This window comes from Pseudomonas sp. yb_5 (genome assembly GCF_043103865.1).
Classification (GTDB): Bacteria; Pseudomonadota; Gammaproteobacteria; order Pseudomonadales; family Pseudomonadaceae; genus Aquipseudomonas; species Aquipseudomonas putida_Y.
Genome location: NZ_JBICKE010000048.1, coordinates 1 through 53,611, shown reverse-complemented (window position 1 = coordinate 53,611; position 53,611 = coordinate 1). Strand labels below are relative to the sequence as shown.

Annotated in this window: 39 protein-coding genes and 1 riboswitch; of the genes, 9 read left to right on the top strand and 30 right to left on the bottom strand. The window is 61.7% G+C overall.

All coding sequences use genetic code 11. The annotated features are described in order from the left end of the window. Nucleotides 1–136: 136 nt before the first annotated feature. The 9 genes from ACF8GF_RS06115 to ACF8GF_RS06075 form a co-directional block, all read right to left on the bottom strand. Nucleotides 137–847 (bottom strand): membrane integrity-associated transporter subunit PqiC, encoded by a 711-nt coding sequence (locus ACF8GF_RS06115; protein ID WP_176683131.1) that lies wholly within the window; start codon nucleotides 845–847, stop codon nucleotides 137–139. 172 nt (nucleotides 848–1,019) lie between these two features. Then, nucleotides 1,020–3,278: a DNA topoisomerase IV subunit A gene (parC, locus tag ACF8GF_RS06110; protein ID WP_014859646.1), complete on the bottom strand. Its 2,259-nt coding sequence runs from the start codon at nucleotides 3,276–3,278 to the stop codon at nucleotides 1,020–1,022. Nucleotides 3,279–3,291: 13 nt separating this feature from the next. Next, nucleotides 3,292–3,810 (bottom strand): TIGR02281 family clan AA aspartic protease, encoded by a 519-nt coding sequence (locus tag ACF8GF_RS06105; RefSeq protein ID WP_176683129.1) that lies wholly within the window; start codon nucleotides 3,808–3,810, stop codon nucleotides 3,292–3,294. Then, entirely contained in the window at nucleotides 3,807–4,793 is a 987-nt protein-coding gene (locus ACF8GF_RS06100; RefSeq protein WP_176683128.1) for an esterase-like activity of phytase family protein, read from the bottom strand. Before ACF8GF_RS06100 ends, ACF8GF_RS06105 begins: the two co-directional genes overlap by 4 nt. Then, on the bottom strand, nucleotides 4,790–6,694 hold the full coding sequence (gene parE, locus ACF8GF_RS06095) for a DNA topoisomerase IV subunit B (RefSeq protein WP_176683127.1): 1,905 nt from the start codon (nucleotides 6,692–6,694) through the stop codon (nucleotides 4,790–4,792). Before parE ends, ACF8GF_RS06100 begins: the two co-directional genes overlap by 4 nt. 35 nt (nucleotides 6,695–6,729) lie before the next feature. Continuing rightward, on the bottom strand, nucleotides 6,730–7,338 hold the full coding sequence (locus tag ACF8GF_RS06090) for a YqiA/YcfP family alpha/beta fold hydrolase (RefSeq protein ID WP_392460970.1): 609 nt from the start codon (nucleotides 7,336–7,338) through the stop codon (nucleotides 6,730–6,732). A 242-nt stretch (nucleotides 7,339–7,580) separates the two neighbouring features. Next, nucleotides 7,581–8,381: a 3',5'-cyclic-AMP phosphodiesterase gene (cpdA, locus tag ACF8GF_RS06085; RefSeq protein WP_392460969.1), complete on the bottom strand. Its 801-nt coding sequence runs from the start codon at nucleotides 8,379–8,381 to the stop codon at nucleotides 7,581–7,583. A gap of 85 nt (nucleotides 8,382–8,466) precedes the next feature. After that, entirely contained in the window at nucleotides 8,467–8,919 is a 453-nt protein-coding gene (locus tag ACF8GF_RS06080; RefSeq protein ID WP_176683124.1) for a DUF1249 domain-containing protein, read from the bottom strand. Further along, complete coding sequence (locus ACF8GF_RS06075; RefSeq protein ID WP_003249478.1) at nucleotides 8,910–9,527, bottom strand: NUDIX domain-containing protein; 618 nt, start codon at nucleotides 9,525–9,527, stop codon at nucleotides 8,910–8,912. The genes ACF8GF_RS06080 and ACF8GF_RS06075 overlap by 10 nt, the downstream gene beginning before the upstream one ends. Nucleotides 9,528–9,712: 185 nt before the next feature. Here ACF8GF_RS06075 and ACF8GF_RS06070 point away from each other — a divergent pair, with 185 nt between their 5' ends. After that, nucleotides 9,713–10,459 (top strand): RsiV family protein, encoded by a 747-nt coding sequence (locus ACF8GF_RS06070; RefSeq protein ID WP_176683123.1) that lies wholly within the window; start codon nucleotides 9,713–9,715, stop codon nucleotides 10,457–10,459. Here the strand turns inward: ACF8GF_RS06070 and cytX are convergent. Together cytX and thiC are read right to left on the bottom strand one after the other, a co-directional pair. After that, the gene (gene cytX / locus ACF8GF_RS06065; protein ID WP_392488226.1) at nucleotides 10,428–11,711 is read right to left on the bottom strand and encodes a putative hydroxymethylpyrimidine transporter CytX; all 1,284 of its coding nucleotides are present in this window, start codon (nucleotides 11,709–11,711) and stop codon (nucleotides 10,428–10,430) included. The genes ACF8GF_RS06070 and cytX overlap by 32 nt on opposite strands. A 144-nt stretch (nucleotides 11,712–11,855) precedes the next feature. Next, nucleotides 11,856–13,736 (bottom strand): phosphomethylpyrimidine synthase ThiC, encoded by a 1,881-nt coding sequence (thiC, locus tag ACF8GF_RS06060; protein ID WP_021783856.1) that lies wholly within the window; start codon nucleotides 13,734–13,736, stop codon nucleotides 11,856–11,858. A 154-nt stretch (nucleotides 13,737–13,890) separates the two neighbouring features. Then, nucleotides 13,891–13,997: riboswitch (TPP riboswitch) on the bottom strand. A 160-nt stretch (nucleotides 13,998–14,157) separates the two neighbouring features. Between thiC and ACF8GF_RS06055 the strand changes: the two genes are divergently transcribed. After that, the gene (locus ACF8GF_RS06055) at nucleotides 14,158–15,591 is read left to right on the top strand and encodes a TolC family outer membrane protein (protein ID WP_021783855.1); all 1,434 of its coding nucleotides are present in this window, start codon (nucleotides 14,158–14,160) and stop codon (nucleotides 15,589–15,591) included. A gap of 128 nt (nucleotides 15,592–15,719) precedes the next feature. On the opposite strand, the gene ACF8GF_RS06050 is transcribed toward ACF8GF_RS06055, so the two are convergent. The 7 genes from ACF8GF_RS06050 to ACF8GF_RS06020 all read right to left on the bottom strand — a co-directional run bounded on the left by ACF8GF_RS06050 (nucleotide 15,720) and on the right by ACF8GF_RS06020 (nucleotide 29,153). Beyond that, a complete protein-coding gene (locus ACF8GF_RS06050; RefSeq protein WP_392488225.1) occupies nucleotides 15,720–21,074 on the bottom strand; it encodes a S8 family serine peptidase in 5,355 nt (1,784 codons plus the stop codon). A gap of 77 nt (nucleotides 21,075–21,151) precedes the next feature. After that, on the bottom strand, nucleotides 21,152–21,832 hold the full coding sequence (locus ACF8GF_RS06045; protein ID WP_176683122.1) for a hypothetical protein: 681 nt from the start codon (nucleotides 21,830–21,832) through the stop codon (nucleotides 21,152–21,154). A 298-nt stretch (nucleotides 21,833–22,130) separates the two neighbouring features. Beyond that, nucleotides 22,131–22,937: a hypothetical protein gene (locus tag ACF8GF_RS06040; RefSeq protein ID WP_392488224.1), complete on the bottom strand. Its 807-nt coding sequence runs from the start codon at nucleotides 22,935–22,937 to the stop codon at nucleotides 22,131–22,133. A gap of 244 nt (nucleotides 22,938–23,181) precedes the next feature. Continuing rightward, nucleotides 23,182–24,600, bottom strand: a complete 1,419-nt coding sequence (locus ACF8GF_RS06035; RefSeq protein ID WP_176683120.1) for an HlyD family type I secretion periplasmic adaptor subunit — start codon at nucleotides 24,598–24,600, stop codon at nucleotides 23,182–23,184. Then, nucleotides 24,597–26,741 (bottom strand): type I secretion system permease/ATPase, encoded by a 2,145-nt coding sequence (locus ACF8GF_RS06030; protein WP_176683119.1) that lies wholly within the window; start codon nucleotides 26,739–26,741, stop codon nucleotides 24,597–24,599. Before ACF8GF_RS06030 ends, ACF8GF_RS06035 begins: the two co-directional genes overlap by 4 nt. Nucleotides 26,742–26,979: 238 nt before the next feature. Beyond that, a complete protein-coding gene (gene waaA, locus ACF8GF_RS06025; protein WP_392488223.1) occupies nucleotides 26,980–28,251 on the bottom strand; it encodes a lipid IV(A) 3-deoxy-D-manno-octulosonic acid transferase in 1,272 nt (423 codons plus the stop codon). 11 nt (nucleotides 28,252–28,262) lie between these two features. Further along, nucleotides 28,263–29,153 carry a LysR family transcriptional regulator gene (locus tag ACF8GF_RS06020; RefSeq protein ID WP_003249460.1) on the bottom strand — a complete coding sequence of 297 codons (891 nt, stop codon included), beginning with the start codon at nucleotides 29,151–29,153 and terminating at the stop codon, nucleotides 28,263–28,265. Nucleotides 29,154–29,239: 86 nt separating this feature from the next. On the opposite strand from ACF8GF_RS06020, the gene ACF8GF_RS06015 reads away from it, so the two are divergent. The 4 genes from ACF8GF_RS06015 (at nucleotide 29,240) to ACF8GF_RS06000 (ending at nucleotide 32,672) form a co-directional block, all read left to right on the top strand. Then, on the top strand, nucleotides 29,240–29,572 hold the full coding sequence (locus tag ACF8GF_RS06015; RefSeq protein ID WP_176683116.1) for a multidrug efflux SMR transporter: 333 nt from the start codon (nucleotides 29,240–29,242) through the stop codon (nucleotides 29,570–29,572). A gap of 88 nt (nucleotides 29,573–29,660) precedes the next feature. Next, entirely contained in the window at nucleotides 29,661–30,836 is a 1,176-nt protein-coding gene (locus ACF8GF_RS06010; protein ID WP_176683115.1) for an FAD-binding oxidoreductase, read from the top strand. Next, nucleotides 30,833–31,645 (top strand): aldo/keto reductase, encoded by an 813-nt coding sequence (locus ACF8GF_RS06005; protein WP_084850260.1) that lies wholly within the window; start codon nucleotides 30,833–30,835, stop codon nucleotides 31,643–31,645. The genes ACF8GF_RS06010 and ACF8GF_RS06005 overlap by 4 nt, the downstream gene beginning before the upstream one ends. 58 nt (nucleotides 31,646–31,703) lie before the next feature. Then, complete coding sequence (locus tag ACF8GF_RS06000) at nucleotides 31,704–32,672, top strand: metal ABC transporter ATPase (RefSeq protein ID WP_209969682.1); 969 nt, start codon at nucleotides 31,704–31,706, stop codon at nucleotides 32,670–32,672. Nucleotides 32,673–32,753: 81 nt separating this feature from the next. Here the strand turns inward: ACF8GF_RS06000 and hldE are convergent, their stop codons facing one another. The 3 genes from hldE to ACF8GF_RS05985 form a co-directional block, all read right to left on the bottom strand. Beyond that, nucleotides 32,754–34,175: a bifunctional D-glycero-beta-D-manno-heptose-7-phosphate kinase/D-glycero-beta-D-manno-heptose 1-phosphate adenylyltransferase HldE gene (gene hldE, locus ACF8GF_RS05995; protein WP_021783834.1), complete on the bottom strand. Its 1,422-nt coding sequence runs from the start codon at nucleotides 34,173–34,175 to the stop codon at nucleotides 32,754–32,756. Nucleotides 34,176–34,305: 130 nt separating this feature from the next. Further along, nucleotides 34,306–36,114, bottom strand: coding sequence for a lipid A export permease/ATP-binding protein MsbA (gene msbA, locus ACF8GF_RS05990; RefSeq protein WP_084850259.1), 1,809 nt, complete (start codon nucleotides 36,112–36,114; stop codon nucleotides 34,306–34,308). Nucleotides 36,115–36,129: 15 nt separating this feature from the next. Next, nucleotides 36,130–37,305, bottom strand: a complete 1,176-nt coding sequence (locus tag ACF8GF_RS05985) for an O-antigen ligase (protein WP_176683112.1) — start codon at nucleotides 37,303–37,305, stop codon at nucleotides 36,130–36,132. 100 nt (nucleotides 37,306–37,405) lie between these two features. On the opposite strand from ACF8GF_RS05985, the gene ACF8GF_RS05980 reads away from it, so the two are divergent. Continuing rightward, on the top strand, nucleotides 37,406–38,011 hold the full coding sequence (locus ACF8GF_RS05980; protein ID WP_176683111.1) for a toluene tolerance protein: 606 nt from the start codon (nucleotides 37,406–37,408) through the stop codon (nucleotides 38,009–38,011). A gap of 3 nt (nucleotides 38,012–38,014) precedes the next feature. Here the strand turns inward: ACF8GF_RS05980 and ACF8GF_RS05975 are convergent, their stop codons facing one another. The 9 genes from ACF8GF_RS05975 to putP form a co-directional block, all read right to left on the bottom strand. Then, complete coding sequence (locus ACF8GF_RS05975) at nucleotides 38,015–39,106, bottom strand: glycosyltransferase (protein WP_176683110.1); 1,092 nt, start codon at nucleotides 39,104–39,106, stop codon at nucleotides 38,015–38,017. Nucleotides 39,107–39,143: 37 nt separating this feature from the next. Next, nucleotides 39,144–39,917 carry a glycosyltransferase family 2 protein gene (locus ACF8GF_RS05970; protein WP_176683109.1) on the bottom strand — a complete coding sequence of 258 codons (774 nt, stop codon included), beginning with the start codon at nucleotides 39,915–39,917 and terminating at the stop codon, nucleotides 39,144–39,146. 65 nt (nucleotides 39,918–39,982) lie between these two features. After that, the gene (locus ACF8GF_RS05965) at nucleotides 39,983–40,939 is read right to left on the bottom strand and encodes a glycosyltransferase (RefSeq protein WP_176683108.1); all 957 of its coding nucleotides are present in this window, start codon (nucleotides 40,937–40,939) and stop codon (nucleotides 39,983–39,985) included. 48 nt (nucleotides 40,940–40,987) lie between these two features. Continuing rightward, nucleotides 40,988–42,391, bottom strand: coding sequence for a PIG-L deacetylase family protein (locus ACF8GF_RS05960; protein WP_392488222.1), 1,404 nt, complete (start codon nucleotides 42,389–42,391; stop codon nucleotides 40,988–40,990). Continuing rightward, nucleotides 42,388–43,284, bottom strand: a complete 897-nt coding sequence (locus tag ACF8GF_RS05955; protein ID WP_176683106.1) for an antimicrobial resistance protein Mig-14 — start codon at nucleotides 43,282–43,284, stop codon at nucleotides 42,388–42,390. Before ACF8GF_RS05955 ends, ACF8GF_RS05960 begins: the two co-directional genes overlap by 4 nt. Further along, entirely contained in the window at nucleotides 43,284–44,414 is a 1,131-nt protein-coding gene (locus ACF8GF_RS05950) for a glycosyltransferase (protein WP_209969666.1), read from the bottom strand. Before ACF8GF_RS05950 ends, ACF8GF_RS05955 begins: the two co-directional genes overlap by 1 nt. Continuing rightward, complete coding sequence (locus tag ACF8GF_RS05945; RefSeq protein WP_003249431.1) at nucleotides 44,398–46,155, bottom strand: carbamoyltransferase; 1,758 nt, start codon at nucleotides 46,153–46,155, stop codon at nucleotides 44,398–44,400. Before ACF8GF_RS05945 ends, ACF8GF_RS05950 begins: the two co-directional genes overlap by 17 nt. Before the next feature lie 192 nt (nucleotides 46,156–46,347). Further along, nucleotides 46,348–47,184: a 23S rRNA (adenine(2030)-N(6))-methyltransferase RlmJ gene (locus ACF8GF_RS05940; RefSeq protein ID WP_176683104.1), complete on the bottom strand. Its 837-nt coding sequence runs from the start codon at nucleotides 47,182–47,184 to the stop codon at nucleotides 46,348–46,350. 106 nt (nucleotides 47,185–47,290) lie between these two features. After that, nucleotides 47,291–48,769 (bottom strand): sodium/proline symporter PutP, encoded by a 1,479-nt coding sequence (gene putP, locus ACF8GF_RS05935; protein WP_176683103.1) that lies wholly within the window; start codon nucleotides 48,767–48,769, stop codon nucleotides 47,291–47,293. Nucleotides 48,770–48,796: 27 nt separating this feature from the next. Between putP and ACF8GF_RS05930 the strand changes: the two genes are divergently transcribed. Both ACF8GF_RS05930 and putA read left to right on the top strand, forming a co-directional pair. After that, nucleotides 48,797–49,093, top strand: a complete 297-nt coding sequence (locus tag ACF8GF_RS05930) for a hypothetical protein (protein WP_176686030.1) — start codon at nucleotides 48,797–48,799, stop codon at nucleotides 49,091–49,093. 31 nt (nucleotides 49,094–49,124) lie between these two features. Next, nucleotides 49,125–53,078: a trifunctional transcriptional regulator/proline dehydrogenase/L-glutamate gamma-semialdehyde dehydrogenase gene (gene putA, locus ACF8GF_RS05925; RefSeq protein ID WP_392488221.1), complete on the top strand. Its 3,954-nt coding sequence runs from the start codon at nucleotides 49,125–49,127 to the stop codon at nucleotides 53,076–53,078. Nucleotides 53,079–53,611: the final 533 nt, after the last annotated feature.

The following is a 53,611-nucleotide window of genomic DNA, read 5'->3' as shown; positions in this document are numbered from 1 at the left end:
CGGCCGCAACGGTGAACGGCGGGTGGTAATTGGCCAGCAGGGCCGGCCTCTTCGCGGGTAAACCCGCTCCTACGAAGACCGGCAGATACAAAAAAGCCCGCAGCGAATGCGGGCTTTGTCGTATCTGGCCGTTTGATCAGAACCGATAAACTTCCATATCGGTGCGAATCGGCGAGGCCATCGGGATTTTGGGTTTCTCCGGCCCTTTCTTCACCTGCTTCGGTGCAGCGGACTTTTTCGGTGCCTCTTCGGCAATCGCCGGCTGGTTGGCCAGCGGCTTCACCGCTGTGCTCAACTGTTCGGCCAACTTCTGCAGCAGTTGCCCCTGGGCCTGCACCTGCGACGACTCACTGCCCTCGTGCTGTTGCTCGAGGTGAATGATGCGGTTGTCACGCACATGGCCACGGCGGTCCAGCAAACGCCACTGGGCATCCAGGATGGCCGGCTGGTTCTTGCCCGAGTCCAGGCGAGTGATCGACAACAGCACTTGCACGTCCGGGGTGAAGCCTTCGGTCGCCGGGGCCAGTACTACGCGCTGGCTGTCCAAGCGCCAGGCCAGTTGACGCACCAGCAGTTGGTCGATATCCGATGAAAGGCTACCAGCCCAACGACCGTCGGTCGCCGCGCTCAGGCTGCCATCAGCTTGACGCTGCAGGAACGTCTCACGCTGAAGATAATCGGCCACCGATACCGGGCCGAGTACAACGGCCATACCCGCACTCTGCGAAGGCTGGCCAGGATCACCACTGTCGAGCTGATACAGGGCAACCGGCTGATGCATGGTGCACCCGCCAAGGCCCAGCAGGCCAGTCATCAACAGCGCAAATGGAAGGCGCAGAAATTTCATCATCCCATCCAGGCGGCTGCCACAAGGCACACCGCAGTGATACATGTATATTCAAACGGGCACACGGCTACGCCGGCACCGCAAGGGGCATATCATCCGCGAAATAACCGTACGACTCCAGCGTTTCTGCCCGAAACGGCGTTGAAATTGCCGTTCCAGGCATTACAACCGGTTATGTCGGCACCTCCACCTGCAACCCATCGACACGCTGGAACCCGCGTGGCAGCTTGCTGCCGCGCCGACCGCGCTCGCCCTTGTAGTGTTCCAGGTCGTCCGCCTTCAAAGACAGGGTACGCTTGCCGGCCTGCAATACAAGGGTCGCACCTTCGGGAATCACGGCTAGATCGGTCACAAATTCTTCACGGCTGGCCACCCGGTCACCCGGCACGCCAATGATCTTGTTGCCCTTGCCTTTACCCAACTGTGGCAAGTCGCTGACCTTGAACACCAGCAGGCGGCCTTCGGTGGTCACCGCCGCCAACCAGTCCTGCTCGCGATCAGCCACTGGGCGCGGGGTCATGACCTTGGCCCCGTTGGGCAAGCTGAGCAAGCCTTTGCCGGCCTTGTTCTTGGCCTGCAGGTCCTCACCCTTGACCACAAAGCCGTAACCGGCATCCGAAGCCACCACGTACAGCGCATCGTCGTCAGGCAACAACACACATTCGAAAGTCGCCCCCGGTGGCGGCGTCAGACGGCCAGTCAGCGGCTCACCCTGGCCACGCGCCGATGGCAGGCTGTGGGCGGCCAGCGAGTAGCTGCGACCGGTGGAATCGATAAGCACGGCAAACTGGTTGGAACGCCCGGCCGCGGCAGCCTTGAAGCCGTCGCCGGCCTTGTAGGAAAGGCCAGTGGCGTCGATATCGTGGCCCTTGGCGCAGCGCACCCAGCCTTTCTCCGACAGCACCACGGTGACGGGCTCAGTCGGCATCAGCTCATTTTCCGACAGCGCTTTGGCTTCGGCACGCGCTACGATCGGCGAACGACGATCATCGCCATAGGTTTCGGCATCCTTGATCAGCTCGCTGCGCACCAGCTTGCGCAGTTTGGCCTCGCTCCCCAGCAGGGCCTGCAGCTTGGCTTGCTCCTTCAGCAACTCATCCTGCTCACCGCGGATCTTCATCTCTTCCAGGCGCGCCAACTGCCGCAAGCGGGTCTCGAGGATATAGTCGGCCTGGATCTCGGTCAGCTCGAAACGCTCGATCAGGGCCTGCTTGGGGTATTCCTCGGTACGGATGATGTGGATCACTTCATCCAGGTTGAGGAACGCGGTGAGTAAACCGTCCAACAGGTGCAGACGCTTCTCGACCTTGTCCAGACGGTGCTGCAGGCGGCGACGAACGGTATTGGTGCGGAACTCCAGCCACTCTACCAATATGGTTCGCAGGTTTTTCAACTGCGGACGGCCGTCCAGGCCGATGATGTTCACGTTGACCCGGTAGGTGCTTTCCAGGTCAGTGGTAGCGAACAGGTGCTGCATCAGCTCGTCGACATCCACGCGGTTGGAACGCGGGATGATGACGATACGGCACGGGTTTTCGTGGTCCGACTCGTCGCGCAGGTCGGCGACCATCGGCAGCTTCTTGGCCTGCATCTGCGCGGCAATCTGCTCCAGCACTTTGGCCCCGGAGACCTGGTGCGGCAGCGCCGTGACGACGATGTCGCCATCTTCGACGCGGTACACGGCGCGCATGCGGATCGAGCCGCGGCCGCTTTCGTACATCTTGAGAATTTCTGCCCGCGGCGTAACGATCTCTGCCTCGGTCGGGTAATCCGGCCCTTGGATGTGCTCGCACAACTGCTCAATGGTCGCCTTGGGCTCATCGAGCAGTCGCACACAGGCACTGGCCACCTCTCGCAGGTTGTGCGGCGGCACATCGGTGGCCATGCCCACGGCGATACCGGTGGTACCGTTGAGCAGGATGTTGGGCAGGCGCGCGGGCAGCACGGCCGGCTCCTGCAACGTGCCATCGAAGTTCGGCACCCAGTCCACGGTGCCCTGGCCGACTTCGCTGAGCAGCACTTCAGCGTAGCGCGACAGCCGCGCCTCGGTATAGCGCATGGCGGCGAACGACTTCGGATCATCCGGCGCACCCCAGTTACCCTGGCCATCGACCAGGGTGTAGCGGTAGCTGAACGGCTGCGCCATCAGCACCATGGCCTCGTAGCAGGCCGAGTCGCCATGGGGATGGAACTTGCCGAGCACATCACCGACGGTACGCGCCGACTTCTTGTGCTTGGCATCGGCATCGAGCCCCAACTCGCTCATGGCATAGACGATGCGTCGCTGCACCGGCTTCAGGCCGTCGCCGATGTGCGGCAGGGCACGGTCCATGATCACGTACATGGAATAGTTGAGGTAGGCCTGTTCGGTGAAGTCAGCCAGCGAGCGGCGTTCGACGCCGTCCAGGCTGAGTTCCAGTGAGTCGCTCATGCGGGCCTCGTCATTATTTCAGGTTCTGGCGCAGCAGCATGGTGCCACCGCGCTGGGTAAATTCAAGTTGTTGCAGGGCACTCATGCCCAGCAGTACGGTGGGGCCGTCCAGGCCCGGCACCACGATGGCGCGTACGTTCTGCAGGCGGATATCGCCCAGTTGCAGGCTGGCCAAGCGCGTGCGGTAGCCTTCGGTGCGGCCGTTGGCGGTGCTCAGTAGCACGGGGCTACCGCGCTCCAGGCTCAGTTCACGGGCCAACGCCTCCGGGATCGCCACGTCGGTGGCGCCGGTGTCGAGCATGAAATGCACCACCTGCCCGTTGATGGCACCATCCACCACGAAGTGGCCCTGGCCATTACTCAGCAGGCGCACTTCGATATAGCCTGCACCATGCTCGGATTGCACCTGGCTATTGGGGTTACGCTGGCTGTCTTCCCACTGGCCGAAAAAACGCGTGGCAAGAAACAGCGCCGCCGCCCAGGCGACGATCATCAGCACCCTGCCCGCGCGCTTGCCCGGCGCCTGGCTCATGGTTTGGCGCTCCAGCCGCCTTGCGGTGCGTCGAAGCGCCAGACGACCGGGCGGGTTTCGCCATCGGCTCGGGCGCTGTCGTTGTTGTCCAGGCCAATCCAGGCACCCTTGGCATCGATCACCAGTGCTTCGGCCAGGCCAAACGGCTGCGCGTAACGCCGTGACTCGACCAGCGCATCGGCAGCGAACGACCAGCAACGCTCGACCTTGCCACTGTCGGCATCACGCCGGCACACCCGGTAGGCGTTACGTTCTAGGGTAAACAGCTTGCCCTCGAACCAGGCCAGGTCCGCGAAGTCGCGCGACAGGGCCCGGGCATTGGGCATTTGCGCCGGTTGCATCTCGACCCCAGCCTCGCTCAGCAGCACGCAACTGCGCCCGCAAGTCCATACCGACTGCCGGCGCTCAATGGCCACCAGGCCACGGCGCTCACGCTCGGCGGCCAGCCACAGGCGGTCGCCCGCCGGGTTGATCGCCACACCTTCGAACAGGGCATTGAAGTTCAGCAGCATGCCGCTTGCCCGGGCCTGGCGCACCATGGCCGAGTCGATCCTCAACCAGTCCGGCTCGCCTTCCAGCGGCAATTGCAGCACCGCGGCATGCGCCTCGCTGACCAGATAGAGGTTACCCGCCTGATCACAGGTGATACCTTCGAAATCCAGCTCGCCACCGCGAATGTACGATGCCGCCCAGTTGCGCGACTTCAACCCCCATGGCAGGCCGCTTTCCGGGACAGCCGGCGGGGTGAAGGTAAGCGGCTGCGCGCGCCAGGTGGGGTTCTGCTGATCGAAGCGGTAGATACGGTCGTCGTCACGATCGGACACGCCCCACAACCCGCCCCGGCATTCCACCAGACCCGAAAGGTTGCCACCGCGCATACCGTCGATCGGGTGCTCGGCTCTCATCTTCAGCTCTGGCCAGTTGCCCGCCAGGCAAGGCAGGGCAACCAGCGCCAGGCAAACGGCAAGGACTTGCCGAATCAAACCATGACCTCGGCCAGGTTGCCCTTGGTTTCCAGCCAGCTCTTGCGGTCACCGGCGCGCTTCTTGGCCAGCAGCTTGTCCATCAGCTCGCAGGTGGCTTCTACGTCGTCCAGGGTCAACTGCACCAGGCGCCGGGTGTTCGGGTCCATGGTGGTTTCGCGCAACTGCGGCGGGTTCATCTCGCCCAGGCCCTTGAAGCGTGTTACCTGCGGCTTGCCGCGCTTCTTCTCGGCCACCAGGCGGTCGAGGATGCCGTCACGCTCGGCTTCGTCGAGGGCGTAGTAGATTTCCTTGCCCAGGTCGATGCGGTACAGGGGCGGCATGGCCACATAAACATGCCCAGCCTCGACCAGTGCCCGGAAGTGTTGAACGAACAGCGCACACAGCAGTGTGGCGATGTGCAGGCCGTCGGAGTCAGCGTCGGCGAGGATGCAGATCTTGCCATAGCGCAGTTGCGCAAGGTCGGTGGCACCCGGATCGACACCAATGGCCACGGCAATGTTGTGCACTTCCTGGCTGGCCAGGACTTCGCCACCGTCCACTTCCCAAGTGTTGAGGATCTTGCCGCGCAGCGGCAGGATGGCCTGGAATTCCTTGTCCCGCGCCTGCTTGGCCGAACCACCGGCCGAGTCACCCTCGACCAGGAACAACTCGGCACGCATCGGGTCCTGGCCCGCACAATCGGCCAGCTTGCCGGGCAATGCCGGGCCCTGTGTGATGCGCTTGCGCTCGACCTTCTTGCTGGCCTTGAGGCGGCGACCGGCGTTGCTGATGGCCAGTTCTGCCAGTTGCATGCCCAGCTCGGGGTGGGCGTTGAGCCACAGGCTGAAAGCATCCTTGACCACGCCGGAGACGAACGCGGCGGCCTCGCGTGATGACAGGCGCTCTTTGGTCTGCCCGGAGAACTGCGGGTCCTGCATCTTCATCGACAGTACGAAGGTGATGCGCTCCCAAACGTCTTCCGGCGCCAGCTTTACCCCGCGCGGCAGCAAGTTGCGGAACTCGCAGAACTCACGCATGGCATCCAGCAGGCCCTGGCGCAGGCCGTTGACGTGGGTGCCGCCCTGGGCAGTGGGGATCAGGTTGACGTAGCTTTCCTGAATGCTGTCACCGCCGTCGGGCAGCCACAGCAAAGCCCAGTCAACCGCTTCCTTGTTACCCGCCAGGCTGCCACAGAACGGCTCGTCGGGCAGGCGCTGGAATTCGTTGACCGAGTCGACCAGGTAGGAGCGCAGGCCATCTTCGTAGTGCCATTCGACCTTTTCGCCGCTGGCCTTGTCCTCGAAGCTGACCAGCAGCCCCGGGCACAGTACCGCCTTGGCCTTGAGCACGTGCTTGAGGCGGCTGATGGAGAACTTGGGCGAGTCGAAGTACTTCGGGTCGGGGCTGAAGTACACGCTGGTGCCGGTGTTGCGCTTGCCGACAGAGCCGACCACTTCCAGCTCGCTGGCCTTGAAGCCATCGGCAAAGGTCATCTGGTATTCGTTGCCGTCACGTTTGACGCGCACGCGCACCTGGGTCGACAGGGCGTTGACCACCGAGATGCCCACCCCGTGCAGGCCACCGGAAAACTGATAGTTCTTGTTGGAGAACTTGCCGCCGGCGTGCAGCTTGGTGAGGATCAGCTCGACCCCGGACACGCCCTCTTCCGGATGGATGTCCACCGGCATGCCGCGGCCGTCGTCGCTGACTTCCAGCGAATGGTCGGCATGCAGGATGACCTGCACCGAACGCGCGTGGCCGGCCAGTGCTTCGTCGACACTGTTGTCGATGACTTCCTGGGCCAGGTGGTTGGGGCGGCTGGTATCGGTGTACATGCCCGGCCGCTTGCGGACCGGATCAAGGCCCGAGAGGACTTCGATGGCGTCTGCGTTATAGGCGCTAGCGCTGGGATTGGCCATAGGGTCTCGTCGTCAGTCTGGTGAATGCAAAAAAGTCAAAATACAGAAAAATCGAGCGCCGCATACTGCCCACGGGCAATGCCGGCGAACGCCAGCAGTGCCGGCAGGCGCTCGGCGAAGCCCTGGAAGCTGTGGTCGCCACCGGCCTGGATACGCAGGGCACAAGCACGGTAATAGTGCTCGGCGTGTCGATAGTCCAGGGTTTCATCGGCGGTCTGCAGCCACACTTGATAGCGGTCGGCATCGGCCGGGGCCGCTACTTCCAGCTCGGCCAGGGCCTGCACGTGATCGTGGGTCAGTTCCCAGGTTTCACCGCTGTAATGATTGCGCTGGGTGCCCAGGTAACCGTCGAAATGCTTGTGCGGGGTTACCGCCGGGTTGACCAGCAGGGCCTTGAGGCCATGGCGCTCGGCCAGATGGGTGGCATAGTAGCCGCCGAGCGAACTGCCCACCAGCAGTGGCGCCCCCAGTTCGGCGGTGGCCGCTTCGAGCTGGACCATGGCTTGCCGTGGGTGGTGGTGCAGGGCCGGCACTCGCAGCTGGTCGGCCAGGCCGAGCTGCTGCATGACTGCCTCCAGCTGACGCGCCTTGGTCGAAAGCGGCGAGCTGTTGAAGCCATGGATATAGAGGATGGAACCCGACATGCTGCCCCCGGAATCTGTGGCTTCGCGCCTGATAATGCGGGCGCAGGGACGCGCAGTGTAGCGCGTTCGCCGGGTTTTGGCGCCGCACAGGGGTTTTAGCAACAAATTCTTCAACAGCTTTGAAAGTGCCGGGGGTGCTTTGCGCCCCTGTCGCGACACAAGGCCGCTCTCACAGGGGTACGCGATCTCCTGTGGGAGCGGCCTTGTGTCGCGATAGGGCTGCGCAGCAGCCCCCAAAATCATCAATAGCCAGGGCTATCGAAGTCGAGCTGCACCTCGAAATCCAGCGCCCGCTCCACCCCGGTCTCCAGCCGCCCATCGGCATGCAGGCGCAACCAGCGGTACCCCGGATGCTCTTCGCTCACCTGGAAGTCTTCGCTGCGCGCCGCGAACTGAATGCAGGTCGACGGCGTGGCCAGCAGGCGCCGCCCCCCTCGGACTTCATCCCATTCCTGATGCACATGCCCCCATAACAAAGCCCGTACCTGTGGATATCCTTCAACGATATCGAACAGCGCCTGGGCATTGCGCAAGCCGATCGGCGCGATCCAGGCGCAGCCGATGTCCACTGGCTGATGGTGGAAGCACACCAGGCAATGCCGCTCGCCGGCCTCTTTCAAGGCGGATTCCAGTACGGCCAGCTGGTCATCTTGCAGAAACCCGTGGGTAGCACCCTGCACGGCGGTGTTGAGCATGACCACCCGCCATGCGCCAATATCGGTCACCGCCTGCACCAGTTCCGGCGCCACCTGCGCCATCACCTGAGCCTCGTCATGGTTGCCCGGCAGCCAGCGAGTGGGTATGGCAAACGGTGCGGTCAGCTCCCGAAACGCTTCATAGGATGCCACGCTGGCATCCTGGGACAGGTCGCCCGTGCACAGCAGCAAGTCGACAAGCGGCTGCTCGCGCCGCACCTGGGCCACCACGTGGCGCAGGCTGTCGCGGGTCTTGAGGCCCAGCATGCTGCCAGCCGGGTCAGCGAACAGGTGGGCATCGGTCAGTTGCACCACGTGCACAGGGCGGGATTGGTCTGGCGGCGACAACGGCCATCTCCTCGAATGGATTCAGCGGGGATTATGGCTGGGCGACGGTGACGAGCAAACACCCGCAACCGACTCACGTCACAATTCAGCGAACACTTGCCAGTTCGTGGCCGCAAGCCAGGCAGTGGCTAAGCCATTCACCCAGGAACAGGTTGAGCTGGGCCTTTTCGTCCGGCTGGTGCATGGCGTCGTTCGGATACGGGTAGATGCTGCGCAGGCGCCGGGTGTGTTCGGCACTGACCACTTCGGCCATGCGCGCATCGTGATACACCTGCACTTCCAGGTGTGGCACTGGCAACCAGGGCAGGCTGTGTTCCTGGCGCACATGCAGGGTGGTGGTGTACGGGCAGGCCAGCACCACGTCGATTACCAGCACGCCGAGCATCTGGTCGCCCTGGGTCATGCCGATGCGGCGCGAGCTCTGGGTGGTGCGCATGTCGGGCAGCAAACGCATCAGCCGGGCGTAGTTGGCCTCGCAGGCTGCCTGCAGCCCGACCAGGTCGACTCGATAGCGCTCGCGCAGCAGGTTCACTTCCACATACCTCTTACTTCGTCACGGTTCAGCGCCAGCCATTGCAGGCCAATGATGGTTGCCGCGTTGCAGATGCGCCCGTCGCGCACCGCCTGCAGGGCATCCTCGAACGCCCATACGCGTACGCGAATGTCTTCGCCCTCCTCTTCCAGGCCATGCAACCCTCCCGCGCCCTCGCTGCTGCAACGGCCGAGGAACAGGTGAACGTATTCGTCACTGCCGCCAGGCGACGGGAAGTAGCGGGTCATCGGCCACAGGGCGCTGAAGGTCAGGCCGGCTTCTTCTTCAGCCTCGCGATGGGCGACTTCCTCGGGCTGCTCGTCTTTGTCGATCAGCCCGGCAACCATCTCGATCAGCCAAGGGTTGGCGACCTTGTCCAGTGCGCCCACGCGGAACTGTTCGATCAGCACCACTTCATCGCGCGCAGGGTCGTACGGCAGCACGCATACCGCATCGTGGCGCACAAACAGCTCGCGACTGATCTCGCGCCCCATGCCACCGGCAAATAGCTCGTGACGCAGGCGTAACTTGTCGAGCTTGTAAAAGCCCTGGAAGCAATTGGCCCGCTCGATGATTTCGAAGCCCTTGGGCACAGCGTTCAACGCGTCTGACATGGAAATCCTCATTACCTCGAATACTGCTTCGCGCCATCCTACTCCGCACGCCTGTTGGTTTCATCCCTTTCCAGCAACCGCTGGCGCACTCGGGACAGCAGCCCTTCACTCTGTTAGCTTAGTGGCGAACTGAAGGCCGCGCAGACGGTCAAAGGCCGACTTTTCCCTGTTCTGCAAGGATCATCATGACACTTGTCAAACTGACTTCCGTGGCCGTGCTGGCACTCGCTCTGGGCGCCTGCCAGAGCCTGTTCACGCCCAACTACCGGGCCCCGCTCGAGGTCAAGCGCGACGCCTGGGAGCATGTCAAACCCGGCTGCAGCGAGAGCGACTGCCCGCTGGTGAACATCGACATGATCCACTTCCCGGCGCTGCCCAAGCTCGACGGCATCGTCGAAAAACGCCTGCTGCAACTGACCGAAGACAATCAGCATGGCACCGCACCAGGCACCCTGCAGGCCTACGAACAGCAATATCTGGCCAGTGCCGACAAACGTAACAGCAGCTACTTGCAAGCCAAGGTACGCGAGCAGCATGACGGGCTGGTGATCATCGAGTTGTCCAGCTACCTGGACAGCGGTGGCGCCCACGGCATGCCCGGGCGCGGCTTCATCAACTATTCACGCAAGCTGGACAAGGTGCTGACCCTGCAGGACATGCTGGTGCCCGGCCAGGAAGACACCTTCTGGAAAACCGTCGAAGAATCGCACCGTGCCTGGCTGATGAGCGTGGGTATGGACAAGGATGCCGAGTTCGTCAAGACCTGGCCGTTCAAGAAATCGCCGCACGTCGCCCTGACGTACGGCGCGGTAGTGGTCAAGTACGAGGTCTATGCCATCGCGCCCTATTCCATGGGCCACGTGGAACTGAAGATCCCCTACCCGCGCCTGAATGGCGTACTCAAGCCTGAACTGTTTCCCGGCCGCGGCTGAGGCTCAGTAACCCATGCAGCACACCTGCCAGCAGCAATGCGGGCAGGGTCGCGCCCAGTTCCGGCGCCTTGGCGGCAATCAGGTGATAGGCTACCGCCCCGGCAAACCAGGCCACCAACGCCTGCCAGTGCAAGCCATTGACCTGGGCTGGCAAACGGCGTCGACGGACCACGTAGTGGTCCATCAGCACCACACCGAACAGCGGTGCGAACACCGAGCCAATCAGCAACAGGAAGTTTTCGTACTGTGCCAGTGGCGCCAACAGGGCGATCAGGGTGCACAACACGCCGATGGCCAACGCCAGGTGCTCGACCTTCAGCGGTAGCAGCACACCGGTGGAAACCGCTGCCGAGTGAATGTCGGCGAAGGCCTTTTCCGACTCGTCCAGCAGAATAAGCAGCAGCGGAATCCCCATGCCGGCGCCCGCCAGGGCCAACAGCAAGGCATTGACTTCGCCACTGGCGGCGAACGCCAGCGTGTACGCCACGCCCAGGCTCATCAGCCAGGTGTTGCCGATGAAGTAGCCAACGACCGTACCGCCGAACACATGCTTGCTATTGCGGGCAAAGCGCGAGTAGTCCGCGATCAGCGGCAGCCAGGACAGCGGCATGGCGATGACGATATCGAAGCCAACCGCCAGCGACATCGAACCATCCCCGGCACGGTTCCACAGCTCCGCCAGGTCGGCCTTGGCGAACAGGTTCCAGGTCAGCCAGAGGCAGGCGCCCAGCAACAACCAGATGCCCCAGGCGCGCAGCACCTTGCGCACGAAGGCCAGTGGCCCGCTGACAGCCAGCAGGGTGGCCAGGGCACCGAAGCACAGGGTCCAGAGCATGGGGCTGTTCCAGGCACTTTCCTCACCGAACGCCCGTGCACCCAGCAAGCTGGCAGCATCGCGCATGACGATGATCTCGAAAGCGCCCCAACCCACCAGTTGCAGCAAGTTGAGCAGCGCCGGCAAGCGCGCGCCATGGCTGCCCAGGCTGAGTTTCAGGGTACCCATGGCGGACAGCCCGGTGTCACTGCCGATAACCCCCGCCGCACCCAGCAACAGCACACCGACACCGGTGCCCAGGGCGATGGCCAGCACCGCGCCAGCAAGGCCCAGACCTGGCGCCAGCATGGCACCGACTTGCAGCACCATCAGGCCGATGCCGAGGGAAAACCACAGTGAGAACAGGTCGCGAGCACCGAAGATGCGCTGCTGGATGGGGATTGGATGGTCGGGAGAGAACTGGCTGGGTGATGTCATTGTCATGTCCGCAGGAATGATGGTGAGTGGCATGCACCACCCTGTGGGAGCGGGCTTGCCCGCGAACACCGGCAAAGCCGGTGCCATGCACCGCAGTGCTTGCTTCGCGGGCAAGCCCACTCCCACAGGGTAAGGTGCTGCGGTTTAGACTTTGTGGTACAGCTGGCTGCCTTCCTGGCGGAACCGCTCGGCCTGCTCACGCATGCCTTGCTCGACCGTCACATCCACGGCCTCGATCTTGGCAGCGTACTCACGCACTTCCTGGGTGATCTTCATCGAGCAGAACTTCGGCCCGCACATCGAGCAGAAGTGCGCGACCTTGGCCGATTCCTTGGGCAGGGTCTCGTCGTGGAAAGCACGGGCGGTGTCCGGGTCGAGGCCCAGGTTGAACTGGTCTTCCCAACGGAACTCGAAACGCGCCTTGGACAGGGCGTTGTCGCGAATCTGTGCACCCGGGTGGCCCTTGGCAAGGTCGGCGGCATGCGCGGCGATCTTGTAGGTAATGATGCCGGTCTTGACGTCGTCCTTGTTCGGCAGGCCCAGGTGCTCCTTCGGCGTGACGTAGCAGAGCATGGCGCAACCGAACCAGCCGATCATCGCCGCACCAATGCCCGAGGTGATGTGGTCGTAACCCGGCGCGATGTCGGTGGTCAGTGGGCCGAGGGTGTAGAACGGCGCCTCGTCGCAGCACTCCAGCTGCTTGTCCATGTTCTCTTTGATCAACTGCATCGGCACGTGGCCGGGGCCTTCGATCATGCATTGCACGTCGTGCTTCCAGGCAATCTTGGTCAGCTCGCCGAGGGTTTCAAGCTCACCGAATTGCGCGGCGTCGTTGGCGTCGGCAATCGAGCCAGGGCGCAGGCCGTCGCCCAGCGAGAAGCTGACGTCGTAGGCCTTCATGATTTCGCAGATTTCGTCGAAGTGGGTGTACAGGAAGTTTTCCTTGTGGTGCGCCAGGCACCACTTGGCCATGATCGAGCCACCACGGCTGACGATGCCGGTGACGCGCTTGGCGGTCAGGGGTACATAGCGCAGCAGCACACCGGCGTGAATGGTGAAGTAGTCCACGCCCTGTTCGGCCTGCTCGATCAGGGTGTCGCGGAACAGTTCCCAGGTCAGGTCCTCTGCCACACCGTTGACCTTTTCCAGGGCCTGGTAGATCGGCACGGTACCGATCGGCACCGGCGAGTTGCGAATGATCCACTCGCGGGTTTCGTGGATGTGCTTGCCGGTGGACAGGTCCATGACCGTGTCCGAGCCCCAGCGGATGCCCCAGGTCAGCTTGGCCACCTCTTCCTCGATCGAGGATCCCAGGGCGCTGTTGCCGATGTTGCCGTTGATCTTCACCAGGAAGTTGCGGCCGATGATCATCGGCTCGACTTCCGGGTGGTTGATGTTGGCCGGAATGATCGCGCGGCCACGGGCGATTTCCTGGCGAACGAATTCCGGGGTGATTTCTTTCGGGATGTTGGCACCGAAGCTGTGGCCGGCATGTTGCTCATTCAGCAGGCCGGCGGCGCGGGCCTCCTGTAGCTTCATGTTTTCGCGGATGGCCACGTATTCCATTTCGGCGGTGATGATGCCCTGACGGGCATAGTGCATCTGCGAGACGTTGGCGCCGGCCTTGGCCCGGCGCGGGTTGCGCACATGGGCGAAACGCAGCTTGGCCAGCTCTGCATCGTTCAGGCGCTGCTGGCCGAAGTCGGAGCTCAGACCTTCCAGGCGCTCGGTGTCACCGCGGGCTTCGATCCACGCCGAACGCACATCGGCCAGGCCTTTGCGCACGTCGATGATCACGTCGGGGTCGGTGTACGGGCCAGACGTGTCATACACCAGCACCGGGGCGTTGGCCTCGCCGCCGAAATCGGTCGGGGTGTCATCCAGGCTGATTTCACGCATGGGGACGCGGATGTCCGGGCGCGAGCCTTCGACATACACTTTGCGCGAACGCGGGAACGGTTGTACGGACTGCTGATCGACTTGTGCCGATTCGCTGAGGTTGATCGTTTTTTCTTGTTTGGTCATCACAGGCTCTCCTGACGGCTTCCTAGCAGTGGAATGTCGGGGTGAACCTGAAACGCGCGGACGCACCCTCTTTGGGTGCAGTGCCGGATATGGGGGTGCCTGAAGCTGTATGCAGCTGTGACAATCCCGGACCTGGCACAAGAGGCTCCCCGGGAAGGTGAGCAATCTTGTTCCCTACGCAGGCGCTAACCTGATCAGGTTCAACGGGATCCGCACCTCTGCGATCTCAGCCTTTGCTTCAAGGCACCCCGACAAGAACATGCGCAGTCTAGACTGGAGTGGTCAGCAAAGCCAAGCAGGTAAATGCGCGGATGATGAAAGGCACACCGAGCGATTGTTGCCGGGTGCGCATGGCACTACACTGGCCCATCGCTCGATACTCAACAGTTCAGTAATTAAATTTCGTACAAGGATTGCCTCTATGCTGCGCAAACTCTCACTGGCGATAGCCGTGTCTTGTGCGTCCAACGGAGTGGTCTGGGCAGCGGACGTGCCCTCGACAGTCAAGACCGATCTGGTCAGCGTCTACCAGGAGGCAGTGGACAACAACGCCGACCTGGCTGCCGCACGCGCCGATTACGGTGCGCGCCGCGAAGTGGTGCCGCAGGCCCGCGCCGGGTTGCTGCCAAACCTGTCGGCCGGTGCCGAGATGATGAACACCCGCACCAAGCTGGACGAGCCGTCCATGACGTCCAATCGCAGCGGCAACTCCTGGAGCGCGACCCTGGCTCAACCGATCTTCCGCGCAGATCGCTGGTTCCAGCTGCAAGCCGCCGAAGCAGTCAACGAACAGGCAGCCCTGGAGCTGTCGGCGACCGAGCAAAACCTGATCCTGCAAACCGCGCAAAACTACTTCGCCGTCCTCCGTGCCCAGGACAACCTGGCCGCCACCAAGGCAGAAGAAGCTGCCTTCAAGCGCCAGTTGGATCAGTCCAACGAGCGTTTCGACGTGGGCCTTTCGGACAAGACCGACGTGCTGCAATCCCAAGCCAGTTATGACACTGCACGCGCCAACCGGATCATCGCCGAACGCCAGGTGCAGGATGCCTTCGAGGCCTTGGTGACCCTGACCAACCGTGAGTACACCTCTATCCAGGGCGTGGTGCATAGCCTGCCGGTACAAGTGCCAACGCCCAACGATGCCAAGGCCTGGGTCGAAACCGCCGGGCGCCAGAACCTCAACCTGCTGGCCACCAACTACGCGGTTTCTGCCGCAGAAGAGACCCTGCGTCAGCGCAAGGCCGGGCATGCACCGACCCTGGACGCCGTGGCCAAGTACCAGAAGGGTGACAACGACAGCCTTGGCTTCACCAACCCATCGCAACTGGGGGTGCGCTACAGCGGCGATGTCGAGCAGACCAGCGTTGGCCTGCAACTGAACATACCGATCTACAGCGGCGGCCTGACCAGCTCGCAGGTACGCGAGGCTTACCAGCGCCTGAGCCAGAGCGAGCAACAGCGTGAAAGCCTGCGCCGCCAGGTCGTGGAAAACACCCGCAACCTGCACCGCGCAGTGAACACCGATGTGGAACAGGTGCAGGCGCGCAAGCAGTCGATCATTTCCAACCAGAGCGCGCTGGAAGCCACCGAAATCGGCTACCAGGTCGGTACCCGCAACATCGTCGACGTGCTTGATGCCCAGCGCCAGCTGTACACCTCGGTGCGCGACTACAACAATAGCCGTTACGACTACATCCTCGACAACCTGAGCCTGAAGCAGGCAGCCGGCACCCTGAGCCCGCAAGACCTGCAGGACCTGAAGCGCTACCTGAAACCTGACTACAACCCGGACAAGGACTTCCTGCCGCCGGACCTGGCGGCAGCAGCGGCCAAGAACTTCGAGCGCAGGCCTTGAGATAGGGCCTGGACTCTTCGCGGGCTTGCCCGCTCCCACACGGTGCCAGGCCTGAAGGCATGATGCACCTGTGGGAGCTGGCTCGCTGGAGATAGGCCTCCAAAATCTCCAGCCCTGAACGACAACGCCTAGGCGGCTACGGCAATCGTCGAGTCGATGCGTTGAACCGACATATCACCAATTAGCGCAGGCCCCGCAGGTTCAGGGGCGAACGCAGCCATTGCATCAACAAGATTCCCCAGGTTCGGTAGCGAGTGCTCGACAGCAAACAGCGACGCCCCTGCGGAAAGGGCTGAAACCTCTGGCACGGCAACCGCTTCAGATGTGACCATTGCCGGCTGCGCAAAGATAAAGTCCTCCGCTGTCACCTGCGCAACTTCGAGCGCATCCAGGTACAGCATCTTCACAATACCTTCCTGCCCCGGCACTGCCTGGGTATCAACGGCTACACCGTGGATCTGCGCAAAGTCATTGAGTTTGAAGCGCTGGACTTTGCTGACGTGCAGATCCTCGAAGCGACTGATGCCTACCTGGGTCAGGTCAATCTTGTCGATACCGTGTCGGAACCCCCGAAGGGTGTTCTTGTAATCGCTCACACCTTCTTGTTTTGTCACCAGAAACACGCTGGGCGCAACCGTCGGCGGGGAATATATCGTGCCTGCCAACGAAGCCACCAACTGCCCGGAGGCGTCACTGGCAAGCGACACGCCACCTGCACCACCGGTAAGCAGAACATTCGCGCTGACAGGCGGGGTCGTCTGCTCTTCAGGGCTGCCCTCGAAATAACCTGGTGCAGCGGTGAAAGCGTCAAGGAAACGGAAGTTCGCTGACCGCAGTTCGGCAATCGTAGTGTCCGCAAGCGTCAGCTTCTGCCCACTGCCAAGGTCGAGCACAGTCGAATTGCCGTCCTGTTGCATCTGCAAGTCAGCAAACCCTGAACCACCAAAGCCGACCAGGTCGATCACCTCACGCGAAGTCTCGAACTGCTTGAGTACATCATTACCGCCTGCACGCCTGTGGATGACAAAGCGGTCGGTACCCTCACCCCCCTTGAGGAGATTGTACCCACGGCCACCATCCAGTAATGCCCCGGCGGTCCCGGCAATCAAGGTATCGTCGCCATCACCACTGATAAGGTTTTGCACCGAACCAGGGGCTATGGTGAGCGCCGCACCGGCAATACTGGCGCTGCCGCTGGCCAGATCCACCGAGATACTGCGACTTACTGCAGCCGCGTTCAACGTATTGCGCCCGCCAGCGGTGCCGCTGATGGCATCGTCAAGCTTCGCGCGCCCTGGGTTTTCTGCCACCAGGTTCGCGTAGTCGTCGGTGAAGTAATAGACATCATCGGTGGTGCCGGGGCTGCCGACGAGGCGCAGCGTCCAGCGATCAAGCGTTAGCGGTAAGCCAGCAACAGCATTACGCACCTCAAGCTTCCACTCCCCAGCCGAGCGCTCTGCGCGATGATGGGTCGACATGAACCCATATTTGAACGCCCCTGAACGCGAATCGCCCAGATCGTCATCACCCGAGCCCGGCGCCTTGCCTGTGCGATCGAGCAGTACGCTGCGCGTGCCGCCAGGCGACACCAGCGTGAGCGTCATGTCGCCAAGGCGGCCGACCATCGAGTGGACATCGACCTCCACATGCTCCACCAGCAAATCAGCCGGCAGGGTCAAAGACAAAGTCGCAACCTGCCCCGCCGCAACCTGTTGAGCCACTGGTTCACTGCTGGCTGTCAGCAGCCGTTCATTGGCCTTGGTCGCCCGGCTCCCCCAGGACTCGGCAAGGCGCACCGCGGCGCGGGCGTCGATCATGCCAAAGCCATAGTCGTGGCTGGCGTGCATGCCACCGCCATTCCAATTGCGCCCTGCGTTGTAAGCCCATTGGGTTGATGCGTCATCCACTTTGCGCGCAGACAGTGCGAGGATCTGCTGAACATCCCGGTAACCCAACCCCGGGTTGGCCTGCAACATCAACGCCACCACGCCTGAGACGATCGGCGCGGCGAAGCTGGTGCCCTGAGTCGTGCTGTAGGCGCTGCCGACCGACGCACCGCGCTCCGCTTCAAGGCTGACGCCACTGGATAAAACATGGCTCCCCGGTGCAGCGACCAGCAAGCTGGAACCTGGATTGGAAAAGGGTGCCGTGGCAGCTTGCAGCACCGAGAGGTCTGCCTTTGCATTGATGGCCGCCACTTCAATGGCGTGGCGGTTGTTGTTGGTCAGCGAGCCCTGTGCATTACCGCCTTTATGGCGCTGGTTGCCACCAGAGGCAACGACGATGGTGCCTAGCCCGCCACGGCCGTTGGTGGCGGCAAGCGTAGTGCTGAATGCCAGCGCCAGAGCAGTATCGACTTTTCCTTCTGGAACATTTGTGAGCCCGAAGTCCGTTTTGAAACCCCAACTGTTGTTGGCTATGTCGTAGTTGACCATTTGCCCCAGATTGGTCAGGTCATCGCCTTTGTTGGCCAGGTAGTGCCCGCCGATCTTCGCCTCATATGCGATGCCGATCCCTCCTTGATCATTGCGCGCGCCAACCATGACCCCAGCCACTTGAGTGGCATGATTGGACGCCAGAGCGGGCAGCGTGCCATTGGTGCGTTGGGTTTGCAGCCAGATGGGATCGATATTCGGCTTGAGATCGGGGTGCCCGATGTCGAAGATTTCCGGCGCCACGGCAAACTCCCCTCCCGGCTCGAACTGCCCTATCCTCACCCCCTTGCCCGTGAAGTCACGCCATACCGGCGCGACATTGATCTCGTCCAGATACCACTGCCGCCCCGACAGCGGGTCAGCGGGGGATTGTTCATGGCGCAACGTTACCGTTGCCCGCAAGGGTGCTGATGCAGCACTGCCCACCTCGGTCACACTCATGGACGCGTTGCCGGCAGCATCGACCAAGTCGTAGCGGAAACTGACATCACCGTCATGGCCTGGTAACGGCGTGACCTCCACATCACCCTGCTCGTTCAGCCGCACTGTTGCACCCTTGCCAGCGCTGACTGAGGCGATGCGCAATGGCCCGCTGCTGCCAAGTGGCTGATCATTGCCCAGCAGCGCCGTTGCAGGGACTATTAGCGCCGTATCAGTGGTGGCGAATGTAGCCAGTTGCTCAGGCGAGAGCCTGTCGCCGATTGGCATGGCGCCCCCGCCGAGAAGATCGACGGCAGCAATGTCGGCGAAGCTGAGTTTCTGGATGTTGCTCAAACTCAGACGGCCATCTCGTCCCGCCACGGTGTCGGTGATCAGGTGGCCCGATTCGGTACGTGTGATCAGGTACTCGTCGTGAGCACCATGCAAACTGACCAGGTTGGTGCCCGCGCCTCCGTCGATCGTGGCATCGCCGCGTCCGGCCTCGATCACGTCATCGGCAGCACCGCCCGTAATCTGATCAGCGCCACCACCGGCGTAAATGATACTTCCGCCCGCCGAGGCCCGGATGCGATCCCCCTTGGGGCCCGCATAGATCACCGACTTGCCGGTACCACCAATGATGTCGTTACGGCCCGTACCGCCAACCAGCACATCGTTGCCGCCACCGCCAATCAGCAAGCTGTCGCCCGAGCCGCCCTTGATGAAAACTCCGCGTTGACCGCCGCTGGCGATGATGTCCTTACCCCGCCCGCCTTGCGCAATGGTCAGCCCGGCCTTGGCCATGTTCAGCCCAACGCCATGCTCCCCCACGATCAGTGCCGTGTCGCGCCCACCATTGCCCTGCATGTTCGCCCAATCGTCGCTGGCACTGATCACGAATACATCGTCGCCCGCCCCGCCGTGATAGGTGTTGCTGCCACCGCCACCAACCAGCCAACTGCCCTCTGGGGCCGCGGTCAAGACATCATCGCCCGCGCTGCCGTACAGCGTCTGTACGCCGAGCGCTGCGGCGTCCAGCGTGCTGCCTTGAGCACTCTGGCTGATGTAGGCCCTTCGGGAAGTGGGCCCGCTTGACGAAGTCAGTAGAGTGCCACCCTCCTGGGCCTCGATCCGATTACCGACGGTATCGGCGAGAAACCTCACCGCCAGTACTTCCCGGTCCTCACCATTAACAGTGAAAGCGCCTCGGGAAATGACCTCGTTACCCTGACGCACCTCTCCTACCGGCTCGACCTGGCCGAGCTTGATCTGGCTAATGCCATGCTCCTGCAATGCCCTCAGCTCACCGGCATCGGCACGCCCGTCGTGGTTGCCATCGACCCACACCTTCAATTGCGCCCAGACGGCGTCTTCAACGTTGATGACGCCATCGGCGTTGGCGTCAACACTTGCCAGGGCGGCGAAGCCATCCTTGAACGGCGTTTCACCAGAGCTGCCATCGCTGCCTGCCTTGCCGCCGTAGTATTCGGAGAACAGCTGGCTGACGTTGCTCACCTGGCCGGTACCGTTGTCATGCACCAGCATGCCGGTCAGCCGGTCTGCCCAGCCGGTGCGGCGCAGTGAACCACTGTTATCGATATCGAACAGTACGCCTTCCTCGATACCCGTCAGACCAACGCCCTTGCCGCTGAGGTCGAGCAAGAGCGGGTCGACAAACGTGTTCACCGTAGTCATTGCTGCCAACCCGTTGAGTACCACGGCATTGCGCAGGCTGAAATCCGGTTGTTCATTGCCATCACGATAGAACTGAGCCAGGTGCTGATTGGGTCGCACGTTGGGGTCGATCTGGAGCTCGCCGGGGCGAACACCACCGGTGGCCAAACTGCCCAACTGAGCGGAGGTGAAGTCGGTGTTGTCGAGGGTGCTGTCGGTGAATGCGATACTGTGGGTCAGGCGACGATCGACGTAGCCGTTGGAGACGTCATTGCGGATATCGTCCTGGCCTTGGAGGTCGCGGCGGGATTCGGTTGTGGGGGTGATTTCGATGTTCAAGGATGGATCTATAGCCCCTGGATTCTCAGAATCTACGAGTTCGGAGATCACACTGGCCAAGCCATTTCCCGCAACTTCTCCTATTGAATAAAGAAAAGATGCAATGGCGGTCGGCGAATCAATACGAGATTTCCAGTACTTGGCCATGCCACGCATATCATCCGGAGCCACTACAGTGCTATTAGCCATTCTACTATCAGTCTGAATGGACAACCAAAACTCACTACCCGGGCTTCCCGCCGCATCCAGTACCTTTTTCCAATATGACTCGCGATACTCCGGATCGGTTAACTCAAACACAGAGTTCAAAGTCCAGGCATCTTTCGACCTACCCAAGCTTTTAAATACGTCACTATGGAAATCCCAAACCTCCATATGATTTGGATCACCATCTAACGTACCATCCATCACCCTGCGCTCTTGAAGCTCCAAATAAGCTTTCCCCATTTCCAATCTTACTTCTTCAACATCTGCCTCGCTCATGGGGCGCCCGGCATCTGCCTCAGTTCGTTTCATGAAATTTATAGCAGCCAACCCTGCTATGGAGTTGCCTTTAGCAACGCCATTGGCAAGCACGGCATATCGATCCCCCTTCATAGCCATATAGTCATACATATCCCCAACACCTTTGGACTCAAAAATTTTACGCGCAACCGCTATATCTTCTTTTGTCAACCCCGACATTTGCCACCTCATCTTCTGCTATTGATTAAAAAATCGACCACTGAGCGCCTCACTTCCAACCACCGCACTAACTTATCAGGGCGCATTATCACCTTGACGAGTACGTCTCCAAACACTACAAATGTCATTCCGCACGAATAGTAATTCGGCACTTTCGGGCGCCAGCTGCAATACCCCACAGCAGCCAAGTCATCGAGCTCACCCTGCCAATAGATAAGCTTCTTGTGATTTTCAAAAATCGTGTCACGCGCCTCTACACGATAGAGGCTGCTTGACTCATCGTACTCAGCAAGCGTTATTGTTTCTGCTGGGCTTTTCCGCAAAAGAAAATCGAGTTGACGCCGTAAATCCCCCTCTCTTGCAGTTATCGGGCCCACTGCGACCAACAGCCCCTCATGCTCCAAGCCCTGCCGGAACACTAGACTGTCATCCGCCGGCTCGAGCTCTGGCCAGGTCATTGACAAAAATACAGATACCAGGTTTGCGTCACAGCCTTTTTTGTTATAAATAAAGCCAGGATCAAAAGAGCTTTTTCCCTCATATTCTGGCCAAAATGGAAAGTACAACCTAGAGAACTTGTACACTTCCCCTGAAATTCTGCCGCACACGAAAGGATCAAACGTTACCTCCCCTGGCTTCCAAGGTTCGCTTTTCCAAGCCACAACTATCATCACCAGCACGGGAGTCAACAAGAGTACAGCGGAGCAAAGCCTCAAAAAATTCCAAGCCCATAGGAAAAACAAACATGGTATTTTTCTCATAATGACTTAGCGCTCCTTCAGCTTTCTCGGACATGCAACCAAAAGAGGGCAGAATCTAACTTTGATCATTTCCCTTCTCCTTGCCTTACACCTCGCCTTGCAATTCTTCAATTCTATTAACCACACACCTCAACTCACCCCGCAAAAAATCAACACTCACAAGAGCCTGCCCTCTTATCACGCTAAGCCTGACGCGCCTCTTCCACATCGGACATTTCCATCCTGATTATTTATCGACCCGATACCTCGCAGCATTCATGAAAAACTCACCCACTGCCAAAGCAATGTTATGCCACTCCCCAAGCCTCTCCCATAAAAATTCCACATTAACAATTGCATCCCCTCCGGGTATCAAAAACCTCAAATAGCAACGCGAGTAATTGGCCTTGGGTTCCACCCAGTTGCAATAACCGATGTATTGCATGCGTCCCTTGGCCTCCAGCCAGAAAAAGCCCTTGCGCCGATTAGGAAATTCACTATCAACACCCTCGAGAAAATTTAGTCCGAGATCTTCGTTCAGCTTGCTAGCCTTAACTAGAGCCGCGGGTGTTTCACGAAGATAATGCTGGAGCTGTTTTCTCAACCCTGCTTCCCCATGCAGCCAAGGCCCAATTGCGACCGATATCCCATCAAAGCGAAAAGACGTCGCCTCACCGTAAGAGACGGGCTGCATCTCCGGCCAACTCATTGCCATATAGAGTGACGCCAAGTTTGCACCACAGCCTTTTTTGATATTTATAAATACCGGCTCCCAAGAACTCTTGCCCTCATCCCCAGACCAATAGATCACATACTTCCTAGGGAGCTCATAAACAACACCCGAGACCTTTCCACACACCATTGGATTAGGGGTCGTCAGCTTCTTCGGCGCCCAAGTCGGGGTAACAACAATGGCGACCAACAACCACGCCACACTTAGCAACAACAACAATTTGCTAAAACCCCACAGCACCAAACCAAATCTTCTACACAGCGCAATTAGCTTTCCGAACAGCACCTTCACAAAGAGAAAGATATACCTGCAACCAATCATCACCCCTCCCTAGAGCCAGTCTGCCCATATCAGCCACTAAGCAAACTTCGCTTCAGACAATGCATGAACTTCTCCAAAATTTCTTTCGCACAACACGGAAATGCTGCTCCCAGCCCCAAACGCATCTGAACCACCGAGACCGACAGCACAGCAACTCGCCATGCCAGCCAATATTATTGGCACTACAGATCCGCATTAAGCTCCAAGCCGCTCTATATACAATGCACGCATTTTTATATTTCATTCATCGCTCCTTCAGACTTTCCTTTGCATGCCGCTGCAGGGGACTCAAGAAGAAACTGATAACCCTGCGCCTATCCACAATCACTTCTGCACGCACAGCCATGCCTGCCGTCAACGGCAAGTCATTATCCCCTACGCGCAAAGCTTCCTTGGCCAACTTGATTCGAGCGCTATACAAAAGACCGTGCCGGTCATCCTCAATGGCATCATCGGAAATACTCTCCACCACCCCCGGTACAACGCCATACCTAGTAAAGGTGAATGTCTCGATCTTCACTTCCACGTGCTGACCCGGAAAAACAAAGCCGATATCTTTGTTCTCGACTTTCACTTCCACTTCCACCGGCTCGCCCGTCGGCACAATGACCATCAGTGTCTGCGCGGGTGTAACCACCCCGCCCTGTGTATGGATCGCCAACTGCTGGACGGTGCCGTCAACGGGGGATGTCAGTACCTTGAGGCGATGCCGCTGCTCGGCCTTGTTCAACTCCTGCTCAAGGGTTGCAATGCGCCGTTGCGCCTCACCGTGAAGGTCGAGCATGGCTCTGCGCAGTTGGGCAATGGCACCGCTACGGCGGTGCTGAGCAGCAAGCCGTGCAGCGTTCAGTTCGTCGATGCGCGAGCGCTGGAGTGCCAGTTCGCGTTCCTGCTCCAGGCGGGCCTGCTCCTTTTCCAGGTAGGTGTGCTTGGCCACGGCCGATTCGCTGAACAACAGCTTGTAATCCGCCGTCAGTTGGCGGGTGATCACCAACAGTTGCCGGAGCGCGTCAGCCCGGCCCTGGGCGGAACGGATTTCGGCAGCGCGTTGACCGATTTCGGCATCGGCCTGTTCCAGCGTGGCCTGCAACTCCAGGTATTGCCCCTCCAGCCAGCGCTGCGCGCCTGCCTGCTGCGCGGCCGTGGCCTGCGGTATCAATGGTGCCAGGGAGGCAGGTGCCACATCGCCGTCCAGCGCACTCAGCAGTGTGCTGGCGCGGGCCTGATCGATCTGTGCAGCCAGCAGTTCGCTGCCCAGGCGCTTGATATCAGCCTCGGTCAACTGCCCTTCCAGTTCGACCAGCACATCGCCTTTGCGCACCGGCTGGCCATCGACGACGTGGATCGACTGCACCACCGCGACCTCGCTGGCCTGTATCAACTTGCTCCTGCCACTGGGCACGATCTTGCCTTCGGCACTGGCGATGACATCGATCTCACCGATGCAAGCCCAGGCAAGCGCCAGCCCGATGAACATCAGCAGGCTCCACTGCAGGTAGCGCGGCAAGGGATGCACTGGCGTTTCCTGCAAGGACAGTGCCGCAGGTAAAAAGGCCAGTTCGTCGGCTTCACGTACGGGGCCGTCCATGCTCCGGCGCTTTCGCCATGCCGTCCTCCACGCATCCCGGTAGCGCTCGGCAAGGTCCTTGAACGCCACACTCATACGGCGGCCCCGAGCTGCAGTTGATGCAGGTAGGCATAGGTGCCCTGTGGATAACCCAGCAGCTCATCATGAGTCCCTTGCTCGATGATCTGCCCACGCTCCATGACCACGATGCGGTCGGCATGACGTACTGCCGAAAGCCGATGGGCAATGATGATGACCGTGCGCTGCGCGCAAATCCGCACCATGTTTTGCTGGATGATCCGTTCGGACTCATAGTCCAGCGCACTGGTGGCTTCGTCGAAAATGAGGATGCGTGGGTTGCCGAACAGCGCTCGGGCGATGGCTATGCGCTGTCGCTGCCCACCCGACAGGCTGGCGCCGTGCTCACCAATCAGGGTTTCGTAGCCATCCGGTAATTCGAGGATGAACTCGTGAGCACCCGCCAGCGTCGCTGCGGCGATCACTTCTTCAAGCGGTGCTGCTGGGTTGCCGAGGGCAATGTTCTCGCGCACGGTGCGCCGAAAAAGCACGTTGTCCTGCAACACCACGCCGATCTGCCGACGCAGTGACGCCACATCGGCTACCGCCAGGTCAGCACCGTCGAGCAATACCCGCCCCCGCTCAGGTGAGTACAGCCGCTGAATCAAGCGTGTCAGCGTGCTCTTGCCTGACCCCGAGCGACCTACAACGCCTATCACTTCTCCGGCGGCGATCTTCAGGCTGACATCGCGCACCACTTCGCCCCCGTCCGGCCGATAGCGAAAACACACACGATCGAGTTCGATCTGCCCGACAAGTGTGGGCAGCACCGTGCCCTTGCCTTGGTTGACCTCGGTACGGGTGTTGAGAATGTCACCCAGGCGTTGAATCGATACCCCTGTCTGCTGGAAGCTGGTCCAGAGTTGGGCCAGGCGGATGATGGGCTGCGACACGCGCCCTGCGAGCATGTTGAAGGCGATCAGCTCGCCCACCGTGAGTGCGCCTTCGATGACCAGCCGGGCCCCCAGCCACAAGGTGGCTACCGTGACCAGCTTGCCGATCAGGCCGACGCTTTCATTGGCCAGACTGGAAAGGTTCTGGGTCTTGAAACTGGCAGATACATAAGCGGCCAACTGATCATTCCAGCGCCGGGTCACCTGAGGTTCCACGGCCATCGACTTCAGTGTGTCGATGCCGTTGACCGCCTCGACCAAAAAAGCCTGGTTCTCGGCGCCGCGTTGGAAGCTTTGATCAATCAACGCCCGCAGTAGCGGAGTAACGACCAGGGATACGAGAAAGTAGAAAGGCAGCGAGCCAACGACGACCAGCGTCAACCATCCGCTATAGAGGAACATGACAGCGATGAAGACCACCGAGAACAGCACATCCAGCACTAGCGTGATGCTGTTGTTGGTCAGGAAACTTCTGATGTTCTCCAGTTCTCGCACTCGGGCAACCGAGTCACCGACTCGCCTGGCGTGAAAATAGGCGGTTGGAAGATCGATCAAATGCCTGAACAGTTTTGCACCCAGTTCGACATCGATTCTTGACGCTGTATGAGCTGCCACATAGGTACGCAACCCACTCAGCAATGTTTCAAACAGAACGACGACCAATAAACCCAAGGCGATAACATCCAGCGTGGTCAAACCGCGATGCACCAGGACTTTGTCCATTACCACCTGAAAGAACAAAGGCGTCAGCAAAGCCAGTATCTGAATGACCAGGGAAACCACGAGCACTTCGCCCAATAGCCGCCTGTACTTCACCAGAGCAGGAATGAACCAGGTAAAGTCGAAGCGCGACAGCCCTAGGGGCAACTGGGCATCGGAGCGAACCAGAATGAGTTCTCCCGACCAGCGCACCACCAGTTCCGCGAGGGTCAGCGCTTGCGGCGCGCGGGAGTGCGGGTCCTGCACCAGAACCTGCTCGCCCTCCACGCGCGCGATGATGAAGTACTCACCACGCGTATCCACTGCAATAGCGGGCAAAGGCGTATGCTGCAGCCGGGCCGGATCGACGCTGCGGTGTCTGGCCTTGAGGCCAAGTTGCTGAAATGCCCGAAGTAGTGTGCCGGTAGAGAACCGCTCACCCGCTGCTGCATGATCGTGCTGCAACTGCTCGGCAGAGACGGCAACACCATGGTAACGCGCCAGCGTGATAAGACACACCAGCCCACTTTCAATAGTGTTGGCATTGCCATCAGATAAATCAGCCATCACGCCACCTCTTATGAAAACCGGACATGAGGCGATACTAGCCCGAAGCAATAGGACAAACGTCCTACAAGCTTCCGACGCAAGCGTGTGACACTTCTGACTTTTAAAGTCTATTCGTAGGAAGTTTCCTAACGGCGAGAAATCCAGTGTAGGAAGTTATAACTTACGCCGTAGGAATAAATAACCAGAATCAGACATACCCACTCTAGACCGGGTCTTTGAGTGGATATGTCGGTTATCAGCGGATCAAGGCCCCCAGACCCTCGAGCAATCGCTGCAAAGCCCCCTGATTGGCCCGCATCACCGCCTTGCCCGCCTCGCCCATGCGCTGGGCGTCCTGCGGCAGTTCCACCAGACGGCGCACCGCGCCGGCCAGCCCGTCAGCATCATCCACCTGCTGCAACGCACCCGCCTCGCGCAGCATCGCGCTGATTTCGAGGAAGTTGAACACGTGCGGCCCCATGAGCACCGGCAAGGCCAGCGCCGCAGGCTCCAACGGATTGTGCCCACCGGTCGGCACCAGGCTGCCACCGACGAAGGCAATGTCGGCCAGGGCATACAGGAACAGCAGTTCGCCCATGGTGTCGCCCAGCAATACCTGCGTTTGCGCATCGACCAGCGTGCCGGTAGAGCGGCGCACGGTGGTGAACTGCTCGCTGCACAGCGCATGCACTGCATTGAAGCGCTCGGGATGGCGCGGTACCAGGATCAGCAAGGCATCGCCATGCACCTGCAACAACTGCCGATGCGCCTGCAGGATCAAGGCATCTTCACCTTCGTGGGTGCTGGCGGCGATCCACACAGGACGCTGGCCGCCCCCCCACTGTTCACGCAATGCCCTGGCGCGCGGCAGCAGCTGTTCGTCGATCTTCAGGTCGAACTTGATCGAGCCGGTGACTTGCACGCGCTCAGGGCGTGCACCCAGGTCACGGAAGCGCTGGGCCTCGGTTTCGGTCTGCACGGCGATCAGGCTCATCTCGGCCAGCATCGGCCGGGTCAGCCTGGCAAAGCGCCCATAGCCACGGGCCGAGCGCTCGGACAAGCGCGCATTGGCCAGCGCCACCGGAATGCCGCGCCTGGCACACTGGTGAATGTGGTTGGGCCAAAGCTCGGTTTCCATGATGATGCCCAGCTTAGGCTGCACATGATCGAGAAAACGCCCCGCCGCCCAAGGCAGGTCGTAGGGCAGGTAGCAATGCTGCACGCGTGGTTCGTTGGCGAACAAGGCGCGAATGCGCTCGGAGCCGGTAGGGGTCATGCAGGTCAGTGTGATCGGCAGCTCCGGGTAAGCCTTGAGCAAGGCACGCACCATGGGTGCGGCCGCAATGCTCTCGCCCACCGATACCGCATGCACCCAGATACCACCCTGGCGCATGGCCGGCAGCTTGAAAGCGAAGCGCTCGCCGATACGCTGGCCATAGGCCGGCGCCTTGCGCGCGCGCAGGTACAGGCGCAGCGCAACCAGCGGCAGGCCCAGGTGAAACAGCAAGGTATAGAGAGTTCTGTTCATGGCGGCTAAGTCTACCCGATCGCGCGAAGGTGCACTGCAAAGCGCTCGGCCAGCCACTGCGCAGCCGGGCCCAGAGGTTCATCGCGGCGCCAGGCCAGCTCTGCCACCAAGGCCGGCGGCCGCCAGTCGCTGTCAAGTTCGACCATGTGCGCCTGGTAGGTCGGGTACTGCACCACATGCCGGGGTAACCAGGCCCAGCCCAGGCCGCGCATCAGTAGTTCGGCCATGGCGTAGAAGCTGTCGGCACGCCAGACCTGCGGGCTGATCGCTTCGCCGCCGGGGTAACCGCTTTGTTGTGGCGTGATCAGCAACTGCCGGTGGCGGGCCAATTGTTGCCGGGTAACCCGGCCTTCGCCCGCCAGCGGGTGGCCGACCGCGCACACCGTGACCATCTCCACGCTGCCCAAGGCACGGCGTTCCAAGGAAGCCGGGATGCTTTCGTGGAGGAAGAACAGGCCCAGATCGGCGCGGCGCTCCACCAGCTTGCGCGCCACATCGCCCTGGGCTCCGCTGGCCAGTTGCACCTCCAGGAACGGGTAGCGGCTAGCCAGTTCGTCAAGGCTGTCGATCACCGGCTGATATGGCATGGCTTCGTCCTGAGCGACCCGCAGTAAGGCCTCCTGCCCGCGCATCAGGGCCAGGGCGCGGCCATCCAGGCGTTCGCACTGGCGTAACAATTCGCGGGCGTCTTCCAGCAAGGCGCTGCCGTTTTCAGTCAATTTCGGTTGCCGGCCGCTGCTGCGCTCGAACAGGGTGACCCCTAGGTCTGTTTCGAGCAGCGCGATGGCGCTGCTGATCGCCGACTGGGCTTTGTGCTGCTCACGTGCCACCGCGGAGAACGAGCGCAGTTCTGCAACGCGCAGAAAGGTACGCAATTGTTCAAGGTTCCACTGCTCGGCCATCAACCTATCTCCCACATTGATAGGTAATGACTTTACCCCATCCAGGCAACGTCTAGAATGCCCGCTCAGTAACGGAGGATCCCGCCATGAATGCCTATACCTACCTCGCCATTGCCATCTGCGCCGAAGTCGTCGCTACCGCCTCGATGAAGGCGGTTAAAGGCCTGAGCACGCCGTTGCCACTGCTGCTGATGGTGGTTGGCTATGGCATTGCGTTCTGGATGCTGACGCTGGTGGTACGCAGCATTCCTGTGGGGATTGCCTATGCCATCTGGTCGGGGCTGGGGATTGTGCTGATCAGTGTGGCGGCGCTGGTGATCTATGGGCAGAAGCTGGATATGCCGGCGATGCTTGGCATGGCCATGATCGTGGGTGGCGTGGTGGTGATTCAGCTGTTTTCGAAGACCGCTGGGCATTGAGAGCCGGTGTGCGGGGCTCGCCGACGATAGGGCCCTCACAGGTATAGCCTGTATACTTGCCAGCTGTCCCAGTCTTCGAGGTACCGCCATGCCATCTGCCATTTCCACTGACGTGCTGATCGTCGGCGCCGGGGTCGCAGGCCTCTGGCTCAATGCCCGCCTGCGCCGCCTGGGCTACTCGACAGTGCTGGTGGAGCGCGCCAGCCTTGGCGGCGAGCAGACCATCAAGTCGCAGGGCATCATCCACGGCGGCACCAAATACGCCCTGCACGGCGCCCTGACCGGCGCCTCGGAAGCCATCGCCGACATGCCGCGCCGCTGGCGCGAAGCCTTGGCCGGCAACGGCGAACTCGACCTCGGGCGTACCCGCCTGCTCTCCGATGCCCACTACCTGTGGTCGCCGGGCACCTTGGCCGGCAACCTCACAAGCTTCTTCGCCAGCAAAGCCGTGCGCGGTCGGGTCGACCAGGTCAAGGGTGACCAGTTGCCACCGGCACTGCAGGACCGCGCGTTCAAGGGCAAGGTGTACCGCCTGGCGGAACTGGTGGTCGATGTCCCGAGCCTGCTGGCCAACCTGGCCGAGCTGGCCGGCGAGTCCTTGCTGGCAGGTGAACGCATCGAACCCTTGCGTGAAGCTGATGCGTTGGTCGGCCTGCGTGTGGACGACCGGGAAATCCGTGCCCAGCGCATCGTGTTGAGCGCCGGAGCCGGCACCGAAGGCTTGCTGCAGGCGCTGGGCCTGGATCAGCCGGCCATGCAAACCCGCCCGCTGCACATGGTCATGGCCAAGGGCCCGAACCTCAAACCTTTGTACGCCCACTGCCTCGGCGGCGGGCCCAAGCCGCGGGTAACGGTGACCACCCATCCGGCAGCCGATGGCCAGTGGGTCTGGTACCTCGGTGGGGACCTGGCCGAAGCCGATGGCGTGGCGCGCGAGCCTGCAGCGCAGATTGCTGCAGCGCAGAAGGAAATCGCCAGCCTGCTGCCATGGGTCGACCAGAGCCTGGTGCGCTGGGCCACACTGCGCGTCGACCGCGCTGAGCCGGCACAATCTGGCCTGGTACGCCCGGACAACGCCTTCCTTGCCGACCAGCAGCGTCTGCTGGTGGGCTGGCCGACCAAGCTGGCACTGGCACCGGACTTCAGCGACCGGGTGATCAGCCACCTGGAGCGCGACGGCATTCGTCCACAAGCACAGGCCGACCTGACCGACCTGCCACGCCCTCCGCTGGGCGTACCGGCCTGGGAGCAACTGCTGCCATGAGCCTGCCAACCCTGCACGAATTCCATCGCCCGCTGGGCAGCACCGGCCTCAAGGTCTCGCCACTGGGCCTCGGCACGGTCAAGCTGGGCCGCGATCAGGGCGTGAAGTACCCCACGGGCTTCACGATCCCCGGCGATGAAGACGCCCGCCTGTTACTGGCCCAGGCCCGCGAGCTTGGCATCAACCTGATCGACACCGCCCCGGCCTATGGCCACAGCGAAGAACGCCTGGGCCCGCTGCTGCGCGGCCAACGTGATGAATGGGTAATCGTCAGCAAGGTCGGTGAAGAGTTCGAGGAGGGCCTGTCGCATTTTGACTTCAGCGCCGCCCACACCCGCCGCTCGGTGGAGCGCAGCCTGCGCCGGCTCGAAACCGACCGCATCGAACTGGTGCTGGTGCATTCCGATGGCAACGACCTGGCCATCCTCGAACAGCAGGAGGTTTACCAGACCTTGGCCGAACTCAAGCAGGAGGGCAAGATCCTCGGTTTCGGGCTGTCCGGCAAGACCGTCGCCGGCGGCCTGAAGGCGCTGGAGCAAGGCGACTGCGCCATGGTCACCTACAACCTAAATGAACAGGCAGAACGCCCGGTGCTGGACTACGCTGCCGAACACGGCAAGGCCATCCTGGTAAAGAAGGCCTTGGCGAGCGGGCACATCTGTCTGGCCCCGGGCGTCGACCCGGTGCAGGCCAGCTTCGAGCTGCTGTTCGCCCACCCGGGCGTCAGCAGTGCTATTGTCGGCACCATCAACCCGCTGCACCTGGCCCACAACGTGGCCACCGTCGCCCGCATCCTGGGCCAGCATTGAGTTACCTCAGGCCTCCGACTCAGGGCCTGGAGACGGACCCGACGCAAGGAGGAGCCTCGTGGCGCGAACGCTGATCCGCAAGAACCCGAGCAACTTCAAGACACTGCCACTGCATGTCGAGGCCACGCCCGAAGGCTTGATCTACCAAAGCATCGGCATGCCGCTGAACTTTGCCCAGACCCAGCAACGGCGCAAGGCCATCCAGTTACCCGACGCGCAACATTTCGTGGTCGAACTGGCCAACCTGGGCGTGTCAGTGCGCCTCACGCTGCATTGGCAGAACCGCGATTACTGGGTACTGGTGCGCCAGCGCCGCCAAGACCGTGGCGATGTGGTGCTGAAACTGATTTCCGGTTATGTACCGGCACAGGAGCTGAACCTGCCGCTGCACACGGCTGTACAGGAAGTGGCCGAGGAGTGTCTGCTGGAAACCCCGGAAGGTTGGCTGGGCGGGCGCTTCAACGACACCTGGCTGCCCGTACCCTACGCCGCCGCCCTGCACTACCGCGAAACACCCCACTTCGTGCTGGCACCTCAGTCCGGTGCCGCACGCCCGGTGCATTGCGGCAAGCTGATGCTACTGGAGCGCCCACGGGCCTATGTGCACCTGCCCACCGCTTCGCTACAGCTGATCTATGACATGCGCCTGCAAGTGCCCCGGGACGCCAAGAAACTCAGCTTGTTCCACGTTGACGAGCGGCTGGAGGGCGACCAACTGGTGGCGCGACTCAACCGCAAACGGCCCGACCTGTACCTGATGCCATTGAAGGACGGCCAGCCACTGGCAGAGCTGTACACGCTGAAAAAGGATGAACTGGTGCCGGCGAGTACGCGTGGGCTGTACCTGGCAGAAAGTTTTGCCCGGCAGGAAGGCTGGGTGGTGGCAGATGAACGGGTACGCTGGAAGGATTGGGTGAAGCAGCAGGGTTTGGTGGAAAGCAAGCCCGCACGGGCGTCGCACTTGCAACGGTTTGGCGACAAGGCGCGAGCGCTGCTGGAGCGGGCGCGGACCTCGCTGAACAAGTGACGTCCCGGGAACTTACACCTGCTTGCTGGAGCGGGTAACCCCGCCCCTGCAGAGGGCCGCCGCAGCGGCCCCAAGGTCAGATCAATTCTTGCGAATTTTCTCGACAATCGCCGTGGTCGAGCTGTTCTCGACCAGCCCCAGCACCTTCACGGTGCCGCCATAACCCTTGACGATATCAGCGCCCACCACCTGGTCGATGCCATAGTCGCCACCCTTCACCAGCACATCCGGCTTGACCTGGCTCAGCAGGTTTTCCGGGGTGCCTTCCGGGAAACTGATCACCCAGTCCACCGCGCCCAGACCGGCCAGCACGGCCATACGCCGGTCAACGCTGTTGATCGGCCGGCCCGGCCCCTTCAGGCGGCTTACCGAGGCATCGTCGTTTACCGCAACGATCAGGCGATCACCCTGGGCACGCGCCTGCTCCAGGTAGGTGACATGCCCGGCATGCAGGATGTCGAAGCAGCCATTGGTAAAGACGATCTTCTCGTTGTGCGCCCGCGCGTCATCAATGGCCAGCAGCAGTTGCTCAAGGCCGAGCACGCCGCGCTCGGAGCCTTCCTCACGCTGGATGGCCCGGCGCAGTTCAGGGGCGCTGATGGCAGCCGTACCCAGCTTGCCGACCACGATGCCCGCCGCCAGATTGGCCAGGGCCACCGCATGGGGCAGGTCCTCACCCGCAGCAATGGCCGCGGCAAGGGTGGAAATAACAGTATCGCCGGCACCGGTCACATCGAACACTTCGCGTGCCCGCGCTGGCAGGTGCAACGCCGGCTGACCAACACGCAACAGGGTCATGCCATGCTCACCGCGGGTGACCAGCAAGGCGCCCAGATCCAGGTCCTGCAGCAACTGCAAGCCCTTGGCGACCAGCTCGGCCTCATCGACGCAACGGCCAACGATGGTCTCAAACTCGCTGAGGTTCGGGGTAATCAGGCTGGCGCCACGGTAGATGGAAAAGTCCTTGCCCTTGGGGTCGGCCAGCACCGGAATACGCTTGGCGCGCGCCGCCTGGATCAGGTCTTGGTGATTCTTCAATGCACCTTTGCCGTAGTCGGACAGCACCAGCACCTTGACGCCTTCGAGCAGGCCATCGACCTCCGCGCCCAGCGACAGCGGGTCGGTGGCGAACGGCTCTTCGAAATCGATACGCAGCAGTTGCTGGTGACGGCTCATGACCCGCAGCTTGACGATAGTCGGCTGGTGCGCGATGCGCTGGAATACCGAACGGACACCGGCAGCCTGCAGACTGTTGGCCAGGCTGTCGGCAGCTTCATCCTGGCCGGTAACACCGATCAGCGAAGCCGGCGCGCCCAGCGCAGCAATGTTCAAGGCAACGTTGGCCGCACCGCCGGGGCGATCCTCGATCTGATCGACCTTGACCACCGGGACTGGCGCTTCGGGCGAAATACGCGAAGTACCGCCATGCCAGTAGCGGTCGAGCATGACATCGCCGACCACCAGTACCGGGGCTTGATCGAAACGCGGCATGGACAACTTCATGGGCAACCCATATGGAAATAATGAACAGGGGCAGGATATTAGCACAGGGTAGTCAATGGCTTTATGGCCAGATCATCCCTGGAAAATTCCCGTGACAATCGGGGCCATGACGGCCCCGATCAAGGAGGGTTCAGGTGATATCGGCCTTGGCCGGCTCATCCAGCCCCATGGCATGCAGGCGGGCATAATGGCCATTAGCCGCAAGCAGCTCGGCGTGAGTACCGCGCTCGACCAGGCGGCCCTGGTCCATGACCAGGATCTGGTCGGCCTTCTCGATGGTCGACAGGCGATGAGCAATCACCAACGTGGTACGGCCTTGCATCACATGGTCCAGAGCGGCCTGGATATGCCGCTCGGACTCGGTATCCAACGCCGAAGTGGCTTCGTCGAGGATCAGCAACGGCGCGTTTTTAAGCAGCGCACGGGCAATAGCCAGGCGCTGGCGCTGGCCACCAGAAAGCAGTACACCGTTCTCACCCACTTCAGTATCGAAGCCCTTTGGCAGCCGGTCGACGAATTCCTTGGCATAGGCATCGGCCGCGGCGGCCTCGATGTCTGCGCGCGGCGCGCCAGCCAGGTCACCATAGGCGATGTTGTTGGCCACGGTGTCGTTGAACAGGGTGACATGCTGGGTGACCTGCGAAACATGGCGGCGCAGGTTGCGCAGGCGATAGTTCTCGATCTCCACGCCATCGAGCAGGATCTGCCCCTTGTCGTGGTGATAGAAACGCGGGATCAGGGCCGCCAGGGTAGACTTGCCACTGCCAGAGCGGCCGACCAGGGCGATCATCTGCCCGGGCTCGGCGACAAAACTGATGTCGCTCAGCACTTCACGCTCGGTACCCGGGTAAGTGAAGCTCAGGTTACGCACTTCCAGGCGCCCTTCCACGCGTTCCTTCTCGACAGTACCGGTGTCCACTTCGGGTGCTTCGTCCAGTTGCTCGAAGATGCTCTCGGCACCTGCCAGGCCCTTCTGGATGGTCGAGCTGACTTCCGACAACTGGCGAATAGGCTTGGGCAGCAGGCCGGCAGCGGTGATATAAGCCACCAGGTCACCGGCAGTAGAATCCCCGCGCAGGAACAGTACCAGGAACATCAGCGCAGCCATGGCGCTATAGATCACCAGCTGAAGCATCGGTGTGTACAGCGCGCCGGTCTTGGTCATGCGCAGTTGCTTGTCGGTGTTGCTCTGGCTGGCCTGGTCGAATCGCCGCTCCTCATAAGCCTCGCCACCGAAGCTACGGACCACGCGGTACCCCTGGATGGTTTCCGAGGCAACGTGGGTGACGTCGCCCATGGCTACCTGGATCTTCTTGCTCTGCTTGCGGAATTTCTTGCTGGCGATGCTGACCATTACCGCGATCACCGGCAGGATGGCGACCATCACCAAGGTCAGGTGCCAGTTCATCCAGAGCAGATAGGCAAACAGGAACACCACGGTCAGGCCTTCGCGGATCACTACCTTGATGGCGTCGGTAGCGGCGCCGGTGACCATGGTCACATTGAAGGTAATGCGCGAAATCAGGTGCCCGGAGTTGTGGTTGTCGAAGTAGCGGTTGGGCAACACCAGCAGCTTGTTGAACAAAGCCACCCGCAGGTCATGCACCAGGCTCAGAGAGACCTTCGCCAGGAAGTAGTTGCCGAGGAACGAGCCCAGGCCCTGCCACGCAGCGATCAGGATGATCAGCAGCGGCACCGCCTGCAGCAATTGCAGGTCACGCAGGTAGGGGACGTTGGGGAACAATACCGCTTCGGGGTTGCTCAGCCCATCGACGAAGTACTTGAGAATGCCGGCCAGCATTGGCTGGGTCGAGGCAAAGATCACGAAACCGACAATGCTCAGCAGGAAAATGCCGACATAGGGTTTCACATAGCTCAACAGCCGGAAGTAGATCTTCAGGCTGGAGGTGTGCTCCGCTGGTCGCGGTGTTTCGGCCATTATCGAGCTCGCTGTTCAGGTTGAACCGGCAATTTTACCACAGGCGTCATTTTCGGCACGCCCCCATGGCAGCAACATGGCAAGGCCCACCGGCAGCCAGCTGATGAACCATTCGGCACGTGGCGTACCGGTGAGGCTGGCGGCATCGAACTGCATGGCCAGGGTCGAGTACACCCAGAAGCCCAGCAGAACCTTGCCCAGCAGGGTACCGCGTGCGCGCACGATTTCGCCCAGCGTGAACAGCCATACCATTACCCACAGCAACATGCCGGGCAAGCCCACTTCAACGGCAACATGGGTGAACATGTTGTGGGTGTGATCGAAGTGCATGCCGACGGCGCTCACTTTGTAATCAGCCCCCAGGCCAAGACCAGCCCAAGGGTGCGCGGCAATCATCTCGACCACGGCATGGAAAATTTCCGGCCGGAAGGACGAGCCCCGCTGGGCGATAAGGTCGTACACGGCCAAAAAGGCCAGGCCGGTGGCAAGCAGCGCCAGAACAGAAAACACCCGGCTGTGGCGGTCACGGAACCACAGCGGCGCCATCACCACGGTAATCACCAGTGCCAGAATAGCGCCACGGCTCTGGCTAAGTATGGCGAAAGCCCCCAGGCAAGCCAGTGCCGCCAGCCATAACAACTGCAAGCCACGTTGCCGAGGTGGCTCGTAGAGCATCAAGAGTACGGCCGAACCAATGACATACGCCCCCAGGATAGGGTGGGATATCTCGCCGATACCCGCCAGCCTGACCAGCAGCGGCGTACGCTGCAACCCATAGAAATTGATGATGGAGAGCAACGCAGCGATGGCGAGCAGCACGCTACCAAGCTGCAATAGCTGACGAATGCGGGCCTGGCCAAACTGGGCCAACAGCGGAAACGCCAGCAGGAACACCAGAATGTAGAGCAAGCGTTTGAGCTCGCGTCCGGGTTCCTCGGCGGGCGACCATGCCAGGCTCAGGCCGCTCCAGGCCAGCAGGAGCAGCACACTCCCCCACAGCGCCGGTTGGCGCCTCCAGGCTTGCACCAGCACTCCTCGGGCTGACCAGGCCAATACCAGCGTTGGCAGCCACAAGAACAACACCAGACCTTGCTGATAAACCTTGTTGCTGGGTGCCAGGGCAATCGCCGCCAGGAACCAGACCAGGCCCAAACCTAACCAGGCCTGTGCCCAGTTTTTTTGATACAACATCCTTTCCCCCGATGAATCAAAAACACCATCCATGGTGCTACAGCATTATTTTCGGCATTATTGCCGGTCATTTTGCTCGCCAGACGACAAGGCTCTATTCATGCAATGCTCCCGGCTCACCCAGGTCGACTTCGATCAGCTGACACTCGGCGCACAGGTGCTTGAGGCAGACAGCCATGGCGCCAAAGTCTACCTGCTCACAGATGGAAATTTCCTCAAGGTTTTTCGTAGGAAGCGGCTGATTTCGTCTGCACTGCTACGTCCTTACTCGCAGCGCTTCGTCGATAACGCCGCGCGCCTGGCGCAACTGGGCATCCCCACCCTCGAAGTGATCAGCCAGCACAAGCTCGACCTGCCAGGCCGCACTGCGGTGCTGTATCGCCCACTACCAGGACGGACGCTGCTGCAGATGTCGCGCGATGACGGCTTCAGCTGGGACATTTACCTGCCACGCCTGATCGAACTGATCCGTCAGTTGCACCGCAGCGGCGTTTACTTCCGTTCGCTGCACCTGGGCAATGTGGTGGTCACCCCCGACCAGCATCTGGGCTTGATCGACGTGGCCGACATGCGCTTTCTGCGCCCGCCACTGTCGGCCCGCATGATTCGACGCAATGTGCAGCACATGGTGCGCTATATCGAGCGGGAGAACCTGGGCGATCGGTTCCCCCTAGCCGCCTTCGAGTCAGCCTTGCTGACACGCTGAGCGTCAACTGCGCAACAGGCTCTGCGAGCCGTTGCAGAACGCCTGCCAGGCCTGCTCCGGTGCCAGTGCCTGGCGCTGCTTCGCGGCTATCATCGATGCACTGAGCGCCGTACAGCGCTCGATCGCCTCAGCCCAGGCGCTTTCGTCGGCAACCGGCAGGTAGCCACCGGTGTCGCGCAGCTGTTCGCGGAACACCTCCAGGTCGCTGCACACCACCGGTACATCGGCCATCACCGCCTCTTGCACCACCAGCCCCAGACCCTCGGAACGCGAAGGCACCAATAGCCAGTCGAATGCCCGATACAGCTGCTGCAGGTCTTCGCGGTGACCGCGCAGATGAACACGCTCAGCCAGGCCCAGCGCGTTGATACGCTGCTGCAGCATGGCATGCTGCGGCCCCTCGCCAATGATCGCCAACTGCAAGCCCGGCTGCCGTGCACTGGCCTTGGCGAATGCTCCAATCAGCATTTCGAAGCCTTTACTCTCTACCAACCGCCCTACCGCACCCAGCATCACTCCAGCACCCTGAGGCAACCGCAGCGCCTGCCTGGCCTGGTCCCGGCTCAACAAAGGCTCGACGAATGCAAGCGGGTCAAGCGCCATGCGCAGCGTTTGCACCGGCCTGCCCAGGTCACACGCCAGCGACTCGGCCAAGGTCTGTGATACCGCTGCAATACTCAGACGCTCAGACGGAAACATCTGCAACAAGCGGATATCGCTGGCATGCAGACGCGTCTTGCCATGGAACAGTACCTTTGCACGCACGTGCGGAATGCGCTGTAACAACGGCAGCACCAACCGGGCGACACCAATACCATCGAGCAGCACGATTTCTGCCCCGGCCTCGGCCAGTGCCTTGCGCAAGCGCATGCGCAGCCACGGGCGCAGCAAGCGCCACAAGTGCCGCCCTTTGAGCGCACGTGACGGCATATGCCATTCCCGGGTCGAACCGAGCCCACAACAGAGCCCGCTTCCCAGCAACAGCCAGTTACTGATCCGGGCATCGGCACCCGCGTTCGACAAGACCTGCCGATGCACCTTGTGGATGGACATGTACGGCGTTCCACCCGCCCACATCATATTGACGATGTTCATGGGCCCTCTCCCGCTCAAGTCAGGTGGGACAGCGACTTCATTGAACAAAAATGGTGATTCCCATGCCGATCAAGGCACCCGCTAACAGCGTCAATGCCAGCTTCATCCGATCACGTTGACGACGCTTGGCCTTACGCTCCACCTCAATGGGCAAGGTCACGTGATTGCCAAAACCAGTGTGCAATACTGCATCACCCTCCAAGGTGACCGCTGTCAGATTTAACTCAGCGTAGCGACGGGAAAGCGCCTTTTCTCCAGCATAGGCGGCAAATGGCGCACAGCGCTGGTAATCGCTCAATCGGCGCAGCCCTGGGTTGAGCGAAAACGCCTGCCACTCGGCCTTGTCGGACAGCAGCGGATAACACGGCACCCCGGCGATCACCTGGCGATCGCCCAAGTGGATGTACGGGCTGTGGATAGCCAAGTCGTGGGCATGGCTGCGCAGCCACACTTGCAGCAGGTTGGGGCTGACATCCAGGATGGCCTGCGAGTCTTCGACAAAGCCTTGCCGGTAGAATTGCCAGTCGTCTTCGCAGTGAAAAATGTACGGTGTCTTGACGTGGCTGTAGGCCAGGTCGATAGACGGCAACTGGCCAAGTTTGGGCCGATTGACGAAAACCTTGCAATGCGGCTTCCAGTGTCCCGGTACAGCGGCATGCACAGCATCGTCGCCAGAGTCTTCGGTGATGAATACCTCGCGAATGGGCGCGGTGTTGTAGCGATCGAAACTCTCAAGGGTGTCTTTGAGCAGATCGAACCGCCCACAACTGGTCACGACGAGCGTGACATCACTCTCATTTGAAAAGCGCACCGGATTCCCTCCGCATTACGACTATCGGCCTTCAACGACCCGCTCCTGGGCGTGAAAGCTCTTGTTTAGATGCCCAGCTTCAGACGCAGCCGCTGCCATGCAGACAATGGCGGATGGGGCCTGAGCGCCGGGCGCATGTGGTCGACGATGCTACGTCCAACTGCGCCGAAACTAAAACGGGAAACCGCCAGATGGCGGCCATTTTCTGCAATCTGCCGGGCTAGCTCGGGGTCCGCGCGCAAACGACGGAGCTTCTCCTGAAGGGTCGGGATGTTGTCATAGAACACCACGTTGTGCATGTCTTGCAGGCCCAGCGCACGGTTCTCTTCCTCGCCCTGGTCGTATGCCAGCAACACACAGCCACAGGCCATGGCTTCGAAGTTCTTGATCATGTATTCGCCCATCCCGACATCGGCACTGACGAAGAAACGAATACGGTTGAGCGTGTTGCAGTAGTCCTCGCCCGACTTGGTGCGGGTTACCAACAGGTTCTCGACCTGCCCCAACTCGTCCAGCAGTGCCTTGCGGCCGCTATAGGCCACACTGTTGACGCTGCCGACAAAGGCCAGTTCGATATCACGTTCACGCCCTTGGTCGGTCAGCAACTGCTCGTCGTAGCCCTTGGGCACGAACACCGCGTCAAAACCTTCCTGGCGCAGGCGCTCGCTGACCATGTAGCCGGAGCTGATCACCCGCGCCCATGGCAACTGGCGGTAATGAGCACTGAACTTGCCGGTGTACTTGCACGGGATGTAGTTCTGGTAGGCGTCGTGCTCGAGAATCACCAGGTTCGGCACAGTGCGGATAAAGGCCACCTGACGGATCTCCTGCTTGAAACGCAGGAAGAACACGATGCGGTCATAGCGCTCGACTTGCACCTCACGCTTGAAGTAACGGCGCAAGTTGCGCTGATCCTGGCTGGTCAGCCAGCGCAGGTCGCACTCGCAGTTGGCCGCGACGCCATCGTACAGGCGGTCAAGAATGGCCCGCTGTTCCTTCTGCACCAGAAATAGGACTTTCATTGCTTTCCTTGGGCGCTCTGCGCCTTCGCGGTCAACCATGGGGTGTGCTTACAGCTCACGCCGCCAGAACAGTTCGTGTCGGCGCACGGCCTTGCGGAAGAATTCGTTCTCCCCATAAGGCGATGGCTGTCGCCCGGCAAGCCAGCGTTGCAGCACGCGGCGCAGGCGGCGCTTGAACGGTGCCGGCGGCTGCAGGTCGTGCATCATGCCCAAGGCCATGGCCTTGTCGCGCTGGGTCGCGCAATCCAGCACCAGGCTGCAGGGTGCCCAGGCCTGGGCAGCGCTCAATTGCGGCGGCAAGGCCACGCCATCGCCACTGTCGCCCATCGGCCAGCGGTCGTTATCGTGCAGGTGGTTCGCGTAACACAGCAAGGTTTTTGGCTGCCAGGCCATACCTTGCAAGGCTTCCAGCACTGCCGCCTGAGCGCAGATATGGTCCGGGTGGGGGTCTAGCTGCGGGTGGGGCATCACCAGCACCTCTGGCCTGGCCAGCTCCAGCAAGGCTCGCAGGTCGGCCAGCAGGTTGTGCCAGGTGGGTGCGCCATCACGGTCGCCCGGTAACGGGAACGGGTTGAACTGGCGGAACACGCGGATATCGGCCAGGTCGGCTTCACGTGAGGCCGCCGGCTGGTCGGGTGCGGCCTGCATGGCAGGCAGCTGCAGGCAGAAGTAACCCAGCTGTATGCAACGCGACTCCGGCACACCGGCCCAACGCGGCACGACGATGCTGTCCCAGGCACGCAGGCGCCCCTTCAGGCGCGCGGCCTCGGCCTTTGCCAAGCCCATCTGCTGATAGTGCTCGGCCTCTATCTCACCGGCGGTCAGAGTCACCACCCAGCTTTCATCCGCCTGGCTGTACAAACCATACGCGGCCAATTCGGCGTCGTCGGCATGTGGCGCGATCACCATCACCCGACGCCGCTGCAACTCGACCGAAGGGGTTATCCACAGGCGCAACTGCCCCTGCAGCCGGCAATTCCGGCCGCGCAGTCGCAACGTACCGGCCTGCAGTGGTGCAGCAAGACCGGTCACGTTAAGGAAGCGCACGCCATCGACGCCACGCTCGAACGTTTGCCGATCGGTCTGCTCACCGGCCAGCAGCTCGACCCGAGGGTCGAGAAAGCGCCCCAACCAGCTGCTTTTGAGCCGCAGTTCAAGCACCAGCGTTTCGTCACCTTGCAACGTGCACTCGGCCTTGAGCCAGCCATCGAGCAGGCTGGCAGGAACCTGCTGCGCCTGATCGCCGAAGTCGTATGCGTAGTCCTCGCCCGGCGCATAGAACAGATGGTCGGCAAACCAGGCCTCATGCGCAGCCCAGAGCAGCGGCAACAGCAGCAGTGGCAGCCACCACCAACTGAATACCCCGAGGGCGACCAGCGCAACCAGGCCCGCCAGCAGCCCCAGGCGTTTGTTGCGCCGGTGGCGCTTGAGCAACTGCTGCTTGCGGCTCACGCTTGATACACCGGCACAGGGTTACACCAGCGGTCCTTGTACTCACGGTCAGCACGGCCGAACGAAAACCGCAGCGGCTTGTTGCGCGCCCGGGCGTCTTCCCAGGCGGCCTGGGTATTGAGGAAGCTCAGCACGCTGCCTGGGCTGAAGGCCTTGGTTTCAGGGTCGACGCCGCCATTGATGTACTCGACGCTGATCCACTCCGGCGCTTCGACCCGGTACACCAGCTGGATGGCAATCGACTTACCGTCCAGCAGCAACACCGAGCCGATCAGCAGCTCACGCAGGCGCTCCAGCACATCGGCCATACGCTCGGCACCGGTGGCAGGGAAGCCCCAGCGGCGCAGGAACAGGTCGCAGTACATGCTGGCGATTTCCTGAGCACTGAAGTCGCTGATCGGGCGCACCACACCACCCGCCTCTTCCAGCAGGCGCAGTTCACGGCGCTGGTTGTAGCGGAACTTCTTCGACAGGTCTTCAGGCGCCCGGGCCATGGCCAACTGCTCCTTCTGCGCCTTGAGACCGCTGAAGCGGCCTTGGTTCAGCTCGGACAGGTAACGCACGGTATGGCGCAACGGCGCAGCGGCATCAGACGCCGCCGGCAGAATGATCTCGGCATTACCGAGGTCGAACAGGGCTTTCTTGCCAGCACGCTTCAGCACGTCCTTGGACAGCGCCAGGTGACGCCCCCAGGCCGGGATCGCGGCTTTCAGCTCGCCAGCCTGGTGCCAGCCCAGATAGCGCACCGGGATCTGCGCCAGATCCGCCAGTTGCTCGACCACCAGCGGATGGGTGGCGACACTGCCGCCAAAGCGCGCCCATGCCTCGGCATAAGCCTTGGCATCAATAGCTTGCCAACCGCGTTCGCGGAAGGCCTGGATACGATTGAGCATCAGGCCTGCCCCACCAACGCGCGCACCTGCGGGAGGTGCCAGAAGGCCTCGCGCACCGCCTGGTCAGAGAAACGCTCACGCAGGCGCTGCAGCATGTGGCTGGCACAGGCCTGGCGCTGCTCAGCCTCCAGTACGGCCATGTGCTTCAGGCCTTGGGCCAGCTGCGCGGCATCGCCCAGCGGGAACAGAACGCCAACGCCCTCGACCACTTCGCGGGCACCGCCACAGGCCGTGGCCAGCACCGGCACACCGGCAACCATCGCTTCGAGCAGGACCATGCCGAACGGTTCGTGATCGGAACTCAAAGCGAACACGTCGAACGCCTGGAAGTAACGGCGCGCATCCGGTACCTGGCCAAGAAAGTCGACTTGCCCGGCAATGCCAAGCTCGGCGGCCAACGCCTTGAGGCTGGCCTCCAGACGCCCCTTGCCGAGGATCGCCAGGCGGGCGCCGGCAGGCAGCCCCGGCAGTGCCTGGGCAAAACCGCGCAACAGGGTAGCCTGGTCCTTGTCCGGGTGCAGGCGCCCAACATTGCCGACGATCCACGCCTGAGGATCCAGGCCCAGGGCCTGGCGTGCATCAGCGCGCGGCACCAGCGCTGCTTGCAGGGCGTCGATGTCGATGCGGTTGTACAGGGTCTGGATGCGCTCGGCCGGCCACTGCGGCAAGCAACGGCGCATATCGTCACGTACCGCGTCCGAAACCCCCAACAGGCTCAGACGCTTGCTGAACAGGTTCGCGAACAGGCGGCGGCCTTTGCGCTGGTAGTCGCCAAAGGCATGGTGCACACCAATCACCGGCAGGCCGGTCCCCAGCAGGGCAACGTAGATCGGCTTGAAGCGATGGGCGATGCAGAAGGCGAAATTGCGCTCGGCCGCAATGCGCCGCAATGCGCGGATGGCGCCAAGTTTCAGGCCACGCACGGCCTTGGAACTGAACTCAAGGAACAGCACCTCGTCCGACGCACAGCCAGCCGCTACCTGCGCGTCGGCGGCGCCGGTGAGGAACACCGTGGTGACCTGATACCCACGCCCTTGAAACAGGCTGGCGTACTGACGGGCGCAGTCCAGGAACGGCCCGTCATAGCCATGGCAGAACTGCAGGATGCGCGGTTCAGAGCGGCTGGTCATACGGGGCCGCGCCGTCCTTTACAACCAGGATGTCTTCCATGATCAGGTACTGCAGGTCCGAGCCGAAGAACATGTTCAACGCATCGGTCGGCGAGCAGATCATCGGTTCACCACGACGGTTCAGCGAGGTGTTCAGCGACACGCCGTTGCCAGTCAGGTCTTCCAGTGCCTTCATCATGTCGTAGTAGCGCGGGTTGTACTCGCGCTTGAGCACCTGGGCACGCGAAGTGCCGTCCTCATGTACCACTTCCGGCACGCGGGTCTTCCACTCTTCAGCCACTTCGAAGGTGAAGGTCATGAACGGCGCGGGATGGTCGACCTTGATCATCTGTGGGGCGACAGTGTCGAGCATCGACGGGCAGAAAGGTCTCCAGCGTTCGCGGAACTTGATCTGGTGGTTGATGCGGTCAGCCACGCCTTCCACGCTCGGGCAACCGATGATCGAGCGGCCACCCAGGGCACGCGGCCCGAACTCCATGCGGCCCTGGAACCAGGCTACCGGGTTGCCATCGACCATGATCTGGGCGATTTGCTGCGGCATGTTCTCGAGTTTGCGCCACTTTGGCTGGTTCGGGTGACGGGCGCAGGCAGCGATCACGTCTTCGTTGGAGTACGACGGGCCGAGGTAGACGTGCTCCATCTTCTCGACCGGAACGCCACGGGCGTGAGAAACATAGGCAGCGGCGCCAACGGCAGTCCCGGCGTCGCCGGAGGCCGGCTGGACGAACAGTTCCTTTACGTCCGGACGGGCGATGATCTTCTGGTTGAGCTTGACGTTCAGCGCGCAGCCGCCGGCGAAGGCCAGCTTGCCGGTTTCACGCAGGGTGTCACCCAGATAATGGTCGATCATCTGCAACGCCAGCTTCTCGAACAGCGCCTGCATGCTGGCGGCGTAATGGATGTACGGCTCGTCGGCGATGTCGCCTTCGCGCTTGGGGCCCAGCCATTCGATCAGCTTCGGCGAGAAGTAGAAGCCCTTGCCCTTCTCTTTATAGCGGCGCAGGCCGATAACGTTGGCGTACTCGGTGTTGATGACCAGCTCGCCGTTTTCGAAGCTGGCCAGACGCGAGAAATCATACTTGCTGGCGTCGCCATACGGCGCCATGCCCATGACCTTGAACTCGCCATCGAGCATTTCGAAGCCAAGGAACTCGGTGATAGCACCGTACAGGCCACCCAGCGAGTCCGGGTCGAAGAATTCCTTGATCTTGTGGATCTTGCCGTTTTCGCCGTAGCCAAAGAAGGTAGTGGCGTACTCGCCCTTGCCGTCGATGCCCAGGATTGCGGTTTTTTCCTTGAAGCCCGAGCAGTGATAAGCACTGGAAGCGTGGGCCAGGTGGTGCTCGACGGGCTCGATCTTGACCTTTTTCGGGTCAAAGCCCAGTTGTTCCAGGCACCAGACGATCTTCTTGCGATAGCGCTTGTAGCGACGGTTGCCCATCAGGATGGCATCGAGTGCACGATCCGGGGCGTACCAATAGCGCTTGGCATAGTGCCACCGCGCCTTGCCGAACAGGCTGATCGGGGCGAACGGAATGGCTACCACGTCGACGTCGGACGGCTTGATGCCTGCCTGTTCCAGGCAGAACTTCGCCGACTCGTAGGGCATGCGGTTCTTCGCATGCTTGTCACGCACGAAGCGCTCTTCTTCGGCGGCGGCAATCAGCTTGCCGTCAATGTACAGGGCCGCGGAAGGGTCATGGCTAAGGGCGCCGGACAGGCCAAGAATCGTCAATGCCAAGGGATTAGCCTCTTCATTCGGTAAAAATGCGCCATCGGCCGCTTGGGCGGATGGCGGCTAAAGGGCGGGATTATAACGCAAACATCGGGGGCACACCGCCCCCTTGTAGGAGCGGGTTCACCCGCGAAGCAGGCAACGCGGTGGATGGCACCGGCGTAGCCGGTGTTCGCGGGAAAACCCGCGCCTACAGGTTTACTCGGCGATCAGCCAGTCCATGCGGTAACTACCGGCAGTCTGTGCCAACTCTTTGGCCAGCCATGGCAACAGCTCCTTGAGCTCATCCTCCAGCCCCCACGGCGGGTTGGCGATGGCCAGGCCAGAGCCGTTCAGCCCCTGAGGGCTGTCCTGGTGATGCACATACAGCTCAACCCGCAACAGTTTCGGCGCGCCGGTGCTGGTCAGGTCCTGGTAATAGCGGGCCAGCGAACGCTGGTCCTTGATCGGGTACCAGATGGCCACAACCGTCTGGCGCATGCGGCCAATCGCCTCTTTCATGGCAGTGGTGCAGCGCTTGAGCTCATCGGCCTGCTCGAACGGCGGGTCGATCAGCATGATCGCGCGCTTTTCCTGCACCGGCAGCAAGGCCCGCGGCACATGCCAGCCTTCACCCAGGTGCACGGTCACGCGCGGGTCTTTTTTCATGTTTTCTTTGAGGAGCGGCCCGTCTTCGGGGTGTTTCTCGTTGAGCAGGGCGCGGTCCTGCTGGCGCATCAGGCGACGAGCCAGTTCGGGCGAACCCGGGTAGTAGCGCAGCTCGCCATCGGCGTTCAGGCGCTTGATGATGCGCAGGTAGTCGTCGGCCATGGCCGGCAGGTCATCGCGATTCCACAGGCGGGCTACGCCTTCCAGGTATTCGCCGGTACGGCTTGCCTGGTCACCCTGCAGGTCGTACAGGCCGAGCCCTGCGTGGGTATCGATATAGGCGAACGGCTGCTCCTTGCGCGACATCAGGGCAATGAGGCGGGTCAGCACAATGTGCTTGAGGACGTCGGCGTGGTTGCCGGCGTGGAAGGCGTGACGATAGTTCATGGCAACTCCTGCGGGGGTGGCAAGTTTACCTTGCCTTGCAGGCGGAGTCAGGCCTGGCTGCTGATTGGCGGCACCCGCAAAGCAGGCGCCGCCAATTCAACGGGTGTTACTTGTCGGCGTGATACGCCGCATCAGCAGCTTCGAAGCGCTTGACCATCGCCTGCGAAGGGCTGCCCAGCTTGCTCACCAGAACAATGGCGATGCTGGCGAACAGGAAGCCTGGGATGATCTCGTACAGCCCGAGGGTGTCGAAGTTCTTCCACAGGATCACCGTCAGCGCACCCACCACGATACCGGCCAGCGCACCGTTACGGGTCATGCCTTTCCACAGCACCGAGATCAGCACCACCGGACCGAAGGCAGCACCGAAGCCAGCCCAGGCATAGGCCACCAGACCCAGTACGCGGTTTTCCGGATTGGCAGCCATGGCGATGGCGATCAGGGCCACGGCCAGCACCATCAGACGGCCGACCCACACCAGCTCGACCTGCGAAGCATTCTTGCGCAGGAAGGCCTTGTAGAAGTCTTCGGTCAAGGCACTGGAGCACACCAGCAACTGGCAGCTCAGGGTACTCATGACCGCAGCCAGGATAGCCGACAGCAGGACACCTGCGATCCATGGGTTGAACAGGATCTTGGCCAGCTCGATGAACACACGTTCGTGGTTCTCGCTTACCGGGCCTGCCAGCTCAGGATGGGCCGAGAAGTAGGCGATACCGAAGAAGCCTACAGCGCAGGTACCCGCCAGGCACAGGATCATCCAGGTCATGGAAATGCGGCGCGCCTTGGCGATCGACTTCACCGAATCAGCGGCCATGAAGCGCGCCAGGATATGCGGCTGGCCGAAGTAACCCAGGCCCCAGCCCATCAGCGAGATGATGCCGATGAAGGTAGCGCCCTTGAGCAGGTCGAAGTGTGCCGGGTTCACCGCCTCGATAGCGGCGAAGGTCTGGTCGAAGCCACCGGTGGCGATCAGCACGAACACCGGGGTGAGGATGAGCGCGAAGATCATCAGCGTGGCCTGCACGGTATCGGTCCAGCTCACAGCCAGGAAACCACCGATGAATGTGTAGGCGATGGTCGCCGCTGCACCCGCCCACAGCGCGGTTTCGTACGACATGCCGAAGGTGCTCTCGAACAGACGGGCACCGGCAACGATGCCGGAGGCGCAATAGATGGTGAAGAAGACCAGGATCACGATGGCGGAAATGATGCGCAGCAGGCCACTATTGTCTTCGAAACGGCTGGAGAAATAGTCCGGCAGGGTCAGCGCGTCACCGTTGTGCTCGGTCTGCACACGCAGCCGGCCGGCCACGAACAGCCAGTTCAGGTAGGCACCAACCGTCAGGCCGACGGCGATCCAGACCTCGGACAGGCCCGCGAAGTAGATGGCACCAGGCAGGCCCATCAGCAGCCAGCCACTCATGTCGGAGGCACCGGCAGACAGCGCGGTGACCACGCTACCCAGGCTGCGACCGCCCAGAATGTAATCGGAAAGGTTCTTGGTGGCGCGATAGGCGGCGAAGCCGATCAGCACCATTGCTGCGATGTAGATCACGAAGGTGATCGTTAGTGGATTGCCCATGCGTGTGCCCTGGCGTTTGTTTTTATCATGCACAACCGCAACGATGGCGGTTGCACCCAGGCGGCGAATGCTATGCAACAACGCAAAGAAGGTGCAACCATTTTTCTTTTGCAAGTTGCACCTGCCCGTGCATTTTCCGACAAAGCCCATTTTTTGCTCCTTTTGGGAGTAAAAAACCGGTTTTTCAGAATAAATCGCACCGATAACGCCCCTTTTCAGGGTGAGGGAATGGCTATCGGACGAGTTGCACCTTCTACGAGAAAAATTCAGGTTGCACCTAGTTGCACCCGAATTGTCCTACAGCTACTCTTGATGCCAGCTTAGGCCACAACCGTGGCAATAACGAGGATAAGAAATGGCGACTACCACCCTTGGGGTCAAACTCGACGACCCGACCCGTGAGCGACTCAAAGCAGCTGCGCAGTCCATCGACCGCACGCCTCACTGGTTGATCAAGCAAGCGATCTTCAATTACCTGGAGAAGCTCGAGGGTGGTGCCACCCTGACCGAACTCAACGGTCAGGCCAGCAACCCGGCCGACGATGCCGGTGAAGTCCAGGCCGACCACAGCCACCAGTGCTTCCTCGAATTTGCCGAGAGCATCTTGCCGCAGTCGGTACTGCGCTCGGCGATCACCGCTGCCTACCGCCGCCCCGAGCAGGAAGTGGTGCCAATGCTGCTGGAGCAGGCGCGCCTGAGCGCGCCGCTGGCCGAAGCCACCAACAAGCTGGCCGCAAGCATTGCCGAAAAACTGCGCAATCAGAAAAGCGCCGGCGGCCGTGCCGGTGTCGTCCAGGGCCTGCTGCAGGAGTTCTCCCTTTCGTCTCAGGAAGGCGTGGCGCTGATGTGCCTGGCCGAAGCCCTGCTGCGTATCCCCGACAAAGGCACCCGCGATGCGCTGATCCGCGACAAGATCAGTACCGGCAACTGGCAGCCACACCTGGGCAACAGCCCATCGCTGTTCGTCAACGCCGCCACCTGGGGGCTGCTGCTGACCGGCAAGCTGGTCAGCACCCACAACGAAACCGGCCTCACCTCCTCGCTCACTCGCATCATCGGCAAGAGCGGCGAACCGATGATCCGCAAGGGCGTCGACATGGCCATGCGCCTGATGGGTGAGCAGTTCGTCACCGGCGAGACCATTGCCGAAGCACTGGCCAACGCCAGCCGCTTCGAGTCCAAAGGCTTCCGCTACTCCTACGACATGCTCGGCGAAGCCGCACTGACCGAGCAGGACGCGCAGAAGTACCTGGCGTCCTACGAGCAGGCCATTCACTCGATTGGCAAGGCCTCGCATGGCCGTGGCATCTACGAAGGCCCAGGCATCTCGATCAAGCTGTCGGCACTGCACCCGCGCTACAGCCGCGCCCAGTACGAGCGCGTGATGGAAGAGCTGTACCCGCGCCTGCTGTCGCTGACGCTGCTGGCCAAGCAGTACGACATCGGCCTGAACATCGACGCCGAAGAAGCCGACCGCCTGGAGCTTTCGCTGGACCTGCTCGAGCGCCTGTGCTTCGAGCCATCCCTGGCTGGCTGGAACGGCATCGGTTTCGTTATCCAGGCCTACCAGAAGCGCTGCCCGTACGTGATCGACTATGTCATCGATCTGGCCAAGCGCAGCCGCCACCGCCTGATGATCCGCCTGGTAAAAGGCGCCTACTGGGACAGCGAGGTCAAGCGTGCCCAGGTCGAAGGCCTGGAAGGCTACCCGGTCTATACCCGCAAGGTGTACACCGACGTGTCCTACGTGGCCTGCGCCCGCAAGTTGCTGGCCGTGCCAGAAGCCATCTACCCGCAGTTCGCCACCCACAACGCTCACACCCTGTCGGCCATTTACCACATTGCCGGGCAGAACTACTACCCGGGTCAATACGAGTTCCAGTGCCTGCACGGCATGGGCGAGCCGCTGTACGAGCAAGTGGTTGGCAAGATTGCCGATGGCAAGCTGAACCGCCCGTGCCGCGTGTACGCACCGGTCGGCACCCATGAAACGCTGCTGGCCTACCTGGTGCGCCGTTTGCTGGAAAACGGCGCCAACACCTCGTTCGTCAACCGCATCGCCGACCACTCGATCTCCATCCAGGAACTGGTCGCCGACCCGGTGGTCAGCATCGAGCGCATGGGTACTCAGGAAGGCAGTATCGGCCTGCCACACCCGCGTATCCCGCTGCCGCGCGATCTGTATGGCACTGAACGGGCCAACTCGGCCGGCATCGACATGGCCAACGAACACCGCCTGGCATCGCTGTCCTGCGCCATGCTGGCCACCGCTCACAACGACTGGAAGGCTGCCCCGCTGCTGGCCTGCACCGCCAGCGAGAGCGCTGCCGCACCGGTACTGAACCCGGCGGACCACCGCGATGTGGTGGGCCACGTGCAAGAAGCCACCGTTGTTGACGTGGACAACGCCATCCAGTGCGCACTGAACGCCGCGCCGATCTGGCAGGCCACTCCGCCAGCCGAGCGCGCTGCCATTCTGGAACGCACCGCCGACCTGATGGAGGCAGAAATCCAGCCGCTGATGGGGCTGCTCATCCGCGAGGCCGGCAAGACTTTCGCCAACGCCATCGCCGAAGTGCGTGAAGCCGTGGACTTCCTGCGCTACTACGCGGTGCAGGCACGTAACGACTTCAGCAACGACGCCCACCGCCCACTGGGTCCGGTGGTGTGCATCAGCCCATGGAACTTCCCGCTGGCGATCTTCACCGGCCAGGTGGCCGCAGCCCTGGCTGCCGGCAACCCGGTATTGGCCAAGCCTGCCGAGCAAACCCCGCTGATCGCCGCCCAGGCCGTGCGCCTGCTGCTGGAAGCGGGCATCCCCGAAGGTGTGTTGCAGCTGCTGCCAGGCCGCGGTGAAACCGTCGGTGCCGGCCTGGTCGGAGACGAGCGCGTCAAAGGCGTGATGTTCACCGGTTCCACCGAAGTAGCCCGCCTGCTGCAGCGCAACGTCGCTGGCCGTCTGGACAACCAGGGCCGCCCGATCCCGCTGATCGCCGAAACCGGCGGCCAGAACGCGATGATCGTCGACTCCTCGGCACTGACCGAACAGGTCGTGATCGACGTGGTGTCCTCGGCCTTCGACAGTGCCGGCCAGCGTTGCTCGGCCCTGCGCGTGCTGTGCCTGCAGGAAGACTCCGCCGACCGCGTGATCGAAATGCTCAAGGGCGCCATGGCTGAAAGCCGCCTGGGCTGCCCGGACCGCCTGGCCGTGGACATCGGCCCGGTGATCGACGCCGAAGCCAAGGCCGGCATCGAGAAGCACATTCAGGGCATGCGCGAGAAAGGCCGCTCGGTCTACCAAGTCGCCATTGCCGATGCTGCCGAGATCAAGCGCGGCACCTTCGTCATGCCAACCCTGATCGAGCTGGACAGCTTCGACGAGCTGAAGCGCGAAATTTTCGGCCCCGTACTGCACGTTGTGCGCTACAACCGCCGCAATCTGGACCAACTGATCGAGCAGATCAACAACTCCGGCTACGGCCTGACCTTGGGCGTGCACACCCGCATCGACGAGACCATTGCCAAAGTGGTGGAAACCGCCAATGCCGGCAACATGTACGTCAACCGCAACATTGTGGGTGCAGTGGTGGGCGTGCAGCCGTTCGGTGGTGAAGGCCTGTCCGGCACCGGCCCGAAAGCCGGCGGCCCGCTGTACCTGTACCGCCTGCTGTCGACCCGCCCGGCCGACGCCATTGGCCGCCACTTCCAGCAGCAGGACGGCGAAGGCACGCCGGACCGCACCCTGCACGAACAGCTGGTAAAGCCGCTGCACGGCCTGAAGGCTTGGGCCGAGAACAACCAGCTGGCCGACCTGGCCGCGCTGTGCAGCCAGTTCGCCAGCCAGTCGCAGAGCGGCATCGCCCGCCTGCTGCCAGGCCCGACCGGCGAGCGCAACAGCTACACCATCCTGCCGCGTGAGCACGTACTGTGCCTGGCCGACAACGAAACCGACCTGCTGGCGCAGTTCGCCGCAGTCCTGGCCGTTGGCAGCTCGGCGGTGTGGGTTGACGGTGAACCGGGCAAGGCCCTGCGCGCCCGCCTGCCGCGTGAGCTGCAGGCCAAGGTGAAGCTGGTCGCGGACTGGAACAAGGATGAAGTGGCGTTCGACGCCGTGATCCACCATGGCGACTCGGACCAGCTGCGCGGCGTATGCCAGCAGGTAGCCAAGCGTGCCGGGGCGATCGTTGGGGTGCACGGGCTGTCCAGCGGTGATCACCAGATTGCGCTGGAACGCCTGGTCATCGAGCGCGCGGTGAGTGTGAACACTGCAGCGGCAGGCGGTAACGCCAGCCTGATGACCATTGGCTAATGGCTGAGGGTTGTTGAAAAAAAGGAGAGCCTCGGCTCTCCTTTTTTTATGGGTGCCTGTCCCGAAGCAGGGGCTGGACACAGGCCGTCGTAGGAGCGGGTTTACCCGCGAAAGGGCCGGGGCTGCTGGCCAATCTCCCCGGCCATTCAACGTCGCAGCCGTCACCGTATTCGCGGGTAAACCCGCTCCTACACCGGATCGGTGGCGAACACAGGTCGGAGGCTGGAAACAGGCCGTCGTAGGAGCGGGTTCACCCGCGAAAGGGCCGGGGCTGCTGGCCAATCTCCACCCGCCGTTCACCGTTGCCGCCGCTACCGTATTCGCGGGTAAACCCGCTCCTACACCGGATCGGTGGCGAACACAGGTCGGGGGCTGGAAACAGGTCGTCGTAGGAGCGGGTTTACCCGCGAAAGGGCCGGGGCTGCTGGCCAATCTCCACCTGCCGCTCACCGTTGCCACCACCACCGTATTCGCGGGTAAACCCGCTCCTACACCGGATCGGTGGCGGACACAGGTCGGGGGCTGGAAACAGG

Coding starts and splice junctions, on each gene's coding strand:
- ACF8GF_RS06055 (WP_021783855.1), top strand. CDS start 14,158: ATGCTGCGCAAACTCTCACTGGCGATAGCCGTGTCTTGTGCGTCCAAC.
- putA (WP_392488221.1), top strand. CDS start 49,125: ATGGCGACTACCACCCTTGGGGTCAAACTCGACGACCCGACCCGTGAG.
- ACF8GF_RS05930 (WP_176686030.1), top strand. CDS start 48,797: ATGCACAACCGCAACGATGGCGGTTGCACCCAGGCGGCGAATGCTATG.
- ACF8GF_RS06105 (WP_176683129.1), bottom strand. CDS start 3,810: ATGAGCCAGGCGCCGGGCAAGCGCGCGGGCAGGGTGCTGATGATCGTC.
- ACF8GF_RS05950 (WP_209969666.1), bottom strand. CDS start 44,414: ATGACCAGCCGCTCTGAACCGCGCATCCTGCAGTTCTGCCATGGCTAT.
- ACF8GF_RS06075 (WP_003249478.1), bottom strand. CDS start 9,527: ATGTCAGACGCGTTGAACGCTGTGCCCAAGGGCTTCGAAATCATCGAG.
- ACF8GF_RS06030 (WP_176683119.1), bottom strand. CDS start 26,741: ATGGCTGATTTATCTGATGGCAATGCCAACACTATTGAAAGTGGGCTG.
- waaA (WP_392488223.1), bottom strand. CDS start 28,251: ATGAACAGAACTCTCTATACCTTGCTGTTTCACCTGGGCCTGCCGCTG.
- ACF8GF_RS06050 (WP_392488225.1), bottom strand. CDS start 21,074: ATGTATGACTATATGGCTATGAAGGGGGATCGATATGCCGTGCTTGCC.
- ACF8GF_RS06005 (WP_084850260.1), top strand. CDS start 30,833: ATGAGCCTGCCAACCCTGCACGAATTCCATCGCCCGCTGGGCAGCACC.
- ACF8GF_RS06010 (WP_176683115.1), top strand. CDS start 29,661: ATGCCATCTGCCATTTCCACTGACGTGCTGATCGTCGGCGCCGGGGTC.
- ACF8GF_RS05940 (WP_176683104.1), bottom strand. CDS start 47,184: ATGAACTATCGTCACGCCTTCCACGCCGGCAACCACGCCGACGTCCTC.
- hldE (WP_021783834.1), bottom strand. CDS start 34,175: ATGAAGTTGTCCATGCCGCGTTTCGATCAAGCCCCGGTACTGGTGGTC.
- ACF8GF_RS06070 (WP_176683123.1), top strand. CDS start 9,713: ATGACACTTGTCAAACTGACTTCCGTGGCCGTGCTGGCACTCGCTCTG.
- ACF8GF_RS06090 (WP_392460970.1), bottom strand. CDS start 7,338: ATGTCGGGTTCCATCCTCTATATCCATGGCTTCAACAGCTCGCCGCTT.
- ACF8GF_RS05980 (WP_176683111.1), top strand. CDS start 37,406: ATGCAATGCTCCCGGCTCACCCAGGTCGACTTCGATCAGCTGACACTC.
- ACF8GF_RS06115 (WP_176683131.1), bottom strand. CDS start 847: ATGAAATTTCTGCGCCTTCCATTTGCGCTGTTGATGACTGGCCTGCTG.
- putP (WP_176683103.1), bottom strand. CDS start 48,769: ATGGGCAATCCACTAACGATCACCTTCGTGATCTACATCGCAGCAATG.
- ACF8GF_RS06040 (WP_392488224.1), bottom strand. CDS start 22,937: ATGATTGGTTGCAGGTATATCTTTCTCTTTGTGAAGGTGCTGTTCGGA.
- ACF8GF_RS06020 (WP_003249460.1), bottom strand. CDS start 29,153: ATGGCCGAGCAGTGGAACCTTGAACAATTGCGTACCTTTCTGCGCGTT.
- ACF8GF_RS05955 (WP_176683106.1), bottom strand. CDS start 43,284: ATGCTCAATCGTATCCAGGCCTTCCGCGAACGCGGTTGGCAAGCTATT.
- thiC (WP_021783856.1), bottom strand. CDS start 13,736: ATGACCAAACAAGAAAAAACGATCAACCTCAGCGAATCGGCACAAGTC.
- ACF8GF_RS05965 (WP_176683108.1), bottom strand. CDS start 40,939: ATGAAAGTCCTATTTCTGGTGCAGAAGGAACAGCGGGCCATTCTTGAC.
- msbA (WP_084850259.1), bottom strand. CDS start 36,114: ATGGCCGAAACACCGCGACCAGCGGAGCACACCTCCAGCCTGAAGATC.
- parC (WP_014859646.1), bottom strand. CDS start 3,278: ATGAGCGACTCACTGGAACTCAGCCTGGACGGCGTCGAACGCCGCTCG.
- ACF8GF_RS06015 (WP_176683116.1), top strand. CDS start 29,240: ATGAATGCCTATACCTACCTCGCCATTGCCATCTGCGCCGAAGTCGTC.
- parE (WP_176683127.1), bottom strand. CDS start 6,694: ATGGCCAATCCCAGCGCTAGCGCCTATAACGCAGACGCCATCGAAGTC.
- ACF8GF_RS05985 (WP_176683112.1), bottom strand. CDS start 37,305: ATGTTGTATCAAAAAAACTGGGCACAGGCCTGGTTAGGTTTGGGCCTG.
- ACF8GF_RS05975 (WP_176683110.1), bottom strand. CDS start 39,106: ATGAACATCGTCAATATGATGTGGGCGGGTGGAACGCCGTACATGTCC.
- ACF8GF_RS06035 (WP_176683120.1), bottom strand. CDS start 24,600: ATGAGTGTGGCGTTCAAGGACCTTGCCGAGCGCTACCGGGATGCGTGG.
- cytX (WP_392488226.1), bottom strand. CDS start 11,711: ATGACATCACCCAGCCAGTTCTCTCCCGACCATCCAATCCCCATCCAG.